This is a genomic window from Verrucosispora sp. WMMC514, from assembly GCF_027497295.1.
Lineage (GTDB): Bacteria > Actinomycetota > Actinomycetes > Mycobacteriales > Micromonosporaceae > Micromonospora > Micromonospora palythoicola.
Genome location: NZ_CP114906.1, coordinates 345,075 through 402,745, shown reverse-complemented (window position 1 = coordinate 402,745; position 57,671 = coordinate 345,075). Strand labels below are relative to the sequence as shown.

Annotated in this window: 45 protein-coding genes, 1 tRNA gene and 2 pseudogenes (2 of these 48 cut by a window edge); 24 read left to right on the top strand and 24 right to left on the bottom strand. The window is 69.9% G+C overall.

Annotation, left to right across the window (positions count from 1 at the left end; translation table 11 throughout):
* Positions 1 to 104 carry the start of an LLM class flavin-dependent oxidoreductase gene (locus O7597_RS01700; protein WP_281581846.1) on the bottom strand. The gene continues 913 nt to the left of window position 1, outside the view, so only the first 104 of its 1,017 coding nucleotides appear in the window; its start codon is at positions 102 to 104; its stop codon lies beyond the left edge, outside the window.
* Positions 105 to 148: 44 nt separating this feature from the next.
* The gene (locus O7597_RS01695) at positions 149 to 628 is read right to left on the bottom strand and encodes an Lrp/AsnC family transcriptional regulator (protein ID WP_164448331.1); all 480 of its coding nucleotides are present in this window, start codon (positions 626 to 628) and stop codon (positions 149 to 151) included.
* Positions 629 to 711: 83 nt separating this feature from the next.
* On the opposite strand from O7597_RS01695, the gene O7597_RS01690 reads away from it, so the two are divergent.
* A complete protein-coding gene (locus O7597_RS01690) occupies positions 712 to 1,887 on the top strand; it encodes a PLP-dependent transferase (protein WP_348650783.1) in 1,176 nt (391 codons plus the stop codon).
* Between the two features lie 33 nt (positions 1,888 to 1,920).
* On the opposite strand, the gene O7597_RS01685 is transcribed toward O7597_RS01690, so the two are convergent.
* Together O7597_RS01685 and O7597_RS01680 are read right to left on the bottom strand one after the other, a co-directional pair.
* Positions 1,921 to 2,655 (bottom strand): transcriptional regulator, encoded by a 735-nt coding sequence (locus O7597_RS01685; RefSeq protein WP_281581844.1) that lies wholly within the window; start codon positions 2,653 to 2,655, stop codon positions 1,921 to 1,923.
* Positions 2,656 to 2,702: 47 nt separating this feature from the next.
* Positions 2,703 to 2,785, bottom strand: a tRNA-Leu gene (locus O7597_RS01680).
* A gap of 81 nt (positions 2,786 to 2,866) precedes the next feature.
* Between O7597_RS01680 and O7597_RS01675 the strand changes: the two genes are divergently transcribed.
* The 7 genes from O7597_RS01675 (at position 2,867) to O7597_RS01645 (ending at position 9,982) form a co-directional block, all read left to right on the top strand.
* Positions 2,867 to 3,487 carry a response regulator gene (locus O7597_RS01675; RefSeq protein WP_164448329.1) on the top strand — a complete coding sequence of 207 codons (621 nt, stop codon included), beginning with the start codon at positions 2,867 to 2,869 and terminating at the stop codon, positions 3,485 to 3,487.
* A 73-nt stretch (positions 3,488 to 3,560) separates the two neighbouring features.
* Positions 3,561 to 4,775 (top strand): hypothetical protein, encoded by a 1,215-nt coding sequence (locus O7597_RS01670; RefSeq protein WP_281581843.1) that lies wholly within the window; start codon positions 3,561 to 3,563, stop codon positions 4,773 to 4,775.
* 228 nt (positions 4,776 to 5,003) lie between these two features.
* Positions 5,004 to 6,158, top strand: a complete 1,155-nt coding sequence (locus tag O7597_RS01665) for a branched-chain amino acid ABC transporter substrate-binding protein (protein ID WP_269742567.1) — start codon at positions 5,004 to 5,006, stop codon at positions 6,156 to 6,158.
* A gap of 67 nt (positions 6,159 to 6,225) precedes the next feature.
* Complete coding sequence (locus O7597_RS01660; protein WP_269742566.1) at positions 6,226 to 7,200, top strand: branched-chain amino acid ABC transporter permease; 975 nt, start codon at positions 6,226 to 6,228, stop codon at positions 7,198 to 7,200.
* Positions 7,197 to 8,369, top strand: a complete 1,173-nt coding sequence (locus O7597_RS01655; RefSeq protein WP_269742565.1) for a branched-chain amino acid ABC transporter permease — start codon at positions 7,197 to 7,199, stop codon at positions 8,367 to 8,369. The genes O7597_RS01660 and O7597_RS01655 overlap by 4 nt, the downstream gene beginning before the upstream one ends.
* Positions 8,359 to 9,282 carry an ABC transporter ATP-binding protein gene (locus O7597_RS01650; protein WP_281581842.1) on the top strand — a complete coding sequence of 308 codons (924 nt, stop codon included), beginning with the start codon at positions 8,359 to 8,361 and terminating at the stop codon, positions 9,280 to 9,282. Before O7597_RS01655 ends, O7597_RS01650 begins: the two co-directional genes overlap by 11 nt.
* Positions 9,272 to 9,982 (top strand): ABC transporter ATP-binding protein, encoded by a 711-nt coding sequence (locus O7597_RS01645; RefSeq protein WP_269742563.1) that lies wholly within the window; start codon positions 9,272 to 9,274, stop codon positions 9,980 to 9,982. The genes O7597_RS01650 and O7597_RS01645 overlap by 11 nt, the downstream gene beginning before the upstream one ends.
* A 60-nt stretch (positions 9,983 to 10,042) precedes the next feature.
* Here O7597_RS01645 and O7597_RS01640 read toward each other — a convergent pair whose 3' ends face one another.
* Positions 10,043 to 12,820, bottom strand: coding sequence for a BTAD domain-containing putative transcriptional regulator (locus tag O7597_RS01640; RefSeq protein WP_281581841.1), 2,778 nt, complete (start codon positions 12,818 to 12,820; stop codon positions 10,043 to 10,045).
* Between the two features lie 470 nt (positions 12,821 to 13,290).
* On the opposite strand from O7597_RS01640, the gene polA reads away from it, so the two are divergent.
* Positions 13,291 to 15,990 carry a DNA polymerase I gene (gene polA / locus O7597_RS01635; protein WP_281581840.1) on the top strand — a complete coding sequence of 900 codons (2,700 nt, stop codon included), beginning with the start codon at positions 13,291 to 13,293 and terminating at the stop codon, positions 15,988 to 15,990.
* Positions 15,991 to 16,391: 401 nt separating this feature from the next.
* Here the strand turns inward: polA and O7597_RS01630 are convergent, their stop codons facing one another.
* From O7597_RS01630 to O7597_RS01585, 10 genes and pseudogenes are all read right to left on the bottom strand, one after another.
* Positions 16,392 to 16,823, bottom strand: a complete 432-nt coding sequence (locus O7597_RS01630; RefSeq protein WP_269742560.1) for a DUF3140 domain-containing protein — start codon at positions 16,821 to 16,823, stop codon at positions 16,392 to 16,394.
* The gene (locus O7597_RS01625) at positions 16,810 to 17,028 is read right to left on the bottom strand and encodes a DUF2945 domain-containing protein (protein ID WP_204013918.1); all 219 of its coding nucleotides are present in this window, start codon (positions 17,026 to 17,028) and stop codon (positions 16,810 to 16,812) included. The genes O7597_RS01630 and O7597_RS01625 overlap by 14 nt, the downstream gene beginning before the upstream one ends.
* A 92-nt stretch (positions 17,029 to 17,120) precedes the next feature.
* Entirely contained in the window at positions 17,121 to 18,332 is a 1,212-nt protein-coding gene (locus O7597_RS01620) for an esterase-like activity of phytase family protein (protein WP_281581839.1), read from the bottom strand.
* Between the two features lie 91 nt (positions 18,333 to 18,423).
* Positions 18,424 to 18,975: a Uma2 family endonuclease gene (locus O7597_RS01615; RefSeq protein ID WP_281581838.1), complete on the bottom strand. Its 552-nt coding sequence runs from the start codon at positions 18,973 to 18,975 to the stop codon at positions 18,424 to 18,426.
* 211 nt (positions 18,976 to 19,186) lie between these two features.
* A pseudogene (locus O7597_RS01610) lies at positions 19,187 to 19,492 on the bottom strand (SAM-dependent methyltransferase); the annotation flags it as partial.
* 78 nt (positions 19,493 to 19,570) lie between these two features.
* Positions 19,571 to 20,395 carry a class I SAM-dependent methyltransferase gene (locus tag O7597_RS01605; RefSeq protein ID WP_281581837.1) on the bottom strand — a complete coding sequence of 275 codons (825 nt, stop codon included), beginning with the start codon at positions 20,393 to 20,395 and terminating at the stop codon, positions 19,571 to 19,573.
* Positions 20,396 to 20,481: 86 nt separating this feature from the next.
* A complete protein-coding gene (locus O7597_RS01600; protein ID WP_281581836.1) occupies positions 20,482 to 22,221 on the bottom strand; it encodes a hypothetical protein in 1,740 nt (579 codons plus the stop codon).
* A gap of 422 nt (positions 22,222 to 22,643) precedes the next feature.
* Positions 22,644 to 23,801, bottom strand: coding sequence for a hypothetical protein (locus O7597_RS01595; RefSeq protein WP_278179795.1), 1,158 nt, complete (start codon positions 23,799 to 23,801; stop codon positions 22,644 to 22,646).
* 61 nt (positions 23,802 to 23,862) lie between these two features.
* A complete protein-coding gene (locus O7597_RS01590) occupies positions 23,863 to 24,348 on the bottom strand; it encodes an SAM-dependent methyltransferase (RefSeq protein ID WP_281581835.1) in 486 nt (161 codons plus the stop codon).
* 35 nt (positions 24,349 to 24,383) lie between these two features.
* On the bottom strand, positions 24,384 to 25,739 hold the full coding sequence (locus O7597_RS01585) for a Tat pathway signal protein (RefSeq protein WP_281581834.1): 1,356 nt from the start codon (positions 25,737 to 25,739) through the stop codon (positions 24,384 to 24,386).
* Between the two features lie 914 nt (positions 25,740 to 26,653).
* On the opposite strand from O7597_RS01585, the gene murC reads away from it, so the two are divergent.
* Positions 26,654 to 28,099 (top strand): UDP-N-acetylmuramate--L-alanine ligase, encoded by a 1,446-nt coding sequence (gene murC, locus O7597_RS01580; RefSeq protein ID WP_281581833.1) that lies wholly within the window; start codon positions 26,654 to 26,656, stop codon positions 28,097 to 28,099.
* 3 nt (positions 28,100 to 28,102) lie between these two features.
* Here murC and murF read toward each other — a convergent pair whose 3' ends face one another.
* Entirely contained in the window at positions 28,103 to 29,434 is a 1,332-nt protein-coding gene (gene murF / locus O7597_RS01575; protein WP_281581832.1) for a UDP-N-acetylmuramoyl-tripeptide--D-alanyl-D-alanine ligase, read from the bottom strand.
* A gap of 213 nt (positions 29,435 to 29,647) precedes the next feature.
* Between murF and O7597_RS01570 the strand changes: the two genes are divergently transcribed.
* Entirely contained in the window at positions 29,648 to 30,385 is a 738-nt protein-coding gene (locus tag O7597_RS01570; protein ID WP_281581831.1) for a hypothetical protein, read from the top strand.
* A gap of 61 nt (positions 30,386 to 30,446) precedes the next feature.
* On the opposite strand, the gene O7597_RS01565 is transcribed toward O7597_RS01570, so the two are convergent.
* Positions 30,447 to 31,451, bottom strand: a complete 1,005-nt coding sequence (locus O7597_RS01565) for a hypothetical protein (RefSeq protein ID WP_281581830.1) — start codon at positions 31,449 to 31,451, stop codon at positions 30,447 to 30,449.
* A 1,403-nt stretch (positions 31,452 to 32,854) separates the two neighbouring features.
* On the opposite strand from O7597_RS01565, the gene O7597_RS01560 reads away from it, so the two are divergent.
* From O7597_RS01560 to O7597_RS01550, 3 genes are all read left to right on the top strand, one after another.
* The gene (locus O7597_RS01560; protein ID WP_281581829.1) at positions 32,855 to 33,241 is read left to right on the top strand and encodes a hypothetical protein; all 387 of its coding nucleotides are present in this window, start codon (positions 32,855 to 32,857) and stop codon (positions 33,239 to 33,241) included.
* 62 nt (positions 33,242 to 33,303) lie between these two features.
* Positions 33,304 to 34,743 (top strand): FtsK/SpoIIIE domain-containing protein, encoded by a 1,440-nt coding sequence (locus O7597_RS01555; protein ID WP_281581828.1) that lies wholly within the window; start codon positions 33,304 to 33,306, stop codon positions 34,741 to 34,743.
* 141 nt (positions 34,744 to 34,884) lie between these two features.
* A complete protein-coding gene (locus O7597_RS01550; RefSeq protein WP_348650782.1) occupies positions 34,885 to 36,297 on the top strand; it encodes a replication initiator in 1,413 nt (470 codons plus the stop codon).
* Positions 36,298 to 36,510: 213 nt separating this feature from the next.
* Here O7597_RS01550 and O7597_RS01545 read toward each other — a convergent pair whose 3' ends face one another.
* Together O7597_RS01545 and O7597_RS01540 are read right to left on the bottom strand one after the other, a co-directional pair.
* Positions 36,511 to 37,929: a recombinase family protein gene (locus O7597_RS01545; protein WP_281581826.1), complete on the bottom strand. Its 1,419-nt coding sequence runs from the start codon at positions 37,927 to 37,929 to the stop codon at positions 36,511 to 36,513.
* A gap of 21 nt (positions 37,930 to 37,950) precedes the next feature.
* Positions 37,951 to 38,472 (bottom strand): annotated as a pseudogene (locus O7597_RS01540) (class I SAM-dependent methyltransferase); the annotation flags it as partial.
* Between the two features lie 317 nt (positions 38,473 to 38,789).
* Between O7597_RS01540 and rpsA the strand changes: the two are divergent.
* Positions 38,790 to 40,283: a 30S ribosomal protein S1 gene (gene rpsA / locus O7597_RS01535; protein ID WP_099844791.1), complete on the top strand. Its 1,494-nt coding sequence runs from the start codon at positions 38,790 to 38,792 to the stop codon at positions 40,281 to 40,283.
* A 242-nt stretch (positions 40,284 to 40,525) separates the two neighbouring features.
* Positions 40,526 to 41,707, top strand: coding sequence for a dephospho-CoA kinase (coaE, locus tag O7597_RS01530; RefSeq protein ID WP_281581825.1), 1,182 nt, complete (start codon positions 40,526 to 40,528; stop codon positions 41,705 to 41,707).
* 51 nt (positions 41,708 to 41,758) lie between these two features.
* Here coaE and O7597_RS01525 read toward each other — a convergent pair whose 3' ends face one another.
* On the bottom strand, positions 41,759 to 43,456 hold the full coding sequence (locus O7597_RS01525; RefSeq protein WP_281581824.1) for a hypothetical protein: 1,698 nt from the start codon (positions 43,454 to 43,456) through the stop codon (positions 41,759 to 41,761).
* A gap of 407 nt (positions 43,457 to 43,863) precedes the next feature.
* On the opposite strand from O7597_RS01525, the gene uvrB reads away from it, so the two are divergent.
* The gene (uvrB, locus tag O7597_RS01520) at positions 43,864 to 45,972 is read left to right on the top strand and encodes an excinuclease ABC subunit UvrB (protein ID WP_269742554.1); all 2,109 of its coding nucleotides are present in this window, start codon (positions 43,864 to 43,866) and stop codon (positions 45,970 to 45,972) included.
* A gap of 109 nt (positions 45,973 to 46,081) precedes the next feature.
* Entirely contained in the window at positions 46,082 to 46,936 is an 855-nt protein-coding gene (locus O7597_RS01515; RefSeq protein WP_269742553.1) for a helix-turn-helix transcriptional regulator, read from the top strand.
* A 163-nt stretch (positions 46,937 to 47,099) separates the two neighbouring features.
* On the opposite strand, the gene O7597_RS01510 is transcribed toward O7597_RS01515, so the two are convergent.
* Entirely contained in the window at positions 47,100 to 47,393 is a 294-nt protein-coding gene (locus tag O7597_RS01510) for an antibiotic biosynthesis monooxygenase family protein (protein ID WP_269742552.1), read from the bottom strand.
* A gap of 193 nt (positions 47,394 to 47,586) precedes the next feature.
* On the opposite strand from O7597_RS01510, the gene O7597_RS01505 reads away from it, so the two are divergent.
* Complete coding sequence (locus tag O7597_RS01505) at positions 47,587 to 48,585, top strand: TerC family protein (protein ID WP_269742551.1); 999 nt, start codon at positions 47,587 to 47,589, stop codon at positions 48,583 to 48,585.
* A gap of 81 nt (positions 48,586 to 48,666) precedes the next feature.
* Positions 48,667 to 49,479, top strand: coding sequence for a tyrosine-protein phosphatase (locus tag O7597_RS01500; protein ID WP_269742550.1), 813 nt, complete (start codon positions 48,667 to 48,669; stop codon positions 49,477 to 49,479).
* Here O7597_RS01500 and O7597_RS01495 read toward each other — a convergent pair.
* Positions 49,433 to 50,335 (bottom strand): serine hydrolase, encoded by a 903-nt coding sequence (locus tag O7597_RS01495; protein ID WP_281581823.1) that lies wholly within the window; start codon positions 50,333 to 50,335, stop codon positions 49,433 to 49,435. The genes O7597_RS01500 and O7597_RS01495 overlap by 47 nt on opposite strands.
* A gap of 8 nt (positions 50,336 to 50,343) precedes the next feature.
* Positions 50,344 to 52,212, bottom strand: coding sequence for a translational GTPase TypA (gene typA, locus O7597_RS01490; protein WP_269742548.1), 1,869 nt, complete (start codon positions 52,210 to 52,212; stop codon positions 50,344 to 50,346).
* A 124-nt stretch (positions 52,213 to 52,336) separates the two neighbouring features.
* Here typA and O7597_RS01485 point away from each other — a divergent pair, with 124 nt between their 5' ends.
* Both O7597_RS01485 and O7597_RS01480 read left to right on the top strand, forming a co-directional pair.
* The gene (locus tag O7597_RS01485; protein ID WP_332317169.1) at positions 52,337 to 53,689 is read left to right on the top strand and encodes a DedA family protein; all 1,353 of its coding nucleotides are present in this window, start codon (positions 52,337 to 52,339) and stop codon (positions 53,687 to 53,689) included.
* Positions 53,690 to 53,787: 98 nt separating this feature from the next.
* Positions 53,788 to 54,690: a transglycosylase SLT domain-containing protein gene (locus tag O7597_RS01480; RefSeq protein ID WP_269742547.1), complete on the top strand. Its 903-nt coding sequence runs from the start codon at positions 53,788 to 53,790 to the stop codon at positions 54,688 to 54,690.
* Here O7597_RS01480 and O7597_RS01475 read toward each other — a convergent pair.
* Positions 54,636 to 56,765, bottom strand: coding sequence for an MMPL family transporter (locus O7597_RS01475; RefSeq protein WP_269742546.1), 2,130 nt, complete (start codon positions 56,763 to 56,765; stop codon positions 54,636 to 54,638). The two genes, O7597_RS01480 and O7597_RS01475, sit on opposite strands and share 55 nt — an antisense overlap.
* Positions 56,766 to 56,936: 171 nt before the next feature.
* Here O7597_RS01475 and O7597_RS01470 point away from each other — a divergent pair, with 171 nt between their 5' ends.
* Together O7597_RS01470 and O7597_RS01465 are read left to right on the top strand one after the other, a co-directional pair.
* Positions 56,937 to 57,452 (top strand): MarR family transcriptional regulator, encoded by a 516-nt coding sequence (locus tag O7597_RS01470; RefSeq protein WP_269742794.1) that lies wholly within the window; start codon positions 56,937 to 56,939, stop codon positions 57,450 to 57,452.
* A 3-nt stretch (positions 57,453 to 57,455) separates the two neighbouring features.
* On the top strand, positions 57,456 to 57,671 hold the 5' portion of the coding sequence (locus O7597_RS01465; protein ID WP_281581822.1) for a CocE/NonD family hydrolase. Its footprint extends 1,452 nt past the window's final position; only the first 216 of its 1,668 coding nucleotides appear in the window; its start codon is at positions 57,456 to 57,458; the stop codon falls past the right edge of the window.

Here is a 57,671-nt window from a genome sequence, read left to right as displayed (position 1 = left end):
GCCAGCTCGGTCGTGTGCCGCAACGCCTCACCGGCGGAGGCACCGGCGGCGACGGGGGCGAGGTCCAGGACAGACAACGGAACGTCGATCACACGGCTGCCCAACCCGGCGTACGCCGGATCTGTTCCCGAACCGGTCGGCTACGTGATCAACCCGACCCGCGGGCCTGCTCGAAGATCAGGCTGGTCTGGGTGTGCTGCACCGCCGGATCCACCGCCAGATGGTCCAGCACGAAGTCGCGCAGCGCCTCCGCCGAGGCCGCCCGCACGTGCAGCACGTAATCCTCCGCGCCGGCCACGTGGAACACCGACACCACCCCCGGCAGCCGCACCGAGCGGGCCCGGAACGCGTCCACCGCCGCCCGCGCGTGCTCGGTCAGCCGCACCGACACCAGCGCCTGCAACGGCAACCCCAGCGCGGCCGGATGCACCTCGGCGTGGAACCCCCGGATCGCCCCGCACTCCCGCAACGCCCGGGTACGCGCCAGGCAGGTCGACGGCGCCACCCCCACCCGTTCGGCCAGGGCATTGTTCGGCAACCGGCCGTCGCCGGCCAGCTCGGACAGAATGGCGCGGTCGGTGTCGTCGAGCGCCGCGAACGGCCGAACATCGTTCGATACGGGGGGCATGCCGCCATCCTCCACCGAACGCCACCGGATCCGAAAGCGATTATGGCGAATAATATTCGGAACTATTGCCCCCGATGGGCGGGATGTTCGATCCTCTCGACATGACGACCGTGGACACCCGAGCCGTGCACGCCGGCCGCGACGACCTCGCCGCCCTCGGCGTCCACGTGCCGCCGATCGACCTGTCCACCACCAACCCGCTGCCCTCGGTGCACGCCGGCGGCGACGCCTACGAGACCCTCGCCACCGGCGGCACCCTTCCCGCCGACACCAGCGCCGTCTACCAACGGCTGTGGAACCCGACCGTCGCCCGCTTCGAAACCGCCCTCGCCGAACTCGAAGGCACCACCGAAGCCGTCGCGTACGCCAGCGGCATGGCCGCACTCACCGCCGCCCTGCTCGCCGCCACCCGCGACGGCCGACGGCACCTGGTCGCCGTGCGCCCCCTCTACGGCGGCACCGACCACGTCCTCGCCACCGGCCTGCTCGGCACCGAGGTCACCTGGGCCCGCCCGGACACCGTCGCCGACACCATCCGCCCCGACACCGCCCTGGTGATCGCCGAAACACCGGCCAACCCGACCCTCGACCTGATCGACATCGCCGCCCTCGCCGACGCCGCCGGCCCGGTGCCCCTGCTGATCGACAACACCGTCGCCACGCCGGTGCTGCAACAGCCCACCCGGCACGGCGCCCGACTGGTGCTGCACAGCGCCACCAAGAGCATCGGCGGCCACGGCGACGTCCTCGCCGGAGTGATCGCCTGTGACGCCGAGTGGGCCACCCGGCTGCGTCAGATCCGCGCCCTCACCGGTGCGATCCTGCACCCCCTCGGCGCGTACCTGCTGCACCGTGGCCTGCAGACGCTGCCGCTGCGGGTCCGCGCCCAGCAGGCCGGCGCGGAGAAACTCGCCCTCTGGCTCGCCGCGCACCCGGCGGTCACGCGGGTCCACCACCCCGGCACCGACGACCCGGCCGGGCTCGTCGGCCGGCAGATGTCCGGCCCGGGCAGCCTCCTCGCCTTCGAGGTACGCGGCGGCGAACCCGCCGCCGCGGCGGTCGCCGACGCCTGCCGGCTCATCACCCACGCCGTCTCCCTCGGCGGCGTCGACACGCTCATCCAGCACCCGGCGTCGCTCACCCACCGCCCCGTCGAGACGGATGCCAAGCCCGACGGCGGACTGCTGCGCCTGTCCGTCGGCCTCGAAGACCCGGAGGACCTGCGCGCCGACCTGGAGCACGCGCTCGCCACGATCTGACCCGGGTGCGACGGTCGGTGGTGCTCGGGCCGGTCACGACTTCGGGCCGACGTGCCGGTCGAGCGCGGCGACCGCCTCCCGACGGGCGACCGAGAGGCTGTTGGGCCGGTTCATCCGCCAGGCGACGCCGAGCAGGTCCAGGCCCCACTGGCAGAGCCGCATGATGTCGGTGGACTCGTTGACGAACATGTAACGCGGGTAGACGTACGTCTTTGCGCGCACGGTGACCCGGTTGGCGATCCGGCAGCCGTCGGAGTGGAACAGGCCCCGGAGAAAGTCACCGGGAACCGCCCGGACGATGCGCTCCTGCCATTCGGTGAGAACAATCCGCCGGTCGTGCTTCTTGCCGGGCCCGTGTTGGGGCAGCAGGCAGGGCCAGTGCGTGCCATAGCTCTGCACGCCGACGCAACCCTGCTTCTGCACGCGTTGTACGGAGGCTGCCAGCACCGCGCGCATGGCCTTGTCGCAGAGCGAGATCAAGTTTGGCCAGCTGTCGGCGCAGTAGATGCGCAGGACCGGGACCCGGGCGCTGGTGACGAGGTGGCCGTCGCCCAGGTAGAGGCCGAGGAGGTAGGCGTAGGCGCGTGGATCGGAGGGACCGTCCTCACCCGGGAGGCAGCGAAAGCAACGGGTCGAACTTCCGAGCATGACGGGATCCGGCCGGTCGACGCACCAGTGCCAGACGGTGGTGTAGGGGAGCGAGAGGGCGCGGGCCGCCGAGCGGATGGTGTGGCCTTGGGCACGTAGAGCGCGGACACGATTCCGCATCTCGGGAGGATGCACGCCACCATCATCGAACGCGTGTATGACAAGAGTGCCGGGAGCGGGATTCGAACCCGCAAGCCCTTTCGGGCAGAAGTGTTTGAGACTTCCGTGTATGCCGTTCCACCATCCCGGCGGGTGGGGCTTACTGTACCCGACTACGCTCGTGCGGGAGCATGGGTGGTAGCCGTGCCGGAAACGATGGTGGGAGTGGCTCGTGGCCGAGACGCAGACGGATGCCGCGCGCAGGCGGGTACTGATCGCCGAGGACGAGGCGCTGATCCGGCTGGACCTGGCTGAGATGCTGGCCGAGGAGGGCTACGAGGTGGTCGGCGAGGCCGGTGACGGCGAGGCCGCCATCCGGTTGGCCGAGGAACTCAAGCCCGACCTGGTGATTCTCGACATCAAGATGCCGATCATGGATGGATTGGCGGCCGCCGAGCGGATCGCCGGTGCGCGGATCGCTCCGGTGATCATCCTGACCGCGTTCAGCCAGCGCGACCTGGTGGAGCGGGCGCGGGCGGCCGGTGCGATGGCGTACCTGGTCAAGCCCTTCCAGAAGAGCGACCTGGTGCCGGCGGTGGAGATCGCCCTGTCCCGCTACTCCGAGATCGCCGCGCTCGAGGCCGAGGTGGCCGGGCTGACCGACCGGCTGGAGGTCCGCAAGACCGTCGAGCGGGCCAAGGGTGCGCTGATGACCACCTACAACATGAGCGAGCCGCAGGCGTTCAAGTGGATCCAGCGCACCGCGATGGACCACCGGATGACCATGAAGGAGGTCTCCGAGCGGATCCTCGCCGAGACCGCCGGCGGTGAGGTGGCCGAGCCGGCCCAGTAGGTTCGAGCGGGCGGTCTGATCTCGGCCGGGGTCAGGGGACTCCCGGCGGGCCGCGGCGCCGATACCATCGGGCATGCGCGGAGGACGGGTCGACGGCACAGTCCCGCCGCGCGCCTTCGCACCCGCTGTGCGGCGTACCGCTGCGCTCGTCGTGCTCTGCCTGCTGCTGGTGATGGGCTGCCGGTCCGGTACGCCCGGACCTGACGAGGCGCCACCGCTGCGGCCCGACTGGCGGGAGCTGACGTTGCCCGCTCCGCCCGGGGCACCCGGCCGGTTGATGCTCCGCGACGTGACCGCCTGCGGTGGGCGGTGGTACCTCGTCGGTGCGGTCGGTGGTCCCGGTGACGCGACCCGGCCGGCGGCCTGGACGAGCGCGGACGGGGTGTCCTGGGAGTCGGTGCGGATCGTGGCGGACTCCTACTACGGCCGGCAGAACGTCCTGTACTCGGTCGCCTGCACCGATGGCCGGTTCGCGGCGGTCGGGGCGAAGAGCGGCGGCGCGCACGCGAATCCGCGGGTGAGCAGTTGGGTGCGGCGTGCGGATGGTGCGCTGGTCGAGGTTCGGGCCGGTTTCGAGCTCTACGGCGGCCCGCAGGCGGTGAACGTGGCGCGGATGGTCGCCGGTGGGTCGGGTTTCATGATCGTGGGAAACCGGGTCAGCGGTGCGGCGGTCTGGCTCTCCGAGGCGGCGGGGGAGTTCGAGATCCTTGAGGGTGCGCCGGGGCTGGCGACCGACGAGCACGGGGTCACCTGGTTGTTCGACGCGACGCCGGTGGACGGCGGCTGGTTGGCGGTGGGCGGGATCATCGGCCCCGGCCGGATCGACCGGGATCCGCTGGCGTGGCGTTCGTCGGACGGCCGGAGCTGGCAGCGGGTGCCGGTGCCGGGCACCGACGAGTACGACGAGCTGCAGCGGGTGGTGCGGGTCGATGGCGAGCCGGTGGCCGTCGGCCTGCGCGGTCGTGCGTTCGGCGGCTGGCGGGCCGGGCCGGACGGCTGGGCACGGACGGGTGGGTTCGGTGCGGCCGCGTCGTCCGGCGTGCCCGCCGTGCGGGGGTTGTCGATCTTCGACGGGCAGGTGGTGACGGCGGTCAACGACGGCGTACGTCATGCCCTGTGGAGTTCGGCGGACCGGGGTGCCTCGTGGCGGCCGGTGGCGCTGCCGAGGGAGGTGCCGGCCGGGCCGGTCAGCTCGGCGGCGGTGTTCGGGGAGCCGGGCCGGTTGCTGCTGGTACTGGACGACGGGGCGGCCGGTGCGGTCTTCGGGCTGTCGGGGTTGGCCGGCTGAGCGTGGGTCGGCGCTGTTACGGGGGCGGTCGCATCGGCGCTTGTGTTCGTAACGGTTTGGCAAGCGTGGCTCGCGGGTCTTCCGGGACGGTTTGCGGACGCAGTACGCTCCGCCATCACGAGCCGTAACGCAGGTGTGCGGATTCACGCCTGGGTGGTGACCGCCGAGCTGGCCGGTGACGCTGCCCCGGGTGCGCCGGGCCCCTGTATCTGGAGGAGGTCAATAGCCGTGAGGCGTAAGTACGTACGGGCGCTGGGCGCCGTCGGGCTGGCGGCAGCCCTGTTTGCCGCGGCGGGCTGCCAGGCGTCGGATGAGGGCAACGAAGCTGGCGGCGACGGTAACTGCGGTGGCAAGCTCGCCATCTTCGGTGCCTTCAGCGGCCCGAACTCCGGTCTGGTGATCCCGTCGCTCAACGGCGCCAAGCTCGCCGTGAAGCAGCACAACGAGGCGAACGCGGACTGCCAGGTCACCCTGCAGGAGTTCGACACCCAGGGTGACCCCACGCAGGCCACGCCGGTCGCGAACCAGGTCGTCGGTGACGAGTCCTTCCTGGGCGTCATCGGTGGTGCGTTCTCCGGTGAGACCAAGGCGACGATGGACGTCTACGAGGCCGCCGGCATGGTCATGGTGAGCCCGTCGGCGACGGCGATCGAGCTGACCGCCGGTGACAACAAGGCGTTCCACCGGGTGGTCGGTAACGACGCGACCCAGGGTGCCGCCGCGGCCGTGTACTTCCGGGACGTGGCGAAGGCCAAGAAGGTCTTCGTGATCAACGACGGCACCACCTACGGTGCCGGTATCGCCAACGAGCTGACCAAGGCTCTCGGTGACCTGGCCGGCGGGACCGACCAGGTGCAGGAGAAGCAGGTCAACTTCGCCGCCACCATCTCGAAGATCAAGGCCGCCGCGCCGGACGCGGTCGCCTACGGCGGTTACACCAACGAGGCCGCGCCGCTGCTGAAGCAGATGCGGGAGGCCGGTATCACGGCGACCTTCCTCGGCTTCGACGGTCTGTACGACCCGGCCTTCCCGTCCGGTGCCGGTGCCGGTGCCAACGGTGCGATCGTGACCTGCCCGTGCCTGCCGCCGGACAAGGCCGGTGGCACCTTCTCCGCCGACTACGAGAAGGAGTACGGCTCGCCTCCGGGTTCCTACGGTGCCGAGGGCTTCGACGCTGCGAAGGTGCTGATCGAGGGTCTGGCCGAGGGCAAGACGACGCGCAAGGACCTGCTGGAGTGGGTGGACGCCTACGACAAGGAGGGCGTGTCGAAGTACCTCAAGTTCGACCCGACCGGTGACGTGGACAAGTCCCGGGTGGTGATCTGGGCCTACGAGATCAAGGATGGCGCGATCACGGCCCAGCAGGAGATCAAGCTCAGCTGAGCCAGGATGACCGTTGCGCGGCCGGGGTCTTTTCCCCGGCCGCGCGACGGTGCCAAGGGAGAAACCCGTGAATTTCGATGCCTTGTTCGGCAACCTGGCCCAGCACACGGTGGACGGGTTGTCCAAAGGGGCCATCTACGCCCTCGTCGCGCTGGGGTACACCCTCGTCTACGGTGTGCTTCGCCTGATCAACTTCGCGCACTCCGAGATCTTCATGGTCGGCACGTTCGCGATTCTCGGTACCTGGTCGCTGCTCGGGATCACCGGCACGCCCTCGATCGGCATGGCGATCGTCTACCTGCTCATCGGTCTGGTCGTCGGCGCGGCGGCCTCCGGTGCCACCGCGTTGACCGTCGAGCGGGTCGCGTACCGGCGACTACGTCGGATGAACGCGCCGCCGCTGATCTTCCTGATCACCGCCATCGGTGTCTCGCTCGTCCTGGTGGAGATCTACGCACTGTGGATGGCGGGGTTCTTCTCGGGACGCGGCTTCAGCGAGAACCGGCTCGTGATCGGCATCCCGGCGCTGTTGAAGCAGGAGACCGTGCTGTCGGTGGCCGGCGCCAACATCACCAACGTGCAGATCATCATGGTGGTGTCGGCCCTGGTGATGCTCTACGGGCTGGACCAGTTCATCAACCGGACCCGGTACGGCCGGGGGGTGCGCGCGGTGGCACAGAATCCGGACACCGCGGCGCTGATGGGGGTGCACCAGGACCGGGTGATCATGCTGGTCTTCGTGCTGGGTGGACTGATGGCGGGCGCGGCCGCTCTGCTGTGGAACATGCGGTACGGGATCACCAAGTTCGACATCGGTTTCGTGATCGGGCTCAAGGCGTTCACCGCCGCGGTGCTCGGTGGCATCGGCAATCTGCGGGGCGCCCTGCTCGGTGGCCTGCTGCTCGGTGTGATCGAGGTGTACGCCGCGACGTTGACCCGGTCGACCTGGGAGGACGTGGCCGCCTTCGTGGTGCTCGTGGTGGTGCTGATCTTCCGCCCGACCGGTCTGCTCGGTGAGTCTCTCGGAAAGGCGAGGGCATGACAGAGGCACTGCGACAGTTCAACGAGCGGCGCCGACACGCTTTGGGCGGCATGGCCGACCGTTGGCGGGCGTTGCCCCGCTGGCAGCGTTGGCTGGGGGTTCTCGCGGGGATCGCGTTCCTCTACTACCTGCCGTTCCTGGGTGACATCCCGGGGACGAACCTGATCATTCCCGGCCTCGACTGGTTCCGGACCGACTCCATCGCCGGCGGCTCGAACTGGGCCGGGGTGCTCTTCGTGTGCGCCCTGTACGTGCTGGTCGCGATCGGGCTCAACGTGGTGATCGGCCTGGCCGGTCTGCTCGACCTCGGCTATGTCGGCTTCTACGCGGTGGGTGCCTACAGCGTCGCGCTGTTCGGTTCGACCCAGTCGCCGGTGGTGCAGTCGATGCAGCGGCAGTTCGGCCTGTCCGAGGAGTGGGCGGTCGCCTGGGCGGTCTGCATCCCGATCGCGCTGGCCTTCTCGCTGGTCGCCGGCGTGCTGCTGGGCTGGCCGACGCTCCGGTTGCGGGGTGACTACCTGGCGATCGTGACGCTGGGCTTCGGCGAGATCATCCGGATCGTGGCCAAGAACTCGGGGTGGGCCGGCCAGGCGCAGGGCGTCGCGGGCATCCCGGGTCCGGAGGGACCGCCGTCGGCCGACAACACCGTCTTCGGGCTGCTCAAGATCGAGCCCTGGTACTGGTTGGCGCTCACCGTGGTGCTGCTGATGGTCCTGCTGGTGCGCCGACTGGAGCACAGCCGGGTCGGGCGGTCGTGGCTGGCCATCCGGGAGGACGAGGACGCCGCCGCGGTCATGGGTGTCTACCCGTTCAAGTTCAAGCTGTGGGCGTTCGCCATCGGCGCCGCCCTGGGCGGGTTGTCGGGTCTGCTCTTCGCCAGCCGGTCGACCTTCATCCAGCCGGAGACCTTCAACGTCCAGCTCTCCATCCTGTTCGTCGCGATGGTGGTGGTCGGCGGGTCCGGCAACATGGCGGGCGTGGCGCTCGGTGCGTTCCTGCTCGCCTATCTGCCGGAGCGGTTCCGGGACTTCTCGGAGTACCGGGTGTTGGCCTTCGGGCTGGCGCTGGTGCTCATCATGCTGCTGCGCCCGCAGGGTCTGCTGCCGAGCCGGCGGCGAACGCGGGAGTTGCAGGACCGGGCGAAGGAGGCTGCCGTCAATGTTGCCTAAGCAGATGACGTCGCCCGAGGACGCCACCCCGCGCGAGGTGTTGCTCGAGGTGGACCAGGTCACCCTCCGGTTCGGTGGGGTGGTGGCGCTCGACAACCTGAGTTTCCAGATCTACAAGGGTGAGATCATCGGGTTGATCGGTCCGAACGGGGCCGGCAAGACCACCTGTTTCAACGCGATGACGGGTGTCTACCGGCCGACCTCGGGCGAGGTCCGCTTCGACGGGGAGCAGGTGAGCGGGCGCAAGCCGCACCGGATCAACCGGATGGGGATCGCCCGGACGTTCCAGAACATCCGGCTCTTCCCGGAGATGACCGCGCTGGAGAACGTGCTGGTGGGCGCCGATTCTCGGCACCACACGAGCGTGATCGGGGCACTGTTCCGGCTCTACCGCGTCAAGCCCAAGCCGGAGGAGTTGCCGGTGGTCGACGCGACCAACGGGCTGGTCCGGTTCTGGCAGCAGGTTCGCCGGTCGTCGGCGCGGGTGTTCGGCATCTCCCGGCACACCCTTGAGGAGCGTGCCGGCGAGCGCAAGGCACTGGAGCTGCTGCGGTTCGTGGGCATCGCCGACCGGGCGAACGACCTGGCGCGCAACCTCCCGTACGGCTACCAGCGGCGGCTGGAGATCGCCCGAGCCCTGGCGACCGAGCCGAAGTTGCTCTGCCTGGACGAGCCGGCCGCCGGGTTCAACCCGGCGGAGAAGGAGGAGCTGCTCGACCTGATCCGCAAGATCCGGGACCGCGGGTTCACGGTCCTGCTCATCGAGCACGACATGCGGCTCGTCATGGGGGTCACCGACCGGATCGTGGTCCTGGAGTTCGGCAAGAAGATCGCCGAGGGGTCGCCCGCCGAGGTGCGGGACAACCCGAAGGTGATCGCGGCCTACCTGGGGGAGCCCGTAGATGCTGCTTGAGATCAACGACCTGACGCTGCGCTACGGCCGGATCGAGGCGCTGCACGGCATCAGCCTGCACGTCGATGAAGGCGAGGTGGTCGCGCTCATCGGCGCCAACGGTGCCGGAAAGTCCAGCACGATGCGGGCCATCTCCGGACTCCGGCCGGTGGCCCTGGGCTCGATCCGGTTCAACGGTGAGGACATCACCAACCTGCGGGCCGACCTGCGGGTCCGGCGGGGCATCTGTCAGGCACCCGAGGGGCGGGGCATCTTCCCGGGCATGACGGTGCTGGACAACCTGGACATGGGGGCGTACACCCGGCGGGACCACGCCGGGATCGCCGCCGACCTGGACCGGGTGTTCACGCTGTTCCCCCGGCTGGCCGAGCGCCGCCGCCAGCACGGCGGCACGCTCTCCGGCGGCGAGCAGCAGATGCTCGCGGTGGGCCGGGCGTTGATGAGTCGGCCGAAGCTGCTGCTGCTGGACGAGCCGTCGATGGGCCTCGCTCCGATGATCATTCAGCAGATCTTCGACATCATCACGGAGATCAACCAGCAGGGCACCACGATCCTGCTGGTGGAGCAGAACGCGCAGCAGGCGCTCTCCCGGGCCCACCGGGGGTACGTGCTGGAGACCGGCCGGATCGTCAAGGAGGGCACCGGGCAGGATCTGCTGCACGACCCGTCGGTCAAGGAGGCGTACCTGGGCGTGGCCTGAGTCGCGTCGCGGGGCCGGCCGGTGGTGACCACCGGCCGGCCCCGTGCTGTTCCGGCCCGGTCACTCGGGCGTCGACCGGGTCAGCTCGGCCAGCTGGCTGGTCAGTTCGGCGGTGCCGCGGTGCCCCTTGGCCCGGTACGTCTCCAGCGCGGTGCTGAGCTCCGCGAGTGCCCGAGCGCGGTCGCGGCGGGCCAGGTGGGCCTGCCCCAGTTCCTCGCGTGCCTCGGCCTCGATCAGCACGTCCCCGGCCAGCCGGGCCTGCTCGACGGCGCGTTGTCCCAGCCGTAGGGTCTCCAGCGGCTGCCCGGCGCGGCGGTGGGTCCGTGCCAGCCCGACCAGGATCTCCGCCGTGTCCCGGGCCCCGCAGTGCGTCTCGGCGAGCGCCAACGCCGTCCGGTAGTGCTCAACCGCGTCGCCGAGCCGCCCGGCGAGCTGGTGGGCCTCGCCCAGGTTGCTGGCGACCAGGGCACGCAGATGACCGGCGTCGGGCAACGCGCGGCTGCGCTCCTCGGCCTGGGTGAGCCGCCGGATCGCCTCGGTGGGACGCCCGGCGTTGTTCTCGATCGCCGCGAGGTTCAGCAGCGCCGTCGCCGCGCCGAGCTGGTCACCCCCGGCGACCCGCAGCTCGTACGCCCGGGTGCCGTGACCGGCCGCCTCGTCGTGCCGGCCGAGCAGGCTGAGCGGGATCGCCAACCGGCCGCTGAGCATGGCCTCGCCCCGGGCGTCGCCGACCTGCCGCGCGGCCCGGACCGCGCGTGAGTACAGGTCGATCCAGCGGTCGCGTTGGTGACGGCGGAACAGCCAGCCGTACATCGCCGCGGCGATCTGCCAGGCGAGCCGCGGATGGTCCGCCTCGGCCCGCTCGACGGCCGCCACCAGGTTGTCCGCCTCCGCGTCCAGCCAGGCCAGCGCCGCCGGCACGTCGGCGAAGCGTACCGGGGACCCGGCGGTGTCGAAGTTGGGTCGTTCCGCCGGACGCAGCACCCGGTCGGCCGCGGCGGCGGTGTCCCGGTAGAAGGTGAGCGTCCGCCGCAGTGCCGCCGACGCCGCGGCCGGGTCGGCGGCGGCCAGTTCGGCGGCGAACAGCCGGACCAGGTCGTGCATCTGATGCCGGCCGTCGACGGAGCGCACCAGGTGGACGGCGGCCAACCGGTCGAGCAGGTCCCGGGTCACGGCCGGTGGCAGCCCGGCCAGCGCCGCGCACGCGTCGGTGCCGGGACGCTGTCCCGGGTGCACGCCGAGCAGGTGGAACATGGTGCGGCTGGGGGCGTCCAGCGCGGTGAGGGAGACCTGCAGGGCCGCTCGTACCGAGACGTCCTCCGCCGTCAGCAGGCCGATCCGGTCGCCCTCGGCGGCGAGCCTCCCGGCCAGCGCCGTTCCGTCGCCGAACTCGCCCAGCCGCGCGGCGGCGATCCGCAGCGCCAGCGGCAGCCGGTCGCACAGTTCGGCGATCCGGCGCAGGTCCGCCGACTCGTCCGCCGACTTGTCCGCCGCCGACGCGGTGAGCCCCTGCCGGAGGAGGTGCTGTGCGTCGGATTCGGTGAGCGGGGCGAGCACGACCTGGGTGGCGCCGTGGGTGGCGACCAGACCGTCGAGGCGCCGCCGACTGGTGATCAGCACGAGGTTGCTACCGGCACCGGGCAGCAACGGCCGGACCTGGTGCGAGGAGGCGGCGTTGTCCAGCAGGATCAGCGCCGGCTGGCTGGCCAGTTCGGAGCGGTAGCGGGCGGCCCGCTCGTCGAGGTCGGCGGGAATGGCGTCGCCGGGCACGCCGAGGGCCCGCAGGAACCGTTCCAGCACCGTGGCGGGGGCGACCGGCTCGGCGGCGCCGCGCAGGTCGGCGTACAGGTGGGCGACGGGCCGCTGGTGCAGCCGGGCGTGGGCGAACCGCAGCGCGAGGGCGGTCTTGCCGACCCCGGCGGGACCGACGAGCGCGACGATCCGGCTGCCCGTGCGCACGGCGGCGTCGAGGTGGGTCAGCTCGGCCCGCCGTCCGACGAAGCCGCCCGGTTCGGCGGGCAGTTCGGCCGGTCCCGGCGACAGCGTCGGGGTGGACGTGGCGGTGCCGGGCGGCGATCCGTCCGGTTCGACGGCGCGGAGCAGGGTGAGGTGCAGTTGCCGCAGTTCGTCGCTCGGGTCGGCGCCCAGTTCGGCGGCGAGCCAGCGCCGGTGCTGCTCGTAGGCCCGCAGCGCGTCGCCGGGGCGGTGGCTGGCGGCGAGGGCGCGCATGAGCGACAGGGTGAAGCGTTCCCGGCTGGGGTGCTGCGTGGCGAGCGGGCCCAGCCGTTCGACGAGCACGCCGGCGTCGGCGTCCGTGTTCAGCTCGGCCTCGAAGAGCTGCTCCAGGGCGGTCAGCCGGGCATCCTCGAGCGACTCGACCTCGGGTGGTGGCGGTTGGCGGGGCAGCCACCCACCGAACGCCGGCCCGCGCCACAGGGCGACGGCCTCGCGCAGCAGGTCGCGTCGCTGCGGCCAGTCGAGCGTCCCGTCGGCGGTGCAGCCGCGGGCCACCAGCAGCCGGAACCGGTGCACGTCGACGGTGGTGGGATCGAGCAGCATCCGGTAGCCGCCGCCGTCGGTCAGGATGGCCAGCTGCTCGTCGCCGATGCCGGCGGCGGTCAGGGCGGTGCGCAGCTCGGACACCCGCGAGTGCACCATGGCGCGGGCGGTGCGCGGTGCGCGGGCGGACCACAGCAGGTCGACGAGCTCACTTGTCGACACGAGGGTGTTGGCGCGTAACGCGAGTATCCCGAGCAGGAGACGGTGCAGCCGGCGGCCGACGGCGACGGGCCGCTCGTGGTGCCGGATCTCGACGGGACCGAGCAGGTGCAGCTCCACGGACGTCCTCTGCGGCGCGGCGAACGGGACTCGCCGCGAGTGTAGGACCAGACCCGAAGGCGGCTGTCGGGACACCACCGACATGCCGGACCGGCACCGGGCGAGGCGGTTGGCGCCGGCGGGGCCGACCTGCGTCGGGTCGGCCCCGCGCCGAGCGGTCGGCGGAGGGCGCTGCGGGCGGACCGTGTCGGGCCCGCCCGCCCCCGAATGGCCCTTCGCCGTGCGTGTGGTCTGGACGGCACCTCGCGTGGGACGACACCGGCCGCTGGGCGGTCGCGCCGCCCGCCGGCGCCCGCCGTCGGGGTGTCCCGTCACCGAAGTCGCCGTACGTCCGCCCGCCAGCATTACCGGTGGACCTTCCCGTTCCCTTCCCGCTCGGCTGCGAGCTGCGGTTTCGCCGGGAGGCCACCGGCTGCCGGCCGGCCACGTCGGGGCGGTTGTTGTCGGCGGTACGGACTAGAGTCGCAGCCGTGACAGCTACGACCCCGCGCCTGCTCCTCGTCGACGGACACTCCCTGGCATACCGGGCGTTCTTCGCTCTGCCGGTGGAGAACTTCTCCACCACGACGGGGCAGCCGACAAACGCGGTCTACGGCTTCACCTCGATGCTGATCAACGTGTTGCGCGACGAGCAACCGACCCACATCGTCGTGGCCTTCGACGTGTCCCGCCGGTCCTTCCGCACCAAGAAGTACGCGGAGTACAAGGCGGGCCGCAGTGAGACCCCGACCGACTTCAAGGGCCAGGTCAGCCTGGTGAAGGAGGTCCTGGCGGCGCTGCGGGTGCCGGTGGTGGAGAAGGAGGGCTACGAGGCCGACGACGTCATCGCCACCCTGGCCTGCCAGGCCCGGGACCAGGGCATGCCGGTGCTGATCTGCACCGGCGACCGGGACGCCTTCCAGCTCGTCGACGAGCAGATCACCGTGCTCTACCCACGCAAGGGCGTCTCCGACCTGGCGCGGATGGACCCGGCGGCGGTCGAGACGAAGTACGGTGTGCCCCCGCAGCGCTACCGCGACCTGGCCGCCCTGGTCGGCGAGACCAGCGACAACCTGCCCGGCATTCCCGGTGTCGGCCCGAAGACCGCCGCGAAGTGGATCAACACGTACGGCGGGGTGGAGGGCGTCATCGCCCGGGCCGACGAGATCAAGGGCAAGGCCGGGGACAGCCTGCGCGAACGGCTCGCCGACGTGATCCGCAACTACGAGATCAACTGTCTGGTCGCCGACCTGGAACTGCCGCTGCGTGCGGAGGACGCCCGCTGGCAGGGGTGGGACCGGGAGGCGGTGCACCAGGTCTTCGACACGCTCCAGTTCCGCATCCTGCGCGACCGTCTCTACCAGTACCTGGAGGCGGTCGAGCCGGAGGCGGAATCCGGCTTCGACCTGGTCGGTGAGGTGCTGGCCGCGCCCGGCGCCCTGGTGGGCTGGCTGGAGACGCACGCACCGGCCGGCACCGGGGTCGGTGTCGCGGTCAAGCTCGACACCGGGCCGAACCGCCGGCACACCGCCACCGTCACCGGGATGGCCCTGGCCACCGCCGACGGTGCGGCGGCCTGGTTCGACCCGGGCCAGCTGGAAGCCGCCGACGAGGCGGCGCTGGCGGCGTGGCTGGCCGACGAGACCCGGCCCAAGGTGCTGCACGACAGCAAACCGGCCGTGCTCGCCTTCGCCGCCCACGGCTGGGCGCTGGCCGGCATCGCCCGCGACACCCAGATCGCCGCGTACCTGGCCCGCCCCGACCAGCGCTCCTACGACCTGACCGACCTGGCGCTGCGCTACCTGCACCGGGAGCTGCGGGTCGACGCCCCGGAGTCCGGCCAGCTGACCCTCGACGGGCTCGGTGGCGACAGTGCGGCCGAGCAGAACCTCATGCTGCACGCCCGGGCCACCCTCGACCTGGCCGATGCGATCGACGCGGAGCTGTCCCGGGACGGGGAGCAGTCGGCCCGGCTGATGGCCGGGGTGGAGCTGCCGCTGATGCGGGTGCTGGCGCAGCTGGAGCGCACCGGCATCGCCGCGGACACCGACTACCTGACGGAGTTGGAGGCGCACTTCGCCGCCGAGGTGAAGGCCGCCGCGCAGGGCGCGTACGAGGCGGTGGGGCGGGAGTTCAACCTCGGTTCGCCCAAGCAGTTGCAGGAGATCCTCTTCGGTGAGCTGAACCTGCCCAAGACCAAACGGATCAAGACGGGTTACACCACCGACGCCGACGCGTTGCAGTGGCTCTACGCGCAGAATCCACACCCGGTGCTGGCCCATCTGCTGCGGCACCGGGACGTGGCCAAGCTCAAGTCGACGGTGGACGGACTGCTCAAGTCGGTCTCCGACGACGGGCGCATCCACACCACCTTCAACCAGACGGTGGCCGCCACCGGCCGGCTCTCCTCCACCGAGCCCAACCTGCAGAACATCCCCATCCGCACCGAGGAGGGGCGACGGATCCGCCGCGCCTTCGTGGTCGGTGCGGGCTTCGAGTGCCTGCTGACCGCCGACTACAGCCAGATCGAAATGCGGATCATGGCGCACCTGTCGGCCGACGACGCGTTGATCCAGGCGTTCAACTCCGGCGCCGACTTCCACGCCGCGACGGCCTCGTCGGTGTTCACCGTGCCGCTGGCGGAGGTCACCCCGGACCAGCGGCGCAAGATCAAGGCGATGAACTACGGCCTGGCGTACGGGCTCAGCGCCTTCGGCCTGTCCCAGCAGCTCGGCATCAGCGCCGAGGAGGCGCGCGGGTTGATGGAGAACTACTTCGCCGGGTTCGGCGGGGTGCGGGACTACCTCCAGGAGGTGGTCGCCCGGGCCCGGCAGGACGGCTACACCTCCACCATTCTCGGCCGCCGCCGTTACCTGCCGGACCTGGTCAGCGACAACCGGCAGCGGCGGGAGATGGCCGAGCGGATGGCGCTCAACGCCCCGATCCAGGGCTCCGCGGCGGACATCATCAAGGTCGCCATGCTGCACGTCGACACCGCGTTGCGGGACGCCGGCCTGCGCTCCCGGATGCTGCTGCAGGTGCACGACGAGCTGGTCTTCGAGGTGGCACCCGGCGAACGGGCGGCGCTCGAGGAACTGGTCCGACGGGAGATGGGTGGGGCGTACCCGCTGTCGGTGCCGCTGGAGGTGTCGGTGGGTGACGGCCGCGACTGGAACAGCGCCGACCACTGAGCCGGTCTTGGCGGGGTGCCGGCGCAGGCCTGGAGGGGTTTCGGGCAGCCCTGGAGGGGTTTCGGGGCAGCCCGACTTCGCCTGGAGGGGTTTCGGGGCAGCCCGACCCGCTCCGGGCGGTCAGGCTTGATCCCTGCGCGGGTCGGGCTGCCCCGAAACCCTGACGTGGTCACCGAACGCGTGCCGGTCACGGTCCCGCGGGCGAAGCGTGCGCTGATGTCGGCAGTTTCGGGGGAGCTCCTGCCTCGCGGAGCCGGCTGACCCAGCGACTTCGGCGAAGTTGCTGCCTCGCGGGTCGGCTGACCCAGCGACTTCGCCGAAGTTGTCGCCTGCTGGTGCTGGTGCTGGTGCTGGTGCTGGTGCTGGTGCTGGTGGTGGGTGGGGTGTGCGGGGTGTGGGTGTCAGCGGGCGGGGCCTCGGCGGGACCTGGGTGGGGCGCCGTGCCGGTCGAGGGCCTTGCGGGAGGGGCCGCCGGGCGGCGGCAGGGGTGCCTTGACCGGGTCGTGGCCCCAGTTCATCAGCGAGTACCGCCACCGGGTGTCGCGCACGTCGCCGCTGGGCCGCTGGGCCATGTGTCGCCGCACGTACCCGACGACCTTGCGCATGTGCTTGTAGTCGGCCTCGGTCAGCTGGCCACGCTTGCGGCGCAACAGGTCGATGATCTTTCGGCCGGACTCGTGGCCGACCGTCTCGCCGCCGCCGCTGCCCTTCCGCCGCCAGCCGACATGCTTGGACTCGTCGGTGTCCAGCCACGTGGACAGTTCGCCGGGCTTCATGTTCACCGCCTCGGTGAACTCCCGGTAGGTCTGGTCGGGGTCGTCACGACGGCTCACGGCGCAACACCTCCGGGCGGTGGGCCACGTCCCGGCCCGAGTCGTCGTTGCGGATGCGGTACTGCGGCTGCTCCGGTGTCGCGTTCACGGCGTGCCCGCGTACGTGGGTGCGTTCGGTCAGCTTCTCCTTGACCACACCGTGGGCCCGGCCGCTGTGGCTGGCCCAGGAGACGTGGTCGCCGGTGCGGAACTCCTCGTCGGCCATGCCGCCCGGGTACCCGGGCACCTTCGGGGAAAACGCCGCCGCCCTGCCTCGACCGCGACGAGGGCGGCGGACGGGCCGGGCGGCGGCGCTGGTCACCTGAGGACGCGTGGGTCCGGGTCGAGCGAGCGGGGCAGCGTGATGACGATCCACTCGTTGTCCTCGGCGACGCCGGGGGCGCGGCCGGTGGAGAACGGGAAGTTGTTGTCGTTGAGTACCGCCACCCGCCGCTTGTCCAGGATCACCACGTTCTCGATGGTCTGGAAGGGGAACGTGAAGGTGGTGTCGAAGCCACCCAGCCGCTTCGGGTTGGCGACGTTCATCAGGTCGACGAGCAGGGTCTTGTCCAACAGGCCGTCCCGGTCCCGGTCGCGGGCGTCGGCGACGTAGAGCCGCTTGACCACGGCGGTGGGGCCCTGACCGCCGTCCCGCTCGATGATCAGGAAGCGGTGCCGGTCGATCGCGATCGCGTCGCCGATCGCGAGGTTCGGCGCTTCGAGTCGGTAGGTGAGGCGCTTGCCGGTGTAGCGGCCGGTCCACCTGTCGAACTCGTTGAGCCGCAGCTGGCCGGGAGCGTCACCGGCGACGGTGCCCTCCAGCAGCGCGTAGAGGTGGCGACCGTCGGGGGAGGCGGCCAGGCCCTCGAAGCCCCGGCTGCTGGCGAGGGTGGCGGGGACGCCGGTGCGCGCGGCGGTTTCCGGGGCGACCACACCGGCGAGCGGGATCGGCGCCCGCAGCAGCCGGCCGGTCCGGTCGAAGTGCAGCAGGTACGGTCCGAACTCGTCACCGATCCAGTAGCTGCCGTCGGCGGCCTTGACGATCGACTCGACGTCGAAGTCGGCGCCGGTGAGCACCCGGTCGGTGCGGGTCAACTGCCACGGCACGTGCCCGTCGGGGTCGGTGAGGTTGATCCCGCCGACCACGTCGACGTCACCGGTGGCGAACACCGGGGCGAGCCGCTGGATGCGCAGCAGGAAGTCCGCCGAGTTCGCCTGGTTGCCGTAGCCGTTGTCGGACAGCACGTCGAAGGTGCCGTCGCCGTTGTCGGCGATACCGGAGAAGCCCTGGATCGGCTGGTCGGCGAAGGGTGTGGGGTAGCCGTTGGTGTTGCCGGTGACGAGGCTGCCGGAGGGCTCGCTGCCGGGTACGAAGGTGGCGGCCGGCAGCGACGCGAAACCCGTGAGCGTCGGCCTGGCGGTCGTCGGCGCACCGGCGAAGGACGCGGTGCCGCCCAGGGCGAGAGCGAGGGTGAGGACGCCGGCGCCGGCGAGTGCCCGTCCCAGGCGGGTGGCGGTGATCTGTCTCATGCGCCCGGACGTTAGGGAGCGCGGGTGAACTGGGGGAAACCTGGCGGTGGCCGCCGTCGGGCGTCCGGTGACCGGTTCGTCCGGCGGTCGGCTATCCGGTGAGGTCGCGGACCGGAAGTTTGATCTCGAACGGTTCGGTCAGCTCGATGAGCTCGGCGCTGTCGGCGACGAGTTCGTACTGCCGCTCCCCGCCCGGCCCGATCCGGTCGCCGAGGCGGTACGCGTACACGTGCACCGGGTTCTGCTCGATGCGCCAGTAGAAGGGGATGCCGGCGGCGGCGTACTCGCCCGGCTTGGCGAACCGGTCGACCCGGCGGGTGCCCGGCGAGACCACCTCGACGGCCAGCACGACGTCGGCCGGCCGCAGCCGGGACCGGTCGGCGGGCAGCCCGGAGCGGCAGAGCAGCACGTCCGGTTGCCGACAAGTGTTGTGGCTGAGTCCGACGCCCACCGCCTGGGCGGCGCGCAGGTGGTCGGGAGCGTGAGCGCGGAGCCACAGCCACACCAGGCTGGAAATGTCCTGATGGCCCAGGGTGGGGGAGGGTGTCACGTGGATGACTCCGTCGACGAGTTCGACGCGGGGGGCGTCGTCCGGCAGGGCGAGCAGGTCCTCCAGCGTGTAGTCCGCACGCTGCTGCCGCATCGGATCCGGACACCATGGGCCAGGTGATGTCGGGATGGGCTCGGCGCTCATGCCGGCCCTCCGCCGGGCTGCGGGCCGGCATGAGGCACCACGGCACCGCGTCGATGATTCGCTCGCTGGCGCACGCTCATGACGTGAGCGTAACGCCACCCCGGGACGGCGGCGTCGCACTCGCTGTCCGCGACGGCGCCGGACCGGACAGCCGGCAGGCTCAGTCGGCCGGTTTCTCGGTGACGAAGATGGCGGTGCCGGGGAAGAGTCGGCCGCGCAGCGGGCTCCACTGCCCCCAGATCCCCTCGTGTCCCTCCGGCCACTCCGGTTCCACCAGGTCCAGCAGCCGGAACCCGGCACCCACCAGCTCGCGGACCCGGTCGCCGAGGGTGTGGTGCTGTTCGACGTAGCTGGCCCGGCCGTGTTCGTCCAGCTCCACGTACGGCCGGGTGTCGAAGTAGGAGTGCACGGCGGTCAACCCGCCCTCACCGGGGTCGTCCAGGAAGATCCAGCGCATCAAGTGGGTATGATCTTGCAATATTAGAACCGCGTCACGACCGCAATGCCTCCGCGTGACACGTCCGGTCGCTCTTCGCGAACTAGGTCACACGGCGGCTGGACGGCGGGCGACGAAGATGGCGGTGCCGGGGAAGAGCCGTCCGCGTAGGGGGCTCCACTGGCCCCAAATCCCCTCGTGTCCCGGCGGCCACTCCGGTTCGATCACGTCGCAGAGAATGAAGCCCGAGGCCGTGAGCTCTCGGACGCGATCACCGAAGGTGCGGTGCGCCTCGACATAGGTAGGCACTCCTGCCGAGTCCTGTTCGACGTACGGACGGCGGTCGAAGTATGAGTGGACAGCCGTTAGGCCGGCCTCGCCGGGATCATCTAGAAAAATCCAGCGCATCGGGTGAGTAACGGCAAAAACCCATGTCCCACCAGGGCGCAGCACCCGGAACACCTCGCGCATGAGCGCTTCGGAGTCTGCGACAAACGGGACAGCGCCGAACGCGGTATGCACGGTGTCGAACGTGCCTGCCCGGAACGGCATCACCAGAGCGTCAGCTTGCACGAGGGGTACGTGCACGCCCGAGCGTTCGGCGGCCAGCTTGGCGTGCCGCAACATGCCGGCAGATAGGTCCAGTGCCGTAACGTCGGCCCCTTGGCCGTCTAGCCAGCGTGACCCCGCAGCCGCGCCGCAGCCGATCTCCAGAACTCGTGTCCCCTTGACGTCGCCGAGCAGCCTGGCGTCTGCTTCGCGTAGGCCCTCGGGGCACCACACAAGGTCAACGTCTCCGAGGAAAGCGCCGTGCTCTTCCTGGTAGCTGTCAGCGTCCTCGTCCCACCAATGCCGGCTCGCCGTCCTGCCTTCTGCGTATGTAACAGTGCGGCGGGTGACACGGGCTTCGGAAGGGGCTGGAGGCTCGGTCATCCTGGCAACGTTACGCGGTGGCAGTCGGCATGGCAGCCGGTGCCAAGATTAACCAGGGCGTGTCTTTCGAGCCGCCGCGTTCGGCTTCAAAGCCGGCTCCGCAGGAACTCCATCACCTCGTTGAACAGGCTATTGTCGCCAATGTCGGTCACCACGACGGTTACGGAGGCAACCACTAGCGACACGAAGGCAACCCACAGCGCACGACGACCGGTCTTGGCGGCATTTACAGAGGCACCCAGCGAGGCCACCGTCGAGAGGATGTCCCGGTAATCACGGTCAGCAGCGGTTAGTTCCTCGAACCGCTCTTTCTGACGCTTCCGCAGCTCGGTATTCATGTGAACCGGCTTGTCCGTTAGATCGGAATTGACTCGAATGCGTGGCGAGTAATCGATCGTGAACTCCGCCTCCTCCTCAAACCGGGGTCGGGATTTCCAGGACCTTTCCAAATCGCGCCTAACGGTCGCTACGTCGATACTGAGGGTCAGCAGTTGCTCGCGGAGGTCGTTGATGACTTTGGCCTTAAAGCGGCCATGCTGCGCACGAGCACGATCTCGAATCAGCGCATAGCTAGCCTCGACCGTTTCGAGCAAGTCAGATACGGCCAGCGTCACCAAGAAGCTCTCGATCGCGTCGCCGTAGCGATGCGCTATAGCTCGGTTCGGATCGTCGCCGTAGCCAGTCAGTTGGGTTGCGCTGTCCACGACAGCCTGACGCTGGCCCCAAAGTGCCCATGTGCGGTCAGTGCTAATGCCTCGCGCCATTGAAGGCGAAGTCGGGACCAAATGCATCTTGGGAATGTCAGTGGAGGTGTAGTGGTAGACGTCCGTCTCCGTGATTCCGAGCGCTCGGAACACATCGAATCGGTCGCGGTCGCGGTCGTCGCTAACGTCAGTCGGGTCGTGCTGATCCAAAATAAGCATATCGATCAATGTCTGAGGACTGTTGAACTCACCAAAGACGCCATCGCAACTCTCATTCATCCACTTCCGTGCCAACTGGTGCAGCCGTTCCCGGGCCGTCTGCGTGACGTGGAATCCAGCCCACATACGATCAAGTGCGTGAAGCCGCCCGTCTCGACGGGTTAACATCGGCTCGTGAGGCTGATGCCACACCTCATCGAGGTGTGTGGCACCCAACTTTGAGAGTTCGATGTGAGCAACAACGGCAGTTAGGCCGGATCCAACCTGCATGGCCTTCAACTCGATGCAGCCGAACTCGGGCGGCAACTGGGCGCGCACTCCGTCAGGCATCATGTACGTCCCATTGATGTCCTGAATCGAGGCCATGCGCCACCATCTCCATCCCCTGCGAGCACGGGACTTTAGCAGCATGTTGACGTTGGTGTCTTGGGCTCCAGACATCCAACGGTCCCGATCCCAGCCGTTCCTATCGATCGCCCGCTCCAGTCGGGCAAAAGCGCTCGGCGGGAACAATTCCACCACCCAGATGCCCGGCATGTTCACGTGTTCATCAGCGGGCACTTGGAAGTCGTGCAAACGGTCACTCGGGTCCCAGACTCTGTCTCGCTCAAGTTTGTTGAACTGGCTGAGATCGATGGACCAGCGGCGGAGAGCACGGAGTGCCGGTTGGGGAATGATCTTGCGCCGCCAGTTGGTCTGGAGGAACCACAGCAACTTGTAGGGAAGGTCGTACCAGCGGGTCCAGCGGTCGCCAATCGACGGCACCTTATCGTAAGCATCTGCGACCCTCCCGGAGATCAGGTCTCGTTGCGGGGATGGCACCACGCCTACTGCGGTGTCGCCCTCGGCCGCGGGTGTCTCGGGTTGGACCTCAAGCGGTTCGACCTGCTCCTCGGCGGTCACGGCTTACCCATGCCATTGAACTCGGCCCACCGGGCGTGAGCGCACGGCATCCTGACTTCGAAATTGTACGCAGCCATCTGAACTCCCTCGGATCGGGACTGAGCTTGCTGGCCGATTCTCTCAGCAGCCTCCGACATTCTCTGAGGCCGTGCACCGAGTCAGAGTCGAATCAGGCCAAAGCCTTGGGATTAGGAGTTGAATTCCGATCGTGATTCGGGGTTACTGACAATCCATAGGGATGTCTATCTGTCGAGGTAGATGCGCCTATGGATGCCATCGGATGCCTGCCCGTGATCTTCAATGTTGAGGCATTCGGGCTCACAACGGGCTCACCAACAACGGCAGTCCTTAGCTTGGACCCGCGCGGCTCGATGGTCACGGGCGCAGCAACCCTCCCGCATCTTGTCTACGGCCACCAAAAGCTACCCTGTTACTGGTGGAAGAACGACAGTCGATGAGCCCTCGGCTCGCAGTGCAGGCGTACCGCCATACACCCTGTCCATCAATTTGATGAGGTGACTCAGAGCCTGTTCGATTGTGGCCGGCCGCTCCCCCGGATAGTGGCGACTCATCCATGCACTTAGAGCGACAGCCGCGAAGGTGGAGAGTTGCGCTAGGAAACCGAGCGGATGATCTCCGATTCTGCCCGGCACAGAAGCTGCCGAAAACGATTCCGTTAGGCTTTGCATTACAGCAAATCGAGTCACGAAGCCTGGGTGCGTACTGGCGGAATCGGATTCCACCCACTCGCCAGTGACGTGCGCTAACGTTATGAGCGCAAGCGACGAGCCTGCGACAGCTCGGTATAGGTCAGCGAACGTTGGATCCCGTTCTATTGCCTGCGCGACAATTAGGTACGCGAGCAGGTCGGCCTGAAGCTCCTCGCGCTGAGAGTTGTTCAGTGCGGCCATAGCTGGGAATAGTCCGAGCCTCTCGACTGTCCGGTCGACGATTAGTTTGGCCCGTCGCTTGTCTCTTCTGCTGACTGTATGGCCAAGGAGGTGATGCGAGAGCTCGTGGGCTATCACGAAGGACTCCGCTGCGTCAACCATGTCCTCTTGTACGTCCTCACGCCCCATCGTCAGGCGAAGCCGAACGGGGTTGCCGGTGGCTACAAGGCGTCGATCTAGCCATGCCTCACGCGCATTTTCTAACTGATCCCAGGGCTCCTGGAAACGCTTGTTGATCGAAGCACTCAACTCCTCCGCCTTGATGGCGTCCCGCATAACATGAAGGGAAAAGTCTTTTAGGTGATGAAAGAACTCGTCATAGGCTGCGGCGTAAGCGCTCAATGTGAACGAGTATTGTACGTTGATTTCTAATATACCCGCTTTGCGCTCGGTCCAAGCGGCTGCATTTACGTCCCCCTGAAGCACTCGACCTGCGAACAGATTTGCGGCTAACGCGCGCCATTCAGCAGGAACGGCGTCAATAAGGTCATCCAAGAGGAATGTCAAGCGGGGGCAGTTCGAGCGCTCGGGCTGCCACCCCTGGGCGCGCCGCACCAGCGCTGGATCTAGCTCCGCCTCTCGTCCTGCGTGGCGAAAAAAGTACAGCCAGAAGTTCAGATCTGGCGGCATCCTGTGAACGTGGAAGAACTTTCCTCTGGAATTCTTAAGCGTAGCCACCCCGGTCTACCTACTACTCGGCACGCTTGGCGAAGTATGGCCCTAACATCTGCGTAGTCCATTCGGCTTGACGAATTTCACCTCTCGGGCCGAATTCCGAGAACCATGGCTTGATGTCCAGAATGGGGGTACCGTCCACCGCGTCTAATTCCTCGACGTAAAGATCAAGGCCGTCAACTTTGGCCAGGCGGCATCGAGATACACCCAACCAGTTGATGCGCCGCATGTTTCGATGACCGAAAATGCCCACCTCTGGCCACTGTGGGTTGTCTCTGGGACGACGCGCGCCTAGGTTGAGATCAGTCGGATCAGTGAGGTGGAACCGAAAGACAACCTCAAGATGGGAGAACTCTTCCAGCCCTCTGGTGGCTTCTGGCGTGAAACGCTCATCATCAATTCGAATAATTGCCTGACTTCCGCCCCAGTAATCGTCGGTCGGCTCGCTTCTCCCACCCACCACATGCGCAACGGGCTCCACTGTAAACTTCTCGGCTGCCACTCCGGCCTCCCACTATTGTGATCAGATGTCTCGTATTACGCGAAAGATGAGAGGTAATTCCTGGCCCGCATATCCACGTCTTGGACTACTCGAATGCTGCGGCGTTTATAGGGAGAAAGGAGGGCGCGCATTTCCGCTGCGACCTGACGCGTGCGGCCTGACCGTACTCCGTCCATCGCATCCAGGGAGCGCGACCATGTATCGCACGCCTCCTCGATGTCACCTTGCCTGGCTTGAATTGCCCCCATGTAGCCGAGTGTGACGGCATGGGTTCGGGTAAAGGATGCTGCTTTGCGGGTCTTGACGCTCCGGCGGAATTGCTTCGCTGCGCCGGTCAGGTCGCCGGTGTCGCGCAGCGCACATGCTGTCTCGTGCGCCAGGCTAGCCTCCCCGAAGAAGAACACACGCCCGGGCTCATCGTCGCCATCTGAGGCGGCGGCAAGATCGTCCTCAGCTTGCAGAAGCGCGCGAGCAGCCTGTTGGGTCTCCCCGTTCACCCCGAGTGCGCGAGCGTAGACGACGCCGAGTAGTGACCGCTCTCGTGGGGCTGCGGCCTTGTAGCGCTGGGTGTCCATCGACGCTGATGCGAGATTCAAAGAATGTTTGTGGTGCCCCAGATCGATCGCCTGGTGAGCCATTGCGCGCAGTACGTGGCCTGCCATCGCCGGATTCTCGGCCTCGGCAGCCAACTTTACTGACACGTTGAAATAGTGCTGAGCGACGTTGTGCTCACCGTTGTCGAAAGCCATCCAGCCGGCGAGGTAGGAAAGTTCGCTGGCGGCCGTAAACATGTCTCGCCTGAGTGCGTCGTCGGCGTAGCGTCCGCATAGGAAGCTCGCCACGTCAGAGGTGAGGTACTGCACCACCGCTAAGCGAGCGTGGCCACCGCCCCGGCGTTGGTCGACTCGGGAGAACAACGACGCCATGTCGCGCACGGCGTCGACGTCGCCTCGGCCGACCATCTTGCCGCCTGCTGCGCCGCGTGCTTGGCCGCGTTCGGCCATCTGTTCCCACCAGCGTCCGCCGGGCAGAGTCAGCGCGGCGAGCGAGTAAGCGGCAGTGCTGAGTACGCGTCTGCGTTCAGCGTCCACGTCGACTCTCCCGAGTTCGGTTAGCGCAGCCAGCGTATCGACCCGCCATCCGAGCATGTCTCTGGAGGACAGCAGCGGAGCTGGTAACCCGATCTCATCGAGCGTGACTACCCGGCCAAGCTTTCGTGACAGTGCCTCGCACAGCAGGCCGGGTGCTCGCCCGGAGGGCTTGGAGCCGGCGACCCAGTGCGACACGTGGGAGCGGCCGACTCCGCTGAACTCCTTTGCGTTCATTTCCTGCGCGACGCGAACGAACGCCCGTGCCACCTCGGCGTGTGACATGCCGGCCTCGGCTATCACGGCTGCGAGCTTGGCGTTGCTCGCTCCTATGTGCGGCACGGTTACCCCCGTCCGAAAGTTGATCTTTCACCACGTTCACCGCTTCGACGTGCGTCACAGCGTACCTACCGCCCGTGGTTTGCGGTTCGCTACAGGTAGCCGGGCCGGCGACCGATGCGGCGGAAGGAATCGCCTTATCTCACACCGGTCTCGCGTACGGAGAACTGTTGGCGGCTCCCCACTTCTACGAGCGGTGTGCGCCGTGGTGGTGGGTGATGGGCAGGGCCGCCGTGTGGAGGCGCACGCGTTCCTCCATGCGGCGTGCCCTGCCCCCTGTGGAGGTCGATCGCGTGGCGACTTATTCCGGCGGCGAACAGCTCGACGCCGCACAGGTCGCGTTGGAGCGGCATGCGGTGTCGAGTGCGGACGGCCGTTGTATCGGCTGCGGAACGCTGGGACCATGCGCGGAGCGGGAGCACGCCGTACGAGTGTTTCGCAGTTCGCTTCGTCTGCCTCGGCGGATTCCTGGGGCGACACGCCCTGAGCTAGTCAACGCGCGCCGCGTCGGTGTTCCGGGCCTCCTGGCTGCTCCGCGATCCGTTGCCGCTGACGATGCATGCACGTTGCCTGCCCGGCCTCCGGCGCGCGCCGCTGCGGAATGCGCGCCGGGTCAGCCACGGGCTCGTCCCGGGCATCGGTCGTTGCGGCGTCGTGAGTGCTGATGTCGTCGGGCAGCCCTGGATCGGATGCCAGGCGCGCTGCGGCGGCAGTGCCGGCGGATCGTCCGACGCAGATCGATTGGGCTGGCGCGGCCGAGCTGGTGACCCGAGGCCACTCGGTCGCGCAAGGAATCGCATCGATCGAAAGGAGTGGACTCCCTAGCACGTCAGCTCGTGGCATCACCCTGTCAGCTCTACCGAAGGAGACACGGCACCATGACCGACACGATCACTGGTAACCCGACGATCGAGGCGTACACCGGTCCGATCGACCTGTCCCGTCCGTATTTCGTGGGCATCGGCGGCTGCGCGATGTCCGGCCTGGCGCGGCTGCTGGCCGAGTTGGGTCACGAGGTCAGCGGCAGCGATCTACGTGACTCGGCCACGCTGGCGGCGCTGCGTGCGGCCGGCGTGCGAGTGCAGGTCGGGCACGACCCGGCGCACATCGAGGGTGCGAGCTGCGTCGTCTACACCACGGTCGCGCAGAACGCGCCCGAGGTGCGTGCGGCCCGGGTGGCGGGCATTCCGGTGGTGCACCGGGCGCAGGTCCTCGACGTGTTGGCCGCCGCGCGGCGGCTGGTGGCGGTGTCCGGGTCGCACGGCAAGTCCACCACGGCGGGCATGCTCGCTCACATCCTGCGCACCCTTGGGCAGGACCCGAGTTACCTGATCGGTGCCGACCTGACCGGGGTGGGCTCTGGCGCCCACCTCGGCGCGTCGCGGCTGTTGGTGGCGGAGGCGGACGAGTCGGATCGCTCGTTTCACTTCCTCACTCCGTCGATCGCGGTCGTCACGAACGTGACCGACGACCACCCGGAGAACTTCGTCAGCCACGCCGAGGTCCTGCGTGCCTACGTCGAGTTCGGCGGCCGGGTCGCGCCGTACGGCTTCCTGATCGTCAACGCGGATTGCGTTGGCGCGACGGTGGCCGCCGATGTGATCGCCGACGAGCGTCCCGACCTGACGGTACTACGGTACGGCCGGGACCGGACGGCGGACGTACGGCTGTTAGACGTGCACGCCGAGGGCTGGAGTGCGTCCGCGACGGTGCGGATGCCGAACGGAACGGAGGTCCGGCTGACGCTGCCGACTCCGGCGGCGCACCACCTGGACAACGCGGCGGCGGCCATTGCGTGCGCGGCGGCACTGGGCTTGGACCCCGGCGACGTGGCCGGGGCGGCGTGCACCTTCGCCGGGGTGCGTCGGCGGTTCGAGCACATCGACACCCGGGCCGGGGTGACGGTGATCGACTCCTACGCCGATCACCCGCACGAGATCGCCGCCGATCTGGATGCTGCGCGCACCCTGGCGCGGGGTCGGGTGTTCGTGGTGTTCCAGCCGTCCGGGCACGCCCGCGTCCTGGCGTTCGGGGAGCGCATCGGCGGCGTTCTGGCGGACAAGGCCGATCACGTCCTGCTCCTGGATGTGCACGGCACGGTGCCGACCGGTCGACCCGTGGCGGACGCCTCCGCGATCGTGGCCCGGCTGCGCGAGGGCGACTACTGCCTGCCGCTCGGCCCGGACCAGGCGGCGCGGCTCATCGGGCGGATGGCTGGCCGCGGTGACGTGGTGCTGACGATGGGCACCGGTGACGTAACCGGCTACGGTGCGGCGATCCTTGACGCTCTGAGCAGCCGGAGCGAGGTCGCGTTGTCCGCGTGAGTGCTACGCCTGGGCGGTGACAGCGCCGGGTTCCTCGATCAGCTTGTCCGCGAGCGCGAGGAGCCCGGCGCTGTTGGCTGCCTTGACCAACACCACGTCGCCCGGCCGCAACCCGTCGCGCAGCAACTCCCACGCCTCGGCCACGTTGCCCGCCCGGTCTACGGCCGTGCCGTTGCCGGCTGCTCCGCTGGCGTACTGCTCGGCGTCGGCTCCGCCAATGGCGACCAGCCACCCGGCTCCGATCTCGGCCACCTGTTGCCCGATCTCCCGGTGCACCTGTGCGGCGTGGTCGCCCAGCTCGGCCATCTCGCCGAGCACCGCGACCGCCCGCCGACCGTCGCCTGCCATAGCGTGCAAGGCCCGCAACGCGGCCCGCATCGCGTCGGGCGCAGCGTTGTAGGCGTCGTTGATGACGGTCACCCCGTCGGCGCGGGTGCTGACCTGCATTCGACCCGGCGACACTGCCTCGGCTTGTGACACGGCCTCGGCTACCGCCTCGATCGGGTGCCCCAGACCGAGGGCGACCGTGGCGGCGGCCAGCGCGTTGGACGCCTGGTGCAGCCCGTAGAGGCGCAGCCGCACGTCGGCGGCCTGGCCGTCGTGCATGAGCCGGAATCCGGCGCGGCCCAACTCGTCTACCGTGATGTACTCGGCGCGCACGTCGGCCGGGTTGTCGATGCCGTAGGTCAACACCCGGGCGCGGGTACGGCTCGCCATGGCGGCCACCAACACATCGTCGCCGTTGAGCACCGCCAACCCGCCGTCGCCCGCATCGGGCAGCGCTTCCACGATTTCACCCTTGGCCTGGGCGATGTTCTCCACCGACCCGAACTCGCCGAGATGGGCGTGTCCGACGCGGGTGACGACGCTGACGGTGGGTGGGGCGATGCGGGTCAGGTATGCCACGTGGCCGATGCCGCGTGCGCCCATCTCCAACACCAGATAGCGGGTGTCGGCGGTGGCGCGGGTGACCGTGTACGGCAACCCAAGCTCGTTGTTGTTCGACGCCCGGTTGGCCACCGTGGCGCCCCACGTGGGTAACACCTGGGCGAGGATGTCCTTGGTCGACGTCTTGCCCACCGAGCCGGTCACCCCGATCACGGTGGTTTGCGGCAGCCGGTCCACCACCGCGCGGGCGAGTCGCCCGTAGGCGGTGGGCACGTCCTCGACGATCACGGCGGGTACTCCGACTGGCCGTGACGCCAGCACCGCTGCCGCGCCGGCCTCGATCGCCTGGGCGGCGTAGTCGTGCCCGTCGACGCGCTCACCGGGCAGCGCCACGAACATGCCGCCGGCCTCGACGCGTCGGCTGTCGAACACAACTGGGGCGGTCACGGTCACGCCTTGGGGAGCGTCGTGGACGGCTCCGCCGACAACGGCCGTGATCTCTTGCAGAGTCATCGGAAACACATGATGAACCTACCGTCTGCGGTCGGCGGAACGAGGGCTGTAGCCGGATCGCGGATGTCTGCGCGCCGGTAGCTACTGGCAATAGCCCAATTGGCACGATGCCAACTGTCGCTAGCGCTACTGGCACTGTGCCAAGCTGTGTTTATGCACCGCAATTCGCCTGCCGGTCGTCGGAGCGTATGGGCTCGGCGGTCGACGCGTCGGCGCTTGCGGTCGGTGCTGTGGGTGCTGCCGAAGCCGCGTACGCGGGCGGCTTGGGCGTCCTGGGCTGATGATCTGTACAACCTGCGGTCCGAACTGGCCCATGATCAGGTGTGGCGTGCTCAGGCGGAAGGCGCGGACGCGCCGGTGATGGTGTTGCCGGTGGGTGATCCGGCTGTGCCGCTGGGCAAGCGTGCTGCCGAGCCTCGCGGGTTGTCGGAGGCGTCGCGGCGTCGTCGGGCGCTGGCGGATCAGGTGGCGAACAGCCTTGCGGATCAGCCGACGATCGACCCGTGGCGTGCGGGGACGGACGTGCTCGCGCAACAGGTGTTGCCGGCGCGGTTGGGCGATGATCCGGCGATGCGGCAACCCTTTGTTGATGCTGCCGCTGTGGTGGAGCGGGGTGGGCCGGGTGTGCTGCGGGTCGTTCCCGGTGACGGCGGGGTGGTGCTGCGGGTGCACGGGCCGTCGTGGTCGCTGGTGTTCCGGGTCAGTCCGATCGTCAACGCCATCGTGGTGTTCCTGGATGCGACGTCCCGTTACGGCTGGCGGGTGGAGGACGACACGGAGTCCCGTGAGCTGATCCAAGAAGCGGTGACGCGTGTGGTGGCGGAGGCGGCGCGCTACGGGTGGGGCGGGGACAAGTACGCGCGGCCCGTGGCGCCGGTCGCCTAAAGGGCTGTCCGGCCGTCTCGTGGGTGCGGTGCAACGTTCACGGAGCGGCCGGACTCGGCTTCTAGCTGGGCGGTCGCTGCTGCGGTATACGGGCGATGAGTCGGCGGAGTTGCCGTACGGCGGTGGCGCGGCGCTTCGATGCGTTGCTGGGCGACAGGTTCAGCTCGGCGGCGACCTGGCCGAGGGGTTCGCCGTCGAGGTAGGTACGTCGCAGAAGTTCGGCGCTGGCGGGGTCGATCCGGTCGGCGGGTGGCATCTGGGCGGACTGCGCGACGAACTCTTGTAGGCGGGCGATGACGGCATCCATGCCTCGCCGGTCGGGTCCGTCGTGGCGCTGGGCGTGGTGGGCGCTGATCTCGTCGTCGCCGCCCACGGGCACCTCTCGGGGCTCATCCTCGCGCAGGCGTGTGATGCGGGCTTGGTGCTCGGCGGCGGTCTCGTCGTGGCGGCGGGTGAGTTGCTTGCGACGGTGCTCGGTGCGTCCGCTGGCGTGGTCGTACGCGCCGCCGAGTAGCCGGGAGTAGACGTTGGGCCGGTCGATGTTCAGCCGCCACCGAGTGCCGGCCGTGGTGGTCACGGTGGCTTGCATCCGGTCGAGGAAGGCGTATATCAGCGTGTATTGGGCTGCGATCACGCGCTTCGCGGGGTCGTCAGGCATGGCGAGGCGGGCGGCGCGGGAGAGAAGTCCACGGGCGGCGACGCCGAGGGCGTAGAGGTTCCAGTCTTCGCGGTTGTCGGGGTCGTCGCGGACGTGGACGACGATGTGTCTCCATACCTGGTCTTTGATCTCGCGGGTGGCGTCGTCAGCCAGCAGGCGGCGCAGCACCTCATCGGCGCGGGCAGGGCGGGGGTCGTCGGTGCCGGTGAGCCAGCCTTTCGGCACTCCGACGCGGCAGAGCGTGATGGCGGCGGAGAGCACTTGGCCGGCGGGCAGCGCCTTCTGTCTGACGAGGGCGGCAACCGGGTCGGGCGCAGCGTCGGCGCCGGGTGGTGGTGCGGAGAAGGTGAGCTGGCCGGGCAGGGCTATGCCGTGGGGGTGCCTTGCGGGCACTCGGTGTTCGGGCACGGGTTCGTGTCCTCCCAACGTCGCCTCGGCTGGGTGACGCCAGGCCGCCTGTCAGCGGTGATGAGCCGGGTCGACGCTGGCCCCCTGATGCGGCCCGGCGTGCTCCGGACACGCCGGGAGTCGCACAAGCGGGCGAGATTCGCTCGTGGGTGCCATGCCGTTTGCGTGGCCCCGCTGCGAACCCTCGTCGTCGCTCGGCTTCACAACCGACAGCCGGACCGACCCCCCATGTCGGCCAGACCTTGATCTCTGAGCGTACGCGCGGGCCTGAAGAAACCTTCGAGTTGCGCCCACCAATTTGTTGATCTTGGAATATCCGGGCCTCTGGCGGTCCCCTTTGGTAGGTAGAAGGATCCGTGCGCGCGGCGCGGCGGCATGAGGAGGGGGATAAAGATCGGAGATGTCGGACCGTGGATGACCGGCGGTGGCGTCATGCCTGCTGTCGTCCGTTCGCGCTGGTCAGCCTCGGCATTCGGGGGCAAGCCGGCTTGCCGGCGCGGCAGCACCTCAAAGCCCGGCCGTGGAATCGACCGTATGGGCGTCGTCGGCGCTCTTGATGCTGTGGCCGGCGGTTTCGGCCGGTGTTGGCCGCATCGGTGAGAATCGGTCGCGGTTCGGGCGTGTCGGCTGACGTCCTGATGGCGATGGCGACCCGGCTACTCGCCCGACTTGCCGACGGGCGAGGTCGCCGTGCCGTCGTCCGCTGTGGTCGGAGTCGGGGTGGTGTGCACCCGTGATCGGGGTGCGGCGTGAGGCTGACGCCTGGTTGTTGGCTACTGGTCGTCCCCAGTGTCGTGTGCGCTCTGTTCTCGTTGGGGCGGGGCGGGGGACCGGCCGCCAGGCCGCAGCCCCCGACCCCGCCCACCGCTCCTTTCCCCACTCCCCTGTCTCGCGGGACCGGCCATGCCGATCCCGCTTCTTGACCAAGTAGGGAAACTCGTACGCATCTCCGCCCCTCCGGGGTGTCGACCATGCCCGCCTCAATCCTGGCGTCCTGGCCGTGATCGCCAGTCGCCCGGTGCGCGGGGCCCGCGCCGTTCCTCGTGGTGCCGTCCGTTCCTGGGCGTCCGGCTGCGAGTCGTTGCCGCGTCCGCTCGCCCGGAGCGCGTCGCGCTCGGTCTGTCTACCCGGCCTCCGGGTCGCCGACCTGGGTCGCCTCGACCCGGGCTCGGCCCGTCCTACTCGTCCTGCTTCTGGGCGGCGCAATCGCTGCCATCTGTCCTATTCGGAGGTCTGCCATGCCTTCTCGCTACTGCCGCGCCCTCGCGGAGCCGTTCCGGTCGCGCCTCGTACCGGTGGTGCGGAGTCGCGGTCCGCCCCCGGCTGCCGGGCTGCGCGCTGCCCCTGTCCCGACTACCGCACCACCTGTAGAGCACTACCTCATTCAACCATTGGAGTTTTTTGTGAACAGCATTCCTGTTGATCTATCTCGTCTGACCGGCCTGCTGTGCGTGGCTGCGCCGGAACCCAAGACCGACCTTGACGGCGAGCAGCGCAAGGACCGCGACGGTAACCACCTGTGGGTGACCGGGCTCGCGGTGCGCCGGGCCGGTACCCGTAAGGCGTCGGTGATCGACGTGCAGACCTCCGCCCAGCCGGAAGGCGTGACGGAGGGAAGCCCGGTCGGTGTGACCGAGCTGGACGTGTCGCTGTGGGAGATTGAGGGCCGGCACGGATTGTCCTACAAGGCGGCGTCGATCTACCCGAAGCGGCCCGGCAACGGTGGTGGCTCGCCTGCGGTGCCGACCCCGCCCCAGCGGGAGCGTGGCGGTAAGGCCACCGGCTCATGATCGCCGCAGTAGTGATGCCGGCGGCATCGGCCGCATCGCCGACGCCTACGCCGTCACCGTCGATGGCCCCCGGGGTTCCCGGCTTCGTGCCGCGCTTCCCGGGGGTCACCCTCGACCAGCTTCAGGCGTGGCTACCCACGATCATCACCGCCGCCGTAGTCCTGGTGGCCGTCGTCGTGGCGCTGGCCGTGGTGTCGCGGTTGCTGCGCCAGCTGGCACCCCGCGCGCACTGGTACCTGTTCGGGTTTGCGCTCCTGCGCATGCGGATGCGCCGCTCCTGGCGGCACCTGTGCCTCAACGCGCAGTTGACCGGCACCGACCGGCCCACCACCGGGCAACTCGGGCCGCTGCTGGTCAAGGGTCGGCTGATCATGCCGGTCCTGCCGTTGCTGCGGCGTATCCGACCCCGCTCCTTCGGGGCAACCGCGGTGATCCTGCTGCACCCCGGACAGATCCCGGAGCCGTTCGTCAACGCGGCGGAGGCGATGGCACACGCCTGGGGTGTGCACGCCGTACGGGTCGACGCGCGACTACGCGGCCGGGTCCGGTTGACCATCCTCACCGCCGACCCCCTCACCGCGCAGCGGACGGAGGCGGCGACCTGGGCGACCGGGCCGTCACCGAAGGAGACCGCGATGACCTCCCGCCCCTCGGAGGCCATCGAACCGCCTGCCTCGGCGGTGGCGGTGCCGGCGGACCTGGCGGCCGATGTGGGGCAGCGGGAGGACGGGCAGCGGTGGGTGGTCGACCTGGTGACCTTCCCGCACTGGCTGATCACCGGGGCCACGCAGTCAGGCAAGTCCACGCTGATCAACGCCGCCGTATCGCGGTGGGCGGCGCGGCCGGTGGCGCTGGTCGGGATCGACTGCAAGGGCGGCATGGAGTTGGCCCCCCACGCACCCCGGCTGTCCGCTCTGGCTACCGACCGGGCGGAAGCGGCGGACATCCTGGCCGCACTCGTCGCGGAAACGCAGCGGCGGATGGGCCTGTGCCGCCAGCACGGGGCGCGCAACATCTGGCAGCTCGCACCCGAGGTGCGGCCGATTCCGGTGGTCGTGATCGTCGACGAGTTGGCAGAGCTGTACCTGGTCGCCTCCCGTGCGGACAAGGACGAAGCGCTGCGGGCGACAACGAACCTGTTGCGATTGGCTCAGCTCGGCGCGGCCCTCGGCGTGCACCTGGTCGTGGCCGGGCAACGGGTCGGCTCCGACCTCGGCCCCGGTGTGACCGCGTTGCGTGCCCAGCTCGCCGGGCGGATCTGTCTGCGGGTCAACGATGAGGAAACCGTGGACATGACCTTGGGTGACCTCTACCCGGACGCGGTGGAAGCCGCCCAGCAGATCGACCCCGCCGTGAAGGGCATCGCGGTCACCACTGCCGACCACGCGGGCTGGATCCGTGCCCGCTCGGTCTACCTGTCGCCGGAGCAGTTGGCGGCCGTCATCGCGGCCACCGCACATCTGGTGCCGGTCCTGCCCGGCCTCACCCCACCCGCCGCCTGACCTGCGGCCATTCCGACACCAACGGAGGTAACCGATGCGACCACGACCATCCCGCCCCGCTCCACCGTCCGGTGACGGCGGACCACCACCGGATCGGCACCCCGACGCTGGCCATCCCTACGCGAGGAGCAGAGGACCACCATGCCCACCCCCGCCCCCGGCGGGCCTGACTCCGGCCTGTCGTTCACTGACCGAGAGATCCTGTCCACCGCCACGCACCCCGAATTCCGGGCGTGGTTGGCCCGTGTGCGTCACATCGGCGGTTGCCAACACCCGGTGCATCTGGTCGGCCATACCTTGACCGTGGATGCCTCTACCGGTCGCCTGGTGCACTCCTTCACGTCAGCGGAGCAGCCGCACGGGCGGCTCACCATCGCCTGCGGCAACCGGCGGCAGTCGCGCTGCGAACCGTGCGCCCGTCTGCACCAGGGCGACACGTACCAACTCGTCGTGTCGGGGCTCGCTGGTGGCAAGGGTGTCCCCGACACCGTGAGAAGCCATCCGCGCGTGTTCGTCACGTTCACCGCGCCCAGCTTCGGCCCGGTCCATCGGCACACCACCGACGAACCCTGCCGACCCTCACGCGGTCGTCGTGGGCTCGTCTGCGGCCACGGCCGGCCCCTGTGGTGCCTCGACCGACACCCGCCCGGCGACCCGCTCACCGGTTCCCCGCTCTGCGCCGACTGCTACGACTACCCGGGCGCGGTGCTGTGGAACACGCACACCCGCGACCTGTGGCAACGGCTGCACCGCAACCTCTACGAAGCTCTCGCCACCGCCCGGGGTATCTCCCGCACGGCCGCCCGCAATGCGGTCCGCGTCGCCTACGCCAAAGTCGCGGAGTACCAGCGGCGCGGATCGGTGCACTTCCACGCCGTCATGCGCTTCGATGGTCCCACCCCCGACACCCCACCCCCGGCCTGGGCCACCCTGGCACTCCTGGTGCAGACCATCCGCACCGCAACGCGGCGCGTGCACCTGGCCGTGCCCGGCCTGGACACAATTTCGCGCTTCGGCGCGCAGCTCGACATCCGGCCCATCCTGCCCGGCCACGGCGGCGACGACGATCTCACCGAGCGGGCCGTGGCCTCCTACATCGCCAAGTACGTCACCAAGCCTGATGTCGCCGGCATCACCGTGGACCGGCCCATCCGCGACGCCATCACCATCTCGGTCCTCCCCGTCACCGAGCACGCCCGCACGCTCATCCGCACCTGCTGGACCCTCGGCGGTCAGCCGGAGTACAAGGCGCTGAACCTGCGGCGATGGGCACACCAACTCGGCTACCGAGGCCACATCGCCAGCAAGAGCCGCGCCTACTCGACCACCTACACCGCATTACGCGCCGCCCGCGAACAACACCGCCGCGACCACAACCAGGAGGACACCCACGACGAAACCGCCGACGCCATCACCGACAAGCACTGGACCTACGCCGGAACCGGCCACACCGCCGGACAATCCATGTTCGCTGACGCCATTGCAGATGATCTACAGGCGGCCCGCGACGCCGCCCGCGACGCGCGCATTGGTGGTGAGTGCGATGAGCCTTAAGCCTGCGTCGATGGGCAGCGAGCGGCCTGTCAGTGCTCGATCTCGGGAGTGTGGGGGAGAACGACGGTCCGGTCACGCTGAACACGTACGAAAGATCCTTGATGAGTGGCCGCCACTGACCGAGGACCAACGAACGACGCTAGCGCTACTCATGAAACCGTCGGACCCTGCGGCAGCATGACGGACAGGCCGCCATGCTGCCGCAAGGTCGGCTCACGTCGCCCGACGCGAAGAGTCCTTCGGCGAAATTCGCACCGTCTCCGGGTCGAACCTCTTCCGCCCTCGGACTGCCGGCAAGATCGTCACGTCCATGAGCGTGTCAATGATCTGGCGGCGCTGGTCGTTGTTCACGTCTCCGGAGTACCACCACACGCAAACGTCGGGAGCCGCGACGGCCGGCCCGAGGATGTCCACTCGCCCGGCATCTGCCAACTTCGCCTCGATCTCGGCAATGTCCGCCTCGGCGGCCTCGATGCCGGCAAGCATCGTGGCCCGGGGGATGCGCTTCTTCGCGTAGTCGACGCCGAGTTGCTTGAGCAGGACCCGTGACGCCTCCAACTCTTCTCGGAGGGCGTCCACGTCCGGTCGATCATGGTCAACGAGCAGATCAGCGCCGTCACGCTCAATGATCCCAATCACGACATCGCTCACCAGGTCGTCAACCGGCTGCACGGCCCGGCTGACGTGCTTGCCGGTGCGACACGTGTAGTTCTTGGCCCCCGTCCTGGACTGGCCACTCATGTTCACCGACTCACCGCAGACACACTGCGCGATCCCGGTAAGAAGGCCAACGGCCGACTTCCCGGTCTTCATCTTGCGCGCCGGGCTCTCCAAGATCGCCTTGACTGCTCGCCATGTCGGCTCGTCCACCAGCGCCGGCCACGCCGCCTTGGTGACCACCTCCCCGCGATGGGATCGCAAACCGGCGTTGCGCGGGCTCACGAGCCACTTGCGTAACGTCTCCGTGCGCCACAGGTTTCCCTGCCCGGTGCGAAGCCCAGCATCGTTCAGCGCGCGCACCTGCGACGCGAGGTTGCCCTTGGCGAGAATCGCGCGGTAGACAGCCTTCGCGGCCTTGGCCTCCTTCTCGCGTAGCGTCACGCGGTCGGGCTCGTAGCCGAACGGCCGGGGGCCGGGGGCTGGCCGGCCCTTCTCGGCGTGCTGGCGGTTCGCCCGCTTCTGGCGCTCCGACTTCAACTCCGTCTCGTACCGGGCGTCACTCGCCGCGTTGTCGAAGAACTTGCGTCCCTGCGGAGTCGAGAGGTCGAACGTCATCCCGCGAGCGTAGGAGACGACTACCGGCTGAGGTGCGGCAAGACACGTCTCGTAAAACCGATACTCGTCCGTCTTCGTCTTCAGCAGGCGCTCGCTCGACCACGCGATAACCACGTTGATCTCACCGGAAGTAATGAGCTTCAACAGCTTCTCGAAACCTGGCCGACGACGGAGCGCGGTCTTGTCGTTGTCAACGAGGCGATGCAGCACGGGCCATCGGTTGTAGTCCGCGTGCGCCTCGCAGTCCTCACCTTGCCGGGCGATGCCCTCACCCTCGCGGCTGGTGCCCTTGTGCGGGTCGTCGGAGAGTCGGAGGCAGATCGCCGCTCGCCGGTCCTGGCTGCTCAACAGCGTCATGGATCAATACTAGCAAGATCATACCCACCCGATCGGGTGGGTGACCGAGAAGACCCACCGGCCACCGGGACGCAGCACCCGGTGCACCTGACCCATCAGCGCCGCCGAGTCCTCGACGAACGGGACCGCGCCGAACGCCGTGCAGGCGATGTCGAAGCTCTGGTCGGCGAAGGGCAACGCGAGCGCGTCGGCCTGCGCCAGCGGTACGCGTACCCCGCTGCGGGTGTTGGCCTGGGTCGCGTGCCGCAACATGCCGGCGGAGAGGTCCACCGCGACCGGCCGGGCGCCCTGGGTGGCGAGCCAGCGGGAGCAGGACGCCGCGCCGCAGCCCACCTCCAGCACCCGTCGCCCGGACACGTCGCCGAGCAGTCGGGCGTCCGCCTCGCGCAGCCCCTCCGGGCACCAGACGAAGTCCACGTCCCCCAGGAAGTCGCCGTGTTCTGCCTGGTAGGCGTCGGCGTCGGCGTCCCACCAGCGTCGGTTGGCGGTGCGGGCCTCGGCGTCACCCACCCGGCGGCGGGTCACCCGGTTGTCGTCGTTCACCAGGCCACGCTAGGCCCTCACGCGGGGAGGGCGGGCGGCGGGCCGGTGGGGCGTCTGGTCGAAATCTCCGCTTTGGCGGCTGGTGCGCCGACGAGTAGGCGGGAGGGCTTGCACGCTGTGGTAATGCAGCAGGTAGGGTAGACGATGCGCTCGCGGATCGTGTGCCTCGGCAGGGAGCAGGTGCGCGGTCGACGGAGTCACATCAAGATCTCGTTCAGCGATTTCCAGGTGGGCCCGCCGACAAATCCGTTGGCGCGCACAGGTCACCGCGACACCAGCCTGCTGTGACACACCATCCGACCGGAGCAACCGCCCACATGACGAGCAGCATCGAGGCCCCCTCGAGCGCCACCAAGGTCACCGTCGACGATCTCGGCTCTGAGGAGGCTTTCCTCGCCGCGATCGACGAGACCATCAAGTACTTCAACGACGGCGACATTGTCGAAGGCACCGTCGTCAAGGTCGATCGGGACGAGGTCCTGCTCGACATCGGCTACAAGACCGAGGGTGTCATCCCCTCTCGGGAGTTGTCGATCAAGCACGACGTGGACCCGGCAGAGGTCGTCTCGGTGGGTGACCACATCGAGGCCCTTGTCCTTCAGAAGGAGGACAAGGAGGGTCGGCTGATCCTCTCCAAGAAGCGGGCGCAGTACGAGCGGGCCTGGGGCACGATCGAGAAGATCAAGGACGAGGACGGCGTCGTCCGCGGTTCCGTCATCGAGGTGGTCAAGGGTGGCCTCATCCTCGACATCGGGCTGCGCGGCTTCCTGCCGGCCTCCCTGGTCGAGATGCGGCGGGTGCGTGACCTGCAGCCGTACGTCGGCCGCGAGCTCGAAGCCAAGATCATCGAGCTGGACAAGAACCGCAACAACGTGGTGCTGTCCCGCCGGGCCTGGCTGGAGCAGACGCAGTCCGAGGTGCGCACCGAGTTCCTCAACAAGCTCCAGAAGGGGCAGGTCCGCAAGGGCGTCGTCTCCTCGATCGTCAACTTCGGCGCCTTCGTCGACCTGGGCGGCGTGGACGGCCTGGTGCACGTCTCCGAGCTGTCCTGGAAGCACATCGACCACCCGTCCGAGGTCGTCGAGGTGGGCCAGGAGGTCGAGGTCGAGGTCCTGGACGTCGACCTGGACCGCGAGCGGGTCTCGCTGTCGCTGAAGGCGACCCAGGAGGACCCGTGGCGTCAGTTCGCCCGCACCCACGCCATCCAGCAGATCGTGCCGGGTAAGGTCACCAAGCTGGTGCCGTTCGGTGCCTTCGTCCGGGTGGACGACGGCATCGAGGGCCTGGTGCACATCTCCGAGCTGGCCGAGCGGCACGTGGAGATCCCGGAGCAGGTCGTGCAGGTCGGCTCCGAGGTCATGGTCAAGGTCATCGACATCGACCTGGAGCGCCGCCGGATCTCGTTGTCGCTCAAGCAGGCCAACGAGGGCTTCGTCGAGGGCGAGGAGCACTTCGACCCGACCCTCTACGGCATGGCCGCGACCTACGACACCGAGGGCAACTACATCTACCCGGAGGGCTTCGACCCGGAGACGGGCGAGTGGCTCGAGGGGTACGACAAGCAGCGCGAGACCTGGGAGAACCAGTACGCCGAGGCGCGGCAGCGCTGGGAGGCGCACCAGAAGCAGGTGCAGACCTCTCGGGCCGCCGAGGCCGAGGCCGCTGCGAACCCGCAGCCGGCCCCCGCGGCTGGCGGCACCACCACCTCGACCAGCGCGGCGCCGAGCCGGCAGGCCGAGGAGCCGGCGGGCACGCTGGCCACCGACGAGGCGCTCGCCGCACTGCGGGAGAAGCTCGCCGGCGGCAAGTGACCCGCTGACAACTTCGGCCCGGCGGGCCTGACCCCCGCCGCGACCCGAAGCTGTCGACTGACACCAGAGGGCCCCGCCCCGACCCGGTACTCCGGGTTCGGGTCGGGGCCCTCCGTCGTCCCCATTGATCATGAAATTGACGGCACTTTGAAGACAACTGCCGCCCACTTCACGATCAACACGGAGTGCGGGTGGGGCGGGGTGGGGTTGGCGGGGGTGGGGTGATCGGGTTGACTGGTGCCGTGCTGAGGGTGGGGTTGACCGGTGGGATCGGTTCGGGCAAGAGCGCGGTGGCCGGACGGCTGGTCGAGCGGGGTGCGATGCTCATCGACGCCGATCAGCTCGCCCGGGAGGTGGTCGCGCCCGGCACCGAGGGTCTCGCCGAGGTCGTCGCCGCCTTCTCCGATCGGGTACTGGACGCCGACGGGGCCCTGAACCGGGCTGCCCTGGGTGAGTTGGTGTTCGCCGACGAGTCGGCCCGGCGCCGGCTGGAGGCGATCGTCCACGGTCGGGTCCGGGCCCGCACCGTCGAGCTGACCGCCGCCGCCCCGCCGGACGCCGTGGTGGTCAACGACGTCCCGTTGCTGGCCGAGGTGGGGTTGGCGCCCACGTACCACCTGGTGGTCGTGGTGCAGACGGGGGTGCACATCCGGTTGGCGCGGCTGGCCCGTGATCGGGGGATGAGCCGGGCGGAGGCGCAGCGCCGGATCGCCGCCCAGGCCGACGACGCCCGCCGCGCGGCGGTCGCGGACGTGTTGCTGACCAACGAGGGCACCCTCGACGACCTGCACGCGGCGGTCGACGCGCTCTGGCGTGACCGGCTGGTGCCCTTCGAGACGAACGTGCGTCACCGGCGGGCGGTGCGACTGCAGCAGGTCAGGCTGGTCGATCCCGACCCGACCTGGCCGAGGCAGTACGCCCGGCTGGCGGACCGGATCCGGCACGCCGTCGCTCCGGCGGACCTGCGGATCGACCACATCGGGTCGACCGCCGTCGCCGGCCTGGCCGCCAAGGACGTCATCGACATCCAGCTCGGCGTGCCGTCCCTCGCCGAAGCCGACGGTGTGGTGGCCGAGCGGCTGGCCGACGCAGGTTTCCCCCGGCTGCCGGGCGACTGGTGGGACAGTCCCCGACCGGCCGGCAGCGGCCGGTGGGCGAAGCGGCTGCACGGCAGCGCGGACCCGGCCCGCCCGGTCCACCTGCACGTGCGGGTGACCGGGTCGCCGGGCTGGCGCTACGCCCTGCTGATGCGTGATCACCTGCGGGCCGATCCCGACCAGCGGGCCGCGTATCTGGTGTTCAAGCGGGAACTGGCGGCGTCCGCGCCGGACAGCGGCGCGTACGCCACGGCGAAGGACCCGTGGTTCGACGAGGAGCACCTCCGGGCGGAGGAGTGGGCCGCCCGCACCGGTTGGCGCCCCTGAGGGGCGCGGCGCGGTCCGCCGGGGCGATGTGACCGCCACCCGGCGACCGGGTCAGCGCTTCCGTGGCGGCGTCAGCCGTGGAACCCGGCCCGGGGTCAGGTCGAGCTGCGCCCAGGCACCGGAGCGGGTCGGCAGTTCCAGCCGGCGCAGCATCCCGGACCGGTCGACCCAGTAGCGCAGCGGTCCGCGGCCGGTGTCGACCTGCACCACGTCGACGCTGGTGCCGGCGATGCTGTCGCCGCGTACCCGTTCCGTCCCGCCCCGCGGGTCGGGGTGCTGAACGGCCCGCAGCGCGGCAGCCACCAGCGGGTCGACGGCCTGCGTGCGATGCGGTCCCGTCCGCCAGCCGGCGGCCGGTGGCGGCAGTGGCGCACGTGCCGACCCGCTGCCGTCGATGCGGGTGACCTGGCGGCCGTGGTGACGGATCAGGGTGCGTCGTGCGTCCGTGTCGAGGTCGGTGACCGCGAGGTAGGCGCTGCCCGACGTCCAGCTCAGCCAGCCGCTGCCGCGCAGGTTGGTGGCGGCGGATACGGGCATGGTCAGGGTGGCCGTCGCCCCGCCGACGGCGCGCAGGCGGGACGGCATCCGGCGCCAGCGGTCCCGTTCGGCGGAGGTCAGGGCGCGGGGCAGGCCGGGGCGACCGCCGAGCGCCTCGACGGGTCGAAGCGTCGGACGGTCGGCCCGGTTCAGGGCCACCGTGACCGGTCCGATGCCGGTGACGTCGGTGAGTACCCGGTGCAGCCGGCCGGCCCGGTCCAGCCAGTAGCGGGTCGGGATGGCGGTGTCCGGCGTGTCGGCACCGGGGGTGCGGCTCGCCGGTACGACGGTGTCCGGCGTGGCGACCTCCAGCACGTCGATTGGCTCACCGTTGAGCTGCTCCCGGCCCACCCAGCGACCGGTCCACCGGTCCGCCGGATCGGGCCGGTCGGCGGCGAGCGCGAAGATCAGCCCGAGCAGCGGAGCGAGATCCGGGTCGGCGGGCAGCCGCCAACCGTCGGCCGGTGGCACCAGCGGCGGCATGGCCGGCGTCGGTACGGCCGTCGGGTCGGGTCTGATCACCAGCACGGTGGGGGTGGCCTGGGCGAGACCACGCGACGCGCCCGCGCCCGGGCCCCCCACGTCGAGGTAGGCCAGCCCCCGGGCCCAGTCGACCCAGCCGAGCAGGTCGGTGCGGGTGGCGCCGGCGCCGGCGGTGACGTGCAACCCGGCCCGTAACTCGCGGTAGTTGGTCACCCGCATGGTGGCCAGGCGTTCCCGTTCGGCCGTGGTCAGGTCCCGTGGTGCCGGGCCGTCGGGCGCCCAGTTGACGAGCGTGGCCACCAGCATCACGGCGGAGAGCACCGCGGTGAGGGCCAGCCCGGCGAGGGTGAGGCGGCGTCGGCGGTTGGCTACCCGTCGCGGGTCGTCGGCCTCGGCGGTCGCGCCGGCCAGATCCTCCTCCTCGGCCCGGTTCCCGGCGGCCAGGTCGAGCAGACCGCCGGAGACCACGGCCCGGCGGACGCCCGGCCGTGGTGGCGCCGGTGCGGTGCCGGCCAGGTCGAGGACGGCGGGCGGCGCGAGACCGGCCCGGTGGCGGGTGACCGCGCGGTGCCGGCGGGTGTGCGTACGGGCGTGACCGGTCGGCCCGGCATGACCGGTGCCGCCCGGGCTGCCGCCGCCGGCCGGGGCGCCGGCCCGGGTCGGATCGGTGCGCGGCTCGTCGGGTGCGTGGCGACGGCTGTCGGACGGCGGTTGTGAGCTGCTCTCCACGGGAGGATGAACGGTGCGGACCACGCGGGGGTGACGAGCAGGGGCGCTCGCGGCGGCCGGTCAGCGCGATCCGCGCGACCACGTCCGGTGCGCACGCCAGGCATGCCGGGTGCTGCGACCCTCGGTGCCGGGGGTGGCGTGGCTTGTGCGGCCCGCCACCGGCCCGGTCGGCCGCCGCGAGCGGCCTACGGGAAAAGCGTAGCGGGGTGAGAAGAACCACACAATGCGAATATCGAAGCCGATCAGATGCCGCACGTAGTCGCCGGGGCGGTCGGGGAGGATCCGCGAGGCGTCGCGGAAGTCCGCACCGCGCCGACGTCCACCCGTCGTCGCCCGTCCGACCGATCGGTGGGGTGGCCGGGGCGGACCGGGTCTGACTGTCGGAGCCCCGGCGTACCGTTGAGGTCATGGCGCTCGACATACCCCGGCTCGACGGCCGTTTCCAGGTCATCAGTGATTTCCAGCCGGCCGGTGACCAGCCGGCGGCGATCGACGACCTGGAGCGGCGGGTGCGTCGCGGCGACCGGCACACGGTGTTGCTCGGCGCGACCGGCACGGGCAAGAGCGCCACGGCCGCCTGGCTGATCGAGCGGCTGCAGCGTCCCACGCTGGTGCTGGCCCCCAACAAGACGCTCTGCGCGCAGTTGGCGAAGGAGTTCAGCGAGCTGCTGCCGGACAACGCCGTGGAGTACTTCGTCTCGTACTACGACTACTACCAGCCCGAGGCGTACATCCCGCAGACCGACACGTACATCGAGAAGGACTCCTCGATCAACGAGGAGGTCGAGCGGCTGCGGCACTCGGCGACGATGTCGCTGCTCACCCGGCGTGACGTGGTGGTGGTCGCGACGGTGTCGGCGATCTACGGGCTGGGCACCCCGGAGGAGTACCTCGACCGGGCGGTACGGGTGGCCGTCGGCCAGGAACTCGACCGGGACCAGCTGCTGCGTCGCCTGGTCGACATCCAGTACACCCGCAACGACATGGCCTTCCAGCGCGGCACCTTCCGGGTCCGCGGCGACACGCTCGAGATCATTCCGGCGTACGAGGAACTCGCCGTGCGCATCGAGCTCTTCGGCGACGAGGTGGAGAAGCTCTACTACCTCAACCCGTTGACCGGTGACGTGGTGCGCGAGGTGGACCATCTGCTGATCTTCCCGGCGACGCACTACGCGGCGGGTCCGGAGCGGATGGAGCGGGCGGTCCGCGACATCGAGACGGAGCTGGGCGAGCGGCTGGCCGAGCTGGAACGGCAGGGCAAGCTGCTGGAGGCGCAGCGGCTGCGGATGCGCACCACGTACGACATCGAGATGATGCGGCAGGTGGGCTTCTGCTCGGGCATCGAGAACTACTCGATGCACATCGACGGCCGGCTGCCCGGCAGTCCGCCGCACTGCCTGCTGGACTACTTCCCCGACGACTTCCTCACCGTGGTCGACGAGTCGCACGTGACGATTCCGCAGATCGGGGGCATGTACGAGGGCGACGCCTCACGCAAGCGGATGCTCATCGACCACGGGTTCCGGCTGCCCAGCGCCGCCGACAACCGGCCGCTGCGGTTCGACGAGTTCCTGGAGCGGGTCGGCCAGATGGTCTTCCTGTCGGCGACCCCGGGTCCGTGGGAGCTGGAACACGCCCAGGGCGAGTTCGTGGAGCAGGTGATCCGTCCGACCGGGCTGGTCGACCCGGAGGTGGTGGTCAAGCCCACCAAGGGGCAGATCGACGACCTGATGCACGAGATCAAATTGCGTACCGAGCGCGACGAACGGGTGCTGGTCACCACGCTGACCAAGAAGATGGCCGAGGATCTGTCCGACTATCTCCTGGAGAACGGCATCCGGGTGCGTTACCTGCACTCCGAGGTCGACACGCTGCGCCGGGTCGAGCTGTTGCGCGAGCTGCGCCGGGGCGACTACGACGTGCTGGTCGGCATCAACCTGCTGCGGGAGGGCCTCGACCTGCCCGAGGTGTCGCTGGTGGCGATCCTGGACGCGGACAAGGAGGGCTTCCTGCGCAGCGGACGGTCGTTGATCCAGACCATCGGCCGGGCGGCCCGTAACGTCTCCGGCCAGGTGCACATGTACGCCGACAAGGTCACCCCGTCGATGGCGGACGCGATCGAGGAGACGAACCGGCGTCGGGCCAAGCAGATCGCGCACAACGAGGCGCACGGCATCAGCCCGGAGCCGCTGCGCAAGAAGATCCACGACATCCTCGACGACATCTACCGTGAGGCGGAGGACACCGAGGCGACGCGGGTCGGCGGGGCGGTGCGGCAGCTGTCCCGGGGTAAGGCGCCGGTCAAGGAGACCCGCAGCCGGGCCCGGGGCGGGGCGGCCACCCCGGCCCGCGAGGGGATGGCCCGGGCCGAGCTGGCGCAGCTCATCCAGGAACTCAACGACCAGATGCTGGCCGCCGCACGGGAGCTGCAGTTCGAGCTGGCCGCCCGGATCCGCGACGAGGTCGCCGACCTCAAGAAGGAGCTGCGCGGCATGGACGCCGCCGGCGTGCGATAGCCGCCGCCGGCGCGACAATCCACTTCCTACAGTGGGGGAATAGCGGAATGCGAGCGTCCTATTGCGCTAAGTGATCGCCGTGCGTACTCTCCCTCGGTGGGAGGCGGGGATGCCGTTGCCAACGAGTCCGGTCATTCGACGTGCGCGACTGGGCGCCGAGCTGCGTCAGCTACGCCGGCGGGAGGCGCTGACCCTGGAACAGGTGTGTGAGCGGCTCGGTTGGGCGTCCACCTCCAAGCTGTCCCGCATCGAGCTGGGACAGAGCCGCCCCGACCTGGCCGACGTGCTCGATCTGCTCGACGTCTACGAGGTGCCGTCGCGGCAGCGCGACGCCCTGATCGTCATCGCCCGGGACGCCGCGACCGGCCGGGGGTGGTGGAAGTCGCTCGGGGAGATGGGGGAGCGGCAGCGCACGTACGCCGAACTCGAGGCCGGAGCGGCGGGCATCGTGGAGTACCAGCCGGCGATCGTGCCCGGCCTGCTGCAGACCCCGGCGTACGCCCGACTGCGCATCGTCGCCGGTCAGCTCATCGATCCGACGGTGGACGTGGAGGCCGACCTGCGGGCCCGGGCCGCTCGACAGGCGGTGCTGCGTCGCGTCGAACCGCCCCGCTACACGGCGCTGCTCACCGAGCTGGCCTGTGAGCCGGGCGACGACCCGGTGGAGGTGTGGCGCGGGCAGTTGGCGCAGCTGCTCGAACTGGCCGCGCTGCCGCACGTGACGATCCGGCTGCTGCGGGTCGGCGCGGGCCGCCGCCCGCTGCCGCTCACCCCCTTCTCCTGTTACTCCTTTCCGGACCCGGCGGATCCGCGCACCGTGATGCTGGAGGCGCTGACCACGGATGTGCGACTGACCACCGCGACGGACGTCGACAGGTACGAACGGATGACCGACTGCCTGCTGGAGACGGCGTTGCCGGAGGAGGAGACGGTGCGGGCCCTGGCCCGCCGGCTCGACGGGTGACACATCGCCCCGGTCGTGCGGCGCGTCGGCAGATCAGGCACGGAGAGGCGTCGGCACCGGACCCGGCGCCCCCGAAGCCGTCGGGGTCGGTGCCGACGCGAGACGCACGATAGGTGGACGGTGTGACACTTTCTCGACTCGGTGCGTGGTGCTCGGGTGTCGGTCAGGCGGGCACGTCGACGAAGTGCTCGACCCGCGGCGGGGCGGCGAAGTGCGGACCGATCAACTCCCGCCACCCGACGAAGCGTTCCGTGGCCCGGAAGTTCCGCTCGTGAGCGTCGACCGTGTCCCACTCGACAAGCAGCACGAAGCGGGTGGGGGACTCCAGGCCCCGGGTCATGCGTACCGAGCGGCAGCCGGGCGTGCCGGCCAGCAACGGATGTCCCTGGGCGTAGGCGGCGGCGAACGCCTCCTCGTGGCCGGGAATGACGTCGATGAGCGCAACCTCGAGAACCATTGCGGCAGCCTGCCACATCGCTACCGGGTCCAGGCCGGCCCCGGGCGGTCTTCCCATCCGTTGGCCGCCCGCGCCGGACCAGCCACCCCAGTAACCCATCCTCCTAGGATGCCTAGCGGGGGTGAGGTGGTCGGCACCTCGCGGAGGGCGTACCGTGTGCCGGTTGCTGGGTGGCGGCCGGAGGAATGAGACTGTGAACGTGTCCGGACTGGTGTGGGCGGCTACGCTCGTGGCGCTGACCACGGTCCTCGTGGTGGACCTGCTCATCATCGGGCGCCGGCCACACGAGCCGAGCGTCCGGGAGTCGAGTCTCTGGGTCGCCTTCTACGTCGGGTTGGCCCTGCTGTTCGGTGGCGGTCTCTGGCTCACCAGCGGTGCGAGCGTGGCGGGGCAGTTCTACACCGGCTGGCTGACCGAGTACAGCCTCTCGGTCGACAACCTCTTCGTCTTCGTGATCATCATGGCCCGCTTCGCGGTACCCCGGCAGTACCAGCAGAAGGTGCTGCTCATCGGCATCGTTCTCGCGCTCGTCATGCGGGGCGGTTTCATCGCCGCCGGCGCGGCGTTGATCTCACAGTTCACCTGGGTCTTCTACGTCTTCGGCGCGTTCCTGATCTACACCGCGATCAACCTCGCCCGGCAGGGTGAGTCGAGCGAGGAGGAGTTCACCGAGAACGTCCTCATCCGCTGGAGCCGGCGGGCGCTGCCCATCTCACGGGGGTACCAGGGCGCCCGGGTCACCGTGCGGGAGAACGGCCGGCGGTTGTTCACCCCGATGCTCATCGTCATGATCGCCATCGGTACCACCGACCTGATCTTCGCTCTCGACTCGATTCCGGCGATCTTCGGGATCACCCAGGAGCCCTACCTGGTGTTCACCGCCAACGTCTTCGCGCTGATGGGGCTGCGACAGCTCTACTTCCTGCTCGGCGGGCTGCTGGACCGGTTGATCTACCTGAGCCACGGCCTGGCGGTGGTGCTCGGTTTCATCGGGGTCAAGCTGATCCTGGAGGCGCTCGCGGACAACAACCTGCCGTTCATCAACAACGGTGAGCACGTCGGGTGGGCGCCGCACATTCCGATCTGGCTGTCGCTGCTGGTCATCCTGGGCACGCTGGCGGTGGCCACGGCGGCGAGCCTGGTCAAGTCCTCGCGGGACCGGCGACGCGAGTTGGCCTCAGCCCGTCGCTGAGCTCCACCGCCGGCGCGGTGCCGCACCGGGCGCCCACCGAGACGATCATCGGATACGGCACCCTGTACGTGAAGGGGGGACATGACCAGTCAGCGAGCGGGCGCGTCGGACTGGACGCTCGTCGGGGCGCCCAACGCGCGGGACCTGGGTGGACTGATCGGCTTTTCCGGCCGGCGGGTACGCCCCGGTCGGCTGATCCGTACGCCGGCGTTGGGCCGGCTCACCGACGAGGACCTGCCGGTGTTGGCGAAGCTCGAACCGGCCTGCGTGGTGGACCTTCGCGCCCAGTCCGAGGTGTCGGTGGCCCCGCCGGACCGGCTGGTCGGCGAGCCGACCGTGGTGCACCTGCCGGTGCACGACCCGGCGCATCCGGTCTTCACCTACGTCTCGGCCGTGCTGCTCGGCCACGACCTGAGCGAGTACGCGGAGCTGGCACGGCAGGGGACACCGGCGGCGATGGCGGCCATCTACCGCTGGTTCGTCACCGGAGACTCGGCTCGGCGGGGATTCGCCGCCGCGGTGCGGTTGGTGGCCGACGAGCGCAACCTGCCGTTGGTCTACCACTGCTCGGCGGGCAAGGACCGCACCGGTTGGCTGACCGTGGTGCTGCTGCACGCCCTGGGAGTGGACGAGGCCGCGATCCGCGCCGACTACCTGGCCCACAACCCGCTGACGGAGAGCCTGCGCGAGGTGCTCGTCGACGCGATGCGGCAGCGCCACCCGGGGCTCGACGAGACGGCGGTCCGGCCGGTGCTGGAGGTCCGCCCGGAGTACCTCGACGCCGCGTACGCACAGGTGCGGCAGGTGCACGGGTCGTTCGGGGCGTACCTGCGCGACGGTCTGGGGATCACCGAGGAGACGGTGGCGGCGCTGCGGGCGAACCTGCTGGAGTGAGGGTGCCGAGGTCGTGGCGGGCCTGCCACACCTCGCGGGAGATGTCGGCCACCAGCTGGTTGGCGTCGACGTCGGCCCGGGCGTCGGTCTGGTCGTCGCCGACGGTGGTGCAGACGACGAGCAGGTAGGCCTCGGCGTCGGCGGGGTAGACCACCGCCGCGCCGTGCCGTACGCCGCGTACCCAGCCGTTCTTGTGGGCGATCCGGACGCCGGCGGGCAGCCCTTCGGCGATGTCCTGACGGATCTGCTGGGCACAGAGCACGTCCAGCATGGCGGTGCAGCCGGCCGGTGAGGCGATCGGACCGGGGCGGGTGGCGCCGGTGGCGACGGCGCCGAGCAGCGCGGCCAGGTCGGCGGCGGTGACCAGGTTGGTGATCTGCGCCTCGCGGGCGGCGAAGTCCTCGATGCCGCGCCCGGTGACGCTGCGCCGGGCGCCGGCCAGCCGCCAGACCTCCGCCACCGCGGCCAGTCCGACGTGTTCGACGACCAGGTTGGTGGCGAGGTTGCTGGACCGGACGATCATCCGTTCGGCGAGCCAGCGCAGCGACGCCCGCCCGCCGAGACGGTCCCACACGGCACCGTCGTTGTCGTAGGCGCGCCGGCAGGAGTACGGCGGGGCGTCCGGCCGGGCGGAGGTGAACCGGTTGACGACCTCGACCGGGGCGTCCGGGTCGAGGTGGCCGGCCTCCGCGGCGCGGTGCAGCGCGGCGAGCACGGCCAACTTCATCGTGCTCGCCGCGTAGTGGGTGGCCTCGGCGTCCCGGGTCCAGGTGGGTGCGGCGTCGAGCCGCCCCGCGTACACCGAGATCGTGCCGGGTTCCCGGTCCAGCCGCGCGTGGAGATCGGCTGCGGCCATCGGTCGTCTCAGCCGGCGTGCTTGCGGCGGGCGGCGGTGCGGGCCCGCTGGGTCTGGTCGAGCACGACCTTGCGGATGCGCACGGCGGCCGGGGTGACCTCGACGCACTCGTCCTCGCGGCAGAACTCCAGGGCCTGCTCCAGCGACAGCTTGCGCGGCGGGATCAGCTTCTCGGTCTCGTCGGCGGTCGACGAGCGCATGTTGGTGAGCTTCTTCTCCTTGGTGATGTTGACGTCCATGTCGTCGGAACGGGAGTTCTCCCCGACGATCATGCCTTCGTACACCTCGGTGCCGGGCTCCACGAAGAGCTGGCCGCGCTCCTGGAGGTTTGTCATCGCGAACGCGGTGACGCTGCCGGAGCGGTCGGCGACCAGCGAGCCGTTGTTGCGGGTCCGCAGCTCACCGAACCACGGCTCGTACGACTCGAAGACGTGGTGCAGGATGCCGGTGCCCCGGGTCTCGGTGAGAAACTCGGTGCGGAAGCCGATCAGACCGCGGGCCGGCACCAACCACTCCATCCGGATCCAGCCGGTGCCGTGGTTGACCAGCTGCTCCATCCGGCCCTTGCGGGTGGCCAGCAGCTGGGTGATCGCGCCGAGGTACTCGTCGGGCGCGTCGATGGTGAGCCGCTCCACCGGTTCGCAGGTCCGTCCGTCGATCTCCCGGGTGACGACCTGGGGCTTGCCGACGGTCAGCTCGAACGACTCGCGGCGCATCTGCTCCACCAGGATCGCCAGCGCCAGCTCGCCCCGGCCCTGCACCTCCCAGGCGTCCGGTCGCTCGGTGGGCAGTACCCGCAGCGACACGTTGCCGACGAGTTCCTTGTCCAGGCGGTCCTTCACCATCCGGGCGGTCACCTTGGCGCCCTTGACCCGGCCCACCAGGGGTGAGTTGTTGGTGCCGATGGTCATCGAGATCGCCGGCTCGTCGACGGTGATCAGCGGCAGCGGGACCGGATTCTCGGCGTCGGCGAGGGTCTCGCCGATCATGATCTCGGGGATGCCGGCGACCGCGATGATGTCGCCCGGGCCGGCGCTTTCGGCCGGCTTGCGCTCCAGCCCTTCGGTCATCAACAGCTCGGAGATGCGGACCCGCTGGGTGCTGCCGTCGGTGCGGCACCAGGCCACCGACTGGCCCTTGGCGATGGTGCCCTGCCGCACCCGGCACAGCGCGAGGCGGCCGAGGAACGGGGATGCGTCCAGGTTGGTGACGTGCGCCTGCAGCGGGGCGCTCTCGTCGTACGCGGGCGGCGGGATGGTGTCCAGCAGGGTGCGGAACAGCGGCTCCAGGCTGTGGCTGTCGTCCGGTACCGAACCGTCGGCGGGTTGGGTCAGGGAGGCGATGCCGTCGCGGGCGCAGGCGTAGACGATCGGGAAGTCGATCTGCTCCTCGTCGGCGTCGAGGTCGAGGAAGAGTTCGTAGGTGTCGTCGACGACCTCCTTGATCCGGGCGTCCGGGCGGTCCACCTTGTTGATCACGAGGATGATCGGCATCCGGGCCTTGAGCGCCTTGCGCAGCACGAACCGGGTCTGCGGCAGCGGACCTTCGCTGGCGTCGACCAGCAGCACCACCCCGTCGACCATGGTCAGGCCACGCTCGACCTCGCCGCCGAAGTCCGCGTGACCGGGGGTGTCGATGATGTTGATGGTTACCGGGTCGGAGCCGTCGGCGGGCAGGTAGCGCACCCCGGTGTTCTTGGCCAGGATGGTGATGCCCTTCTCCCGTTCCAGGTCCATCGAGTCCATCACCCGCTCGGTCACCTCGCCCCGGGCGCCGTAGGCGCCGGCCTGCCGCAGCATGGCGTCGACCAGGGTGGTCTTGCCGTGGTCGACGTGGGCGATGATGGCGACGTTGCGGAGGTCCGTGCGAAGCTGCATGGGCTCCATCCTCCCGCCTCGGCGGTAGCGGCGTGGCGTCGGGGTCACCCCGGGTGGTCCGTCTCCCGCGGGGCCGCACTGTCAAACTGGCAGGGCAGTCCTGCCGAGGTGATCCGGGGGCGCCGTGCACGATCTGCTCAGTTCGGTGCAGAGCCTGCCGCCGTGGCTGATCTACGTCGTGGCGGCGCTGATAGTGGCCACCGAGACGGCACTGATCATCGGGCTGGTCGCCCCCGGTGAGGCGACTCTGCTGCTGGTGGGCTTTCTCACGTACACCGGCACGCTGCGGCTAGGTCCGGCGCTGCTGGTGATGATCGTCGCCGCCGCGTTGGGCGACGCGCTGGCGTTCCGTGCCGGCCGGCGCTACGGGCCTCGGCTGCGGGCCAGCAGGTGGGGTGCGTGGGTGGGGCCGCAACGGTGGGCCCGCGCCGACGCGATGTTCGACCGGATGGGCGGTCGTGGTGTGCTGACCGCGCGCTGGGTGGCGTTCGCCCGCACGCTGGTGCCCCGGCTGGCCGGTGCGTCCGGCATGTCGTACCGCCGGTTCGCGCCGTGGAACCTGGCCGGGGTGAGCACCTGGGTGGGTGCCTCGGTGTTGGTCGGGCATCTGGCCGGGGAGTCGTACGAGACGGTCTCCCGGCTGCTGGGCCGGGCCACCGGAGCGGTGCTGGTGCTGGTGGCCGCGTTGGTCGCGGTGGTGCTGGCGGGGCGCTGGCTGGGCCGCAACCCCGATCCGGCGCGGGCGCTGCTGACCCGGGCGTCCCGGCTGCCGCCGCTGCGGTGGCTGTCGGCCCGCTACGGGTTGCTGTTCTTCCTGCTGAGCCTGCGTCTCGGGCCGGCGTGGGCGTTGCTGGCGAACCTGGCGGCCGGGGTGCTGCTGCTGTTCGTGGTGGCGCTGGTGATCGCGTGGGTGCTGCGGGTGGTGGTCCGGCACAGCGGCCTGTCCCTGGTCGACGGGGTGATCGCCGGCTGGTTCGCGGCCCGTCGTACGCCCGACGCGGTGGAGGCGACCCAGGCGGCGGTGTCGCTGCTGCGGGGCTGGTCGCTGATCGTGATGGTGGCGCTGGTGGCCCTGGTGCAGGCGTGGCGGCAGCGGCCCTGGCGGGCGGACCTGCTCAGTGTCGTCGGCACGGTCGGTGCCTTCGTGCCGCTGGTGGTGCTCGCGGCCGTGGCCGACCTGGCCGCCGGTGGGCGGGTGGTGCTGTTCTCCACGCAGAACGTGGTGGTGACGGCGAGCCTGTGCACGCTGGCGTGGCTGGTGTCGCGGGGCGCCCGCTGGCCGGTCGCGGTGGCCGCGTGGACCGTCGCGGCGGCCGGGGTCGTCACCATCGGCGGTGCCCGGCTGTACCTGGGATTGAGCACCGCCAGCGGCACGGTCGGGGCGGTGTTGCTCGGTGCCGCCTGGACGGCGGTGTTCATGGTCGCCTGGGCCACCCGGGACCGCGCGGTGTCCGGCGGTCGCTCCGCCGCCGGATGAGGGCCGCTGCCGTGATCCGGGCGGCGGTCGTGGGGCCACGCGCGACGGGCGGTAGCTGTTAGTGTGCGGCGGGTTCGTCACGGCCGGAGGAGATCGACATGGGACGCGGCGTCGCACGGTGGGGTGTCGCGGCGGTTGCCGCGATGATGCTGCTGACCGGCGGTGGATGTGCCAGGGTGGACGGTTCCGCCGCGGAGGTGCCGGCCCCGGTCGCCCTGCCGGGTGAGTTGCCGGACGGCTCGGAGGAGACCAGCGGTTCGCCGGTGCCGGAGGAGGTGTCGGCGACCCCGTCGGCGGTGGAGTCGATGGGTGCCGCGCCGAAGGCCACCCCCACCGCCAGCGCGTCGCCCTCGGCGGCGGAGCGGAGCCCGAAGCCGAAGCGCACCACGGCCACCGCTCCCCGGACGGTGCCGAAGCCACCGACGGAGAAGCAGGTTCCGCCGGACCCGCCGAAGCCGCCCGCGAGCGACTGCAAGCCGAGTTACAAGGGTGATCAGGCCAGCCGTGCGCAGGCGAAGGCGGCGCTGACCGAGGCGGCCGGGCGGACGTACTGGCCGACGTCGGCGCCGGACATCCGCATTCCGCTGAATCTGATCAAAGCGACGGCGTGGCAGGAGAGCGGCTGGCAGTCCAACATCGTGGCCTGCGACAAGGGCATCGGCCTGATGCAGGTGATGCCGGACACCGCGTCCTGGATGAACCAGCGTTTCGGGCAGAGCTACGACGTGTGGGACTACCGGGACAACGCCTATCTCGGCGGCACCTTCCTGGCCTGGCTGACCAAGTACATCGGCGACATGTACTTCGACGCCGACTACCGGCTCGACGCCGACCTGTGCACCGCCGAGCTGGACTCGTGCCTGCTCAACGCGGTCATCGCCGCGTACAACTACGGGCACGGGGCGGTGGCCCCGGAGGGTAAGCCGCTGCACATCCCCAACCCGAGCTACGTGCGCAACGTCCGGGCGCTGATGTCGGAGTGCGTCTGCCTCGGGTTCTGATCGGGGGTGATCCGGCCGGGCCACCAGAAGCGTTCCCCGAGCAGGAACGCCAGGGCCGGGACGACGACCGTGCGGACCAGCAGGGTGTCCAGCAGCACACCGAGGCAGACGATGATCCCGATCTGGGTCAGGGTGATCAGCGGGAGCACGCCGAGGACGGCGAAGACGGCGGCCAGCAGGATGCCGGCGCTGGTGATGACACCGCCGGTGACCCGCAGCGCGGAGAGCATGCCCTCGCGGGTGCCGACGGTGCGGGCGTCCTCGCGGGCGCGGGTGACCAGGAAGATGTTGTAGTCCACGCCGAGCGCCACCAGGAAGACGAAGGCGAGCAGCGGCACGGTGGTGTCCAGCGCGGGGAAGCCGAGCACGTGGTCGAAGAGCAGCCAGGCACCACCGAGGCTGGCGAAGTACGAGGCGACGACGGTGACCACGAGCAGCACCGGGGCGAGCAGGCCGCGCAGCAGCAGCACCAGCACGGCGCCGACCAGCAGCAGGATCAGCGGCAGGATGACGCGCAGGTCCTCGGCGTCGGCCTCCGCCGCGTCGTACGTGCCGGCCACGGTGCCGCCGACGATGGCGCCGGTCGGTGCGTCGCCACCCGCGGGGGCGGGTGGCGCGGAATCGGGTACGGCGGCGACCGCGTCCCGCAGGGCCGCCAGCGTCCGGTCGGAGGCGGTGGTGCCGGGCTCGGCCTCGAGCACCACGTCGACCTGTGCGACGGTGGGGCCGGCGGTGCCGGGGCGGGCGGAGGCCACCCCGGGCACCTCGGCGGCGGCCGCGGTGACCGCCGGCACGGTGTCGGGTCGGGTCATCACCGCCACCGGTTGGGTGGTGCCGGCGGGGAACGCGCGGGCCAGGGTCTCCGCCCCGGCGACCGCCTCGGGCTGAACCCGGAACTGCTCGGTCTCCGACAGTCCGGTACGCAGGCCGAGGCCGCCCAGGGCGAGCGCTGCCAGCAGCAGTGTGGCCAGGGCCGCGACCGGCACCGGGCGACGGATCACGGCAGCGCCGAGCCGGCCCCAGACCCGGCCCTCCCGGCCTTCGCCGCCGACCCGCGGCACGAACGGCCAGAACAGGCGCCGCCCGAGCAGCACCAGCGCGGCCGGTAGCACGAGCAGAGCCGACGCCATGGCCAGCAGGATGCCGGTGGCGCAGGCGACGGCGAGGGCCCGGTTGAGTTCCCGCTCGCTGAGCAGCAGGGTGAGCACTCCGAGCATGACCGTGCCACCGCTGGCGAGGATCGGTTCGGCGGTGCGGCGCAGCGCGGCCCGCATGGCCGCGAAGCGGTCCGCTTCCCGACGTAGTTCCTCCCGGTAACGGGCGATCAGCAGCAGGGCGTAGTTGGTGGCGGCGCCGAAGACGAGGACGCTGGCGATGCCGCTGACGGCCCCGCCCGCGTAGTTGATGCCGACGGCGGGGATGACCGTGTCGAGGGCCCGCAGCGCCACCTGTTCGGTGGCCGCCACGACGGCCAGCGGCACCATCCACAGCAGCGGACTGCGGTAGGTGACGAGCAGCAGCAGCGCGACGACCGCGGCGGTGACGGCGAGCAGGGTGGTGTCGGCACCCTCGAAGACCTTGGTGAGGTCGGCGGTGAAGGCCGGCGCGCCGGTCACCTCGACGGTCAACTCCGCCGGCAGGGCGGTCAGCGCCTCGCGGACCTCGGCCACGGTCGCGGCCACCGCATCCTGACCGCCCTCGGTGCTCAGCGGCACGGCGACCAGGGCGACCGAGCCGTCGGGAGACAGTTGCGGCGGGGCGACCTGACCGCCGGCGGTGAGCCCGCCGAGGGCGCCGGTGCCGGCGGTGAGGGCGGCGCGGTCGCTGTCGGTGAGCGGCGCGCCGTCGTCGCGGGTGACCACCACGATGGCCGGCTGGACGTCGCTGGCCGGCAGTTCCTCCTGCAACCGCTCGACCTGGGTGGACTGCCAGCTGACGGACAGGCCGGTGGCGGAGACGGGTGCCGGGTTGTCGGGGGTGGGCAACCAGAAGACGGCCGTGCCCACGGCGAGCGCCGCGAGGATGGTGAGCAAGGCGTTCAGGCGACCGCCCGCCACGCGGGTGAACACGGACATCAGGACGACCCCCCAGTCGGCAAGTATCTAGACAGTCGAGATTTTCACTCATCAAGAAAAATACCGCAACAGCGCGGCGGTAGAGAATCTCGACGGCCGAGACGTGGCTCCCGCTCGGTTATGCTGCGAGCCGGATCTCGGGAGGAAGCGCGGGACGTGGCAGCTCACGGTATGTACCGCAGGCGCGACACGCGCCGGGAGGTGCTGATCGCCGAGATCACGGCTGAGCTGCGGCGCTACGGCGTGGACGCGCAGCACGTCGGGCACGCCTTCGCCGGCCAGCACGGCCTCAACGCCACCGACCTGCAGGCACTGATCGCCGTGATGGACGCCGAGCTGCTCGGCGATCCGATCACGCCGGGCCGGCTCGGCGAACACCTCGACCTCTCCTCCGGCTCGGTCACCGCCCTGATCGACCGGCTGGAACGCGCCGGACATCTGCGCCGGGACCGGGACCCCAAGGACCGGCGCAAGGTGCTGCTGCGCTACGCCGAACGCGGCGCCGAACTGGCGATGGGCTTCTTCCGGCCGCTGGGCGAGCGCACCGACCGGGTGATGGCCGGGTTCGGCGACGACGAGCTGGAGGTGGTGTACCGGTTCATGACGGCGATGGGCGCCTCCCTGCGGGAGCACCGGGACGAGGTCCGTGCCGCCCGCACCGAGCCGCACCGACGCCGGCCGGAGTGAGTCGTGCTGGATCGTCTGGCGGCCGGACTCGCCGCCGCCGCCCTGCGACTGCCACCGGCGCGGACCCGACGGGTCACCGTCACCCGGGACATCGCCTTGCGGGTACGCGACGGTGTGATCCTGCGCACCGACCACTACGCCCCCGACCTGCCCGCCGCGCCCACCGTGCTGATCCGTACCCCGTACGGTCGGGCCGGTCCGATGCGGCTGCTCTGCCGA

Coding starts and splice junctions, on each gene's coding strand:
- O7597_RS01695 (WP_164448331.1), bottom strand. CDS start 628: ATGCCCCCCGTATCGAACGATGTTCGGCCGTTCGCGGCGCTCGACGAC.
- O7597_RS01690 (WP_348650783.1), top strand. CDS start 712: ATGTTCGATCCTCTCGACATGACGACCGTGGACACCCGAGCCGTGCAC.
- O7597_RS01685 (WP_281581844.1), bottom strand. CDS start 2,655: ATGCGGAATCGTGTCCGCGCTCTACGTGCCCAAGGCCACACCATCCGC.
- O7597_RS01670 (WP_281581843.1), top strand. CDS start 3,561: ATGCGCGGAGGACGGGTCGACGGCACAGTCCCGCCGCGCGCCTTCGCA.
- O7597_RS01655 (WP_269742565.1), top strand. CDS start 7,197: ATGACAGAGGCACTGCGACAGTTCAACGAGCGGCGCCGACACGCTTTG.
- O7597_RS01650 (WP_281581842.1), top strand. CDS start 8,359: ATGTTGCCTAAGCAGATGACGTCGCCCGAGGACGCCACCCCGCGCGAG.
- O7597_RS01645 (WP_269742563.1), top strand. CDS start 9,272: ATGCTGCTTGAGATCAACGACCTGACGCTGCGCTACGGCCGGATCGAG.
- O7597_RS01625 (WP_204013918.1), bottom strand. CDS start 17,028: ATGGCCGACGAGGAGTTCCGCACCGGCGACCACGTCTCCTGGGCCAGC.
- O7597_RS01620 (WP_281581839.1), bottom strand. CDS start 18,332: ATGAGACAGATCACCGCCACCCGCCTGGGACGGGCACTCGCCGGCGCC.
- O7597_RS01615 (WP_281581838.1), bottom strand. CDS start 18,975: ATGCGGCAGCAGCGTGCGGACTACACGCTGGAGGACCTGCTCGCCCTG.
- O7597_RS01605 (WP_281581837.1), bottom strand. CDS start 20,395: ATGACCGAGCCTCCAGCCCCTTCCGAAGCCCGTGTCACCCGCCGCACT.
- O7597_RS01595 (WP_278179795.1), bottom strand. CDS start 23,801: ATGCCGCCAGATCTGAACTTCTGGCTGTACTTTTTTCGCCACGCAGGA.
- murC (WP_281581833.1), top strand. CDS start 26,654: ATGACCGACACGATCACTGGTAACCCGACGATCGAGGCGTACACCGGT.
- O7597_RS01555 (WP_281581828.1), top strand. CDS start 33,304: ATGGCCCCCGGGGTTCCCGGCTTCGTGCCGCGCTTCCCGGGGGTCACC.
- O7597_RS01550 (WP_348650782.1), top strand. CDS start 34,885: ATGCCCACCCCCGCCCCCGGCGGGCCTGACTCCGGCCTGTCGTTCACT.
- O7597_RS01545 (WP_281581826.1), bottom strand. CDS start 37,929: ATGACGCTGTTGAGCAGCCAGGACCGGCGAGCGGCGATCTGCCTCCGA.
- rpsA (WP_099844791.1), top strand. CDS start 38,790: ATGACGAGCAGCATCGAGGCCCCCTCGAGCGCCACCAAGGTCACCGTC.
- uvrB (WP_269742554.1), top strand. CDS start 43,864: ATGGCGCTCGACATACCCCGGCTCGACGGCCGTTTCCAGGTCATCAGT.
- O7597_RS01515 (WP_269742553.1), top strand. CDS start 46,082: ATGCCGTTGCCAACGAGTCCGGTCATTCGACGTGCGCGACTGGGCGCC.
- O7597_RS01510 (WP_269742552.1), bottom strand. CDS start 47,393: ATGGTTCTCGAGGTTGCGCTCATCGACGTCATTCCCGGCCACGAGGAG.
- O7597_RS01500 (WP_269742550.1), top strand. CDS start 48,667: ATGACCAGTCAGCGAGCGGGCGCGTCGGACTGGACGCTCGTCGGGGCG.
- O7597_RS01495 (WP_281581823.1), bottom strand. CDS start 50,335: ATGGCCGCAGCCGATCTCCACGCGCGGCTGGACCGGGAACCCGGCACG.
- typA (WP_269742548.1), bottom strand. CDS start 52,212: ATGCAGCTTCGCACGGACCTCCGCAACGTCGCCATCATCGCCCACGTC.
- O7597_RS01480 (WP_269742547.1), top strand. CDS start 53,788: ATGGGACGCGGCGTCGCACGGTGGGGTGTCGCGGCGGTTGCCGCGATG.
- O7597_RS01475 (WP_269742546.1), bottom strand. CDS start 56,765: ATGTCCGTGTTCACCCGCGTGGCGGGCGGTCGCCTGAACGCCTTGCTC.
- O7597_RS01470 (WP_269742794.1), top strand. CDS start 56,937: ATGTACCGCAGGCGCGACACGCGCCGGGAGGTGCTGATCGCCGAGATC.